This window comes from Collinsella sp. TF06-26 (assembly GCF_002232035.1).
Taxonomy (GTDB): domain Bacteria; phylum Actinomycetota; class Coriobacteriia; order Coriobacteriales; family Coriobacteriaceae; genus Collinsella.
Genome location: NZ_NKXR01000003.1, coordinates 1 through 57,671 on the forward strand (window position 1 = coordinate 1; position 57,671 = coordinate 57,671).

Below are 57,671 nucleotides of genomic sequence, written 5' to 3' on the forward strand. Positions count from 1 at the left end.
AGGGCGGAGGCGGGGCATTCCCCGCCTCTTACACCACATCTCTGCGCGCCACCAGAACATCCCGGCCTTTTTATGCAATCTGTAATGTGAAGTATGCAAAACACATGAGGTTGCACTGCTGATGTCCAAATTGAACGCACGGAGCAGCAGTACCTCAACCCCGCGCCCAAATCCAACAGAGCAGTGACGCTCGTGGCGGATCCCCACCGAAACGCAAACGCGGCTCGAGCGCCATCCCAAAATAGGCTGCATGAGCCGCGTTTAACGGTACGACATGAATATCAGCGCTCGTAAATCAAGTTGCCTGCCAGGTAGGTGGCCTGAACCTTGGTGGCTTGGAGTTCTTGGGGGTCGATGGTGAGTGGGTTTTGGTCCAGGACTACCAGGTCGGCGTATTTGCCGGGTTCTAGGCTGCCGAGGTTTTGCTCGTCGCCCGCTGCATAGGCGCTGCCCAGGGTGTAGTTGCGCAGGGCTGTTGCTGCATCGATGCGCTCGCTCGGCAGCCAGCCGCCCTCGGGCCAGTGGCTTTTGGGGTCTTGGCGCGTAATAGCCGTGTAGAGCACGTTCATGCTGGTAACGGGCGTGATAGGGCTGTCAGTACCGAAGGCTTGGCGAATGCCGCGCTGCTTATAGGTTGCAAACGGCCACATGATGCGGCTGCGCTCCATGCCCAAATCGCGCTCGGGGCCGCCCGGGTCGAGCGTAATGTGACAGGGCTGGCTCGAGGCAATCACGTTGAGCTTGCGCAGGCGATCGATGTCCTGGGGCAGGAGATTCTCCAGATGCTCAAGCGTATTATGGCCGTGCTGGGGCAGGCCGTACAGGTCGGCGGCCTCCTCGAAGATATCCAGCGCGGCATGAATCGCACCGTCGCCGATGACGTGGATACGCACAGTGTGGCCGCGCTCCGCAGCCGCCAGAACCAGCTTACGCATGCGCTCGGCAGGAACTGTCAGACGGCCCTGGTCGCCCGGGAAGCGCGGACTGGTATAGGGCTCGGTGAGATATGCCGTGTGTTCGCTCGACACGCCGTCGAAGAACTGCTTAAAGCCCGGTGCCGAGAGCAGCACATTGTTCGCGTAACGTGCCTGCAGCTCTTCCAAGCGCGACTGGTCATCCAGCAGCGTGGGGAACAGATGGGCTCGGATGCCCAACTTGCCGGCTGCCTGTAGCTTGTCGTAGACATCATCGCGGATAAAATCGCAGCCCGGCATGGGCATGAGCGACATATCGCAGATTGAGGTGATGCCTTGCTCGGCCATACGCTTCATCTGGTCGGCGTAAGCGCTTGCGATGCGGTCCTCGCCCAGCCACTCCAGGCAGCGCGGCAGCAGCTGCATAGCAGCTGCCTCGTGGGCGATACCCGTAAGCTCACCGTTTGAGTCTTTGTCGTAACTGCCACCCGCCGGAGGCTCGCTGTCGCGCGTAACGCCGAGCGCCTCGAGCGCGCGGCTGTTGAGCCACAGCGTATGCCCGTCGCCCGAGTGCATAACACAGGGGCGATCGGGGAAGGCAGCGTCGAGGGAGGCCTTGGTAGGGTGCTCGGGCGGATCCCAGCGGTAATCGCGCCAACCCTGGGTCACAACCCAAGCGTCATCGGGCAGGTCCTTGGAAAACTCGAGCGCGTGCTGCACCAGCGCAGCCTCGGACGTGCCCATATCCATGAGCATGTACGGCGAGGAGCCGACCGAGGTATGGAAGAAGTGCAGATGAGCGTCATGGAAACCTGGGCAGACAAACTGCTCGCCGTAGTCGATAACCGGCGTAGCGGCAGGAGCGGCGGCAATCACGTCATCGGGCGCACCGACTGCGACGATACGGTCGCCTGCGATGGCAATCGCCAGCTCGCGGGCGGTATCGATGCCGTCTTGCGCGGTAAAGACGTTCTTGGAGCGGATAATCCGATCGATATGTTGCATGGGCATCCCCATCTCTGGCAGGAAATTCAACACCCCCGAGTGTACTCCCCCGCCCTTGTAACAAAACCCCAAGCGGCAAACGGCAACTTTACCAGCCCTAGCGGCAGGTGGCATACTGGAGAGAGCCTGTACGATTTTGCGATCAACCCAGCAAGGAGCAAATCGACCATGACGAAGACCAAGGCACAGCAGATTATGGCGGCGACCGAGGCTCGCGCGGCTGACGACGTCACCGCAGCCATCAAAGATATCGCTACCGAGTTTGAACCCTATATCATCAAGCAGCGCCGGCACTTCCATAAGCACCCGGAGCTGAGCCTTGCCGAGGAGCGCACGACCTCCGACATCGCCAACCAGCTCGACGCCATGAATATCCCCTACGAGCGTCCCCTTAAGACGGGCCTTGTGGCGACCCTTCGCGGCACCGCGCCGGATGCCTATCGCGAGGACGGCACGCCACGCCGCCGCATCCTTCTGCGCGCCGACATCGACGCCCTGCCCGTCACCGAGCAGACCGGCGAAGAGTTCGCCAGCGTCAACGAGGGCTGCATGCACGCCTGCGGCCATGACTGCCACATCGCCATGATGCTCGGCACGCTGCAGATCCTGCGCCACATGACCGATGACATCCACGGCGAGATTCGTATCGTATTCCAGCCCAGCGAGGAAAACGGCCAGGGCGCCAAGCTCATGATCGGCACGGGCGTACTCGATGGCGTCGACGGTGCCTATGCCGCGCACATCTGGAGCGAGGTCGATGCCGGCACCGTGAGCTGCGAGCCCGGCCCGCGCATGGCCAATACCGACTGGTTCCGCATCGACGTTCGCGGCACCTCGTGCCACGGTGCCATGCCCCAGCGCGGCCACGACGCCGTTATGGTGGCGGCAGAGATTGTCAACGCCCTGCAGACCATCGTCTCGCGCGAGATTAGCCCCTACGAACCCGCCGTCATCACCGTCGGCGAACTGCACGGCGGCACCGCGCGCAACGTTATCGCCGGCACGGCGTACCTCGCCGGCACGGTGCGCACCTATGGCGACAAGACGCATGAGGAGATGCCCGAGCTTATGCGCCGCATCGTGGAGCACACCGCAGCAGCACTAGGCGCCGAGGCCGAACTCACCGACTACACCATCGCCAACTACAAGGTCGAAAACGACGCCGCCTCGAGCGAGCGCTGCCGCCAAGCTGTGCTCAAGTGCCTGGGCCCCGCAGGCGAGGGCCATTACCGCGGCACGCTTTCGGGCGAGGACTTCTCGGAGTACCTGCGCCGCGTGCCGGGCGTGCTCGCCTTTGTTGGCACGCGCAACCCCCAGATTGGCGCCACCTATGCCCAGCACTCCTGCTTCTACAAGATCGACGAGAGCGTGCTCGCCAAGGGATCCATGGTAGCCGCCCAGTATGCCATCGACTTTTTGGCCGAGCCCACGCAAGAAGAGCTCGACGGCCCCACGATCGCCGCGGTTGCCGAGACCAATCCCGACCTGGCCGCCAAGCTGCGCTCTGCCAAGGCAACGGCCGCCGAGGCCCGCGACGCCATGCACGATGCCCGCACCGCCCGACACGCCGCAATCAAGGGCATCCACGATGCACGTGCCGCCGCTCGCCGCGAGGAGAAGCACGACGAGTAGTCGATCCACGACCATCTCGCAGTCATAGCCGCATCGCGATATCAAAGCGGGGGCGGACGCTTCGGCACGTCCGTCCCCGCTTATTTGTCAAGCGCTATTTCTACCGTTTCTACCCCGTCCCCAAATGGCAGGTGGCAGGGTTACTCGTCCTGCGGGTCCTCGTCGGAGCTTGGCGCAGGCTCGGGCTCAGGTGCAGGCTCGGGCTCCGGTTCCGGCATGGGCGCGGGCTCGGGCTCAGGCTCAGGCTCCGGTTCCGGCATGGGCGCGGGCTCGGGCTCAGGCACGGGCTCAGGTTCAGGCTCAGGCACGGGCTCGGGCGCGGGCTCGGGCTCGGGCTCGGGCGCAGGCGCCGCAGCGGAATCGGATACGGGCGCTGCGTCGGTGCTAAAACCAGCCGGAGCAGACTTCTTCTCAAACGGCAGCACAAAGGTCAGGACGTCATCCTTATCCTCATCAGCCCATTCAGCTGCATAACGCGCTACCCAATAGCCAACGGCACGATGCTTGAGCATCTTGCCAAAGACCGTAAGGAATACCGTGACAAACGCCGTCAGCACCAAGAACAATACGAGCGTGATGCCACCGCCGGTAACAAGCGCCTCAATAGCCGAAGGACGGTAGTAGTAGTTATACATACCGACAGAGGCAATGGCGCCGAAGACGAGCGTCAGGATCCATGTGACAACGTTGGCGACCAGACCCGTCAAAAACTCGGGAAGGAACGAAGCGCAGAACAGCTTGGTCTTGTTGTGCTTAAACGCCGCCCAGACCTTGTCGAGCGAAAACGCGCTCTCGACACGACCGGTCACCGCAAAGTGCATCACGGCAATGTCGGCGAACATCTTAAAGAAGACCCCCAAGACCGCCGTGGCAATCATAGCCAGGACAAGCAGGCCAAGCGAGCCAAACAGCGCTGCCTCGAGTGCATAGGAGCCGTAATACGAATACGAGCCCGCGGCGCCAATTACCACGCTCTCCACCAGCGAAAGCACTACACCGATAACGGGAATGGCAGCGATAACCTCGAGCACGACCGAGATAACGCTCGAAAAGACTCCGAGGCCAAACGACGTGGAACGCATGAGTGGACGATCCATACCGCCATCAACCTTGAGCGACAGATCGCGACCCCACTCAATACCAAAGCCGGAACCACACACGCTCGCAATGCAAGCTGCCAAAAAGCCGATGGCAGCTGCAATGCCGCCAATAACGGGAATAAACAGCACGAGTACCGACACAACACAAATCAGCGCCGGTAAAAAGGCAATCTGGCACACGCGCTGCAGCACGCCCGGAGTCTTGGTCATATCCTCAAACGCCTGAGCCACACAGCCCTTGGGCACGTTGACCACCGGCGGCTGAGGCATGGCCTGCTGAGGCTGCGGCTGTCCCTGAGGGACCGCGCCGGCCGCCGCATTAGGAGCACCACACGCACCACAGAACTTGTCGTTATCGCCCATGGGGGCGCCACACTGCGAACAGAACATCGAAATCATCCCTTCGTATCTAGAGCGAATCACCTGGATCGCAAACGATGTCTTTAGCATCATTATCGCCCAATGTGGGGACAAATACCCCAAGATGGCCGATTTGCAACGTAGCCGGCCTTATTCAATGATTCGAAGGGTGCGTCCGCGCTAGTTCGTGCCGCGGAAGCCCTTGCCGACGATTTCGGAGCTATCGACGATGGTGATGAAGGCGCCAGGGTCAATCTCGCGGGTATAGCGACGCAGTTGCACTGCCTCGCGACGGCTCAGCACGCTCATGATCACCGTGACGCACTTGCCCGAGAAGGCGCCGTAGCCACGGCTGATCGTTGCCGTGCGGTTGAGATGCTTGACGATAAACTCCTCGACTTTGCGCGGTTCGGCGCAAATAATCGTGCAGACCTTGCGCAGGTGAATGCTCTCGATGGCCTTGTCGACCACAAGCGTCTTGGCAAACAGGCCAAGCACGCAGTACAGGCCGACGCGCGGGCCATACAGGAAAGCCGCGATGGTCACGATGCCGATATCGACCAGCAACAGTGCGCGGCCAATCTCGAGCGTGGTGCGGCGTTTGAGGATCATGGCAAGAATGTCCGTGCCACCCGTCGAGGCGCCAATGTCAAAGACAATAGCACTGCCGAGCGCCGGCAAGATAACGGCAAAACACAGGTCGAGCCACATATCGCCCGTCATCGAGACATCGGTCGGAATAAAGAGCTCAAACAGCGAAACATAGGCGGACAGCGCAAACGAGGCGAAGACGCTCCACAGGATTGCCTTGCGCTCCAAAAAGATAAAGCCCAAAACGACGAGAACCGCGTTGATAATCCACATAAAGACGCCGACGGGCAGAGTCGGGAACAGCGTAGAAAGAATGACCGACACACCCGAGGTACCGCCGAAGGCAAAGTGATTGGGCGTTTTGAAAGCCACGATGGCAAACGCCGTGAGGATCAGGCCCAGGTTGAGCTCGGCAAAAAAGCGCGGAAAGCCTGGTTCCTGGCTGCGCTTGCGGCCGGCACGCTCGCCTTGCTCAATAACATCGCGATCGACAACGCGCTCCATCGGCACCACCGGAGGACGATGCACCTCCTCGGCGGCACGCGACGCCGCCTCTGCCGCAGCGGCCTCAATCGCCCATGCCCTGCTTTCGGTCTCGTGTTCGTCGGCCATTACGGCAACCCCTCGTTAACAATTTGGAAACAATGCGCCCATTAGGGTAACGCGGAACGTGGGGATTGCAACCCTTAGTTAGACGAGCGGTATGACTACATCGGGAGCGTACAAAAACGGCCGGCCACGCTTTTGCTTGCGCGGTCGGCCGTTTAACGTTTTCGCAGATAAAACCTGCCAAAATAAACATCCCTTTTTGGTAGGTTACTCGTGCTGGCTGGTGCGGTGCTCGTACTCCTCGGGGGTGATGACATCCTCGATGCGCAGGTTGACGCCTGCCACCTCAAGGCCGGTCATCGCGGCAAGACGCTCGGTGACGCGCGCCTTAACGTCGTCAAAGATCGCAGGCGCATAGGCACCGTACTCGATGATGACCGAGATGTTGACGACCACGCGATTGTCGTCGGTGACCTCGACCGTCACGCCCTTGGTCAGGTTCTCGGCACCAAACTGCTCCTGCACAAAGTGCATGAGGTTGCCCTTCATGCCCAGGACGTGCGGCACCTCGCGGGTGGCCATGGCGACGATCTTCTCAATCACGCCGTTGGAATAGGTCAGCGAGTCCTCGGACTCGTCCGTCTCCTCGTCATCCTCGTCCGCCTCGTCTTCGGACTCTGCCTCGACGAGCGCCTCGTCCTCGAGCGTTACGTCCTCCGCCTCGGCGGCGACGGCCTCGTTCGTCTCGAGCTCGGTATCGGCCACATCGACCTTCGTGTTAAAAGCCATGGTTCCTCCTTATGCCTGCCACGGATGCGACAGTCGAATACAGATTAGCGGCCGCTAAACAGACGGCCGAAGAAGTTAACGATACCGTTCTCGCCGTCGCGAATCTGGCCGATCACGGCGCCGATCAGCACAAAGAATGCGATGACAAGCGTGTCCCACAGGCCCAACGTAAGTACCAGCACGGCGAGGATAAAACCTGCCACGGCGCCGAGCGTAGTGTTGGGGTGGCGCACGGCGTAGCTCCAGATAGCAGCGCCCGTACCTTTGATGAGACCCATGGCCTCGTCAAAGTCGTTGGCGGCGCTGTCGTGCTGCTCGCCGGCCTCGGGCTTGGTGTCGGCGGACTCGCCTGCCGGCATAGCGTTCTGATCGATCGTCAGGCGCGGCGTGCGGGCGGTCTTGTCTTGGTTGGTATCACTCACCGGAAACCTCCACGGTCTGGACGGTAGTCTTGGACGGCAAAAAACGGACGCGCGCGGTCGTGCCCGGCGTGCCGAGCATGGTATCGCAGGCCTCCTCGATACGCTGCTGCATCGAGGTGGCAAGAGCGGCAACGTCCCTAACATCGAGCGCGATGGCCTCGACCTTAAAACGAACGTGCGACTCGTCGGAGCCTTGAACGCGCGCCTCGATATGCTCAACCATCACGCGATCATCGCACTCCGCCGCGGCACGGGCGCACGAGGAAAGCGCTGCGAGCGTGACCTCGATATTGCGCTCCCCCGCCGGATGCACGCAGGACGGCTCGCGACGCGCGAACATCAAGCGGAAAAAACCGATGAGCACGCCAAGCGCCACGATGGCGGCGCACACCGTAACGACGACGCGAGGCATGGTGTCACGCAATAGCAGCATAAAGCGATACGTATACGGTCCCCAGAACTGGCAGACAAGCGTACCCAGTGCCACGATGGCGGCGGCAAGATACACGATCGCTAGGGCTCGTTTGAGTACGCGCACGCGCGCTCCCTTCAGGTTTCGGTCCACAGAATGCAAAACGATTCGCATCATTATAAAAGAGCCGGGTCCGGTGCCATACGCACGCGGATCCGGCTCATCTATTCCACGAGGCTTGCATGCTCGCTTCATTATGCCCAGATATGCACGGCTTAACCCGTGCAGGCGCTACTCCTCCTCGAGGGCAGCGATGACCTCGTCGGTCATGTCCATGGTGCTGTAGACGTCCTGGACGTCGTCGAGCTCCTCGAGACGGTCGATGAGGCGCTGAACCTTCTTGGCGTCGGTACCGGAGACCTCGGTCGGGGTGGTCGGAACCATGGTGGTCTCGGAACCCTTGACCTGGACGCCCTGCTCCTCGAGCGCCTTGGAGACAGCCATGACGTCGTTAGCAGCGGTCCAGACGATCCACTCCTCGCCGGCGTCCTCGTAGTCCTCGCCACCGGCCTCGGCGATGGCCATCATGAACTCATCCTCGTCACCGGCAGCACCGTTGGCGATCATGGTCTCCTTCTTGGCGTTCTCGTCCAGGATCTCCTTGGCGACGACGATCTGGCCCTTGCGCTCAAACTGGAAGGCGACGGAGCCGGAGGTGCCCAGGTTGCCACCAGCGTGGGAGAAGGCGGAACGGACATCAGCGGCGGTACGGTTGCGGTTGTCGGTCAGGCAGTCGACGTAGACGGCGACACCGGCGGGACCGTAGCCCTCGTACACGATGTTCTCGTAGACGGCGGCGTCAGCACCCGAACCAAAAGCCTTGTCGATAGCGGACTTGATCTTGTCCTTAGGCATGGACTGAGCCTTGGCCTTGGCAACGGCAGCGGCGAGGCTGGCGTTGTTCTCGGGCAGCGGGTCACCGCCGAGACGGGCAGCAACGGTGATGTTGCGGCTGAGCTTGGAGAAGAGGGCGGAACGCTTGGCGTCCTGCGCGCCCTTACGATGCTTGGTTGTGGCCCACTTAGAGTGTCCGGACATACGTGTCTCCTATCGGTTTCGACCTAAAGCCCAGCGCAGATGCTCGGGCAATATAAACAAACGTCGTTATGATATACCTACTGGCCTGCGAGATAAACCCCAAAATGAAGGCGTCGTGATGATGTCCCCTTTGGTGCAAAGAAACCTGACCCCAATGCACCAAGTTAGGACCAGAGGAAGTCGCTGCGGGTGACGGTGGCGCCGATGGCGAAGGGCATGCAGGCGATGACCGGATACAGGTAGCGCATGTAGGTCGAGCCGTTGCACGGACCAATCAGGCACACGGCGAGCACGCCCAACAGCGGCACCCAGATCGCCAGCGCACGCCATGAATGACGACGCAGCAGGTAGACCACCACGGCAATCATGATCCACACATAGGTGGCCGAGCTCATGGTGAGCGAGATAAACGGGATGCGCTGCACCGCCACGCGATACAGGTTGATCAGGTGGTCGCACCAGCGCACAACCTTGCTGTCGACCGGATGGAAGTCAAAGTACTTGAGGTTATCGGGCTTCGCCATAATCTCGGCACTGCGCGCCGTGCTGTAGACCCACGCATCGCGGGCACTCGGATAAAAGTAGCCGTAATAGTTATTGATGAGCGCCGAGATATAGCACTCGGGATCCTTTTTGAACATCTGCGCCCAGACCTCAAAATAGGCCTTGATGTCCTCCTGCGAGGCGTACTCGTTAAAGCAGTTCTTGACGGCATCGGACTTGTCGGGGTTGTAGCGGCGGCCCAGGTTCTCGTACTTGAGCACGCGATCGATCACGACGCGCTCCTCGTCGGTCACCAAACCGTCGCAGGGTGCCTCCACGATAGTGCCGTCCTCCTTAACCGTAGGGTTGACGCCCGAGTTGAGGCCGTCGTGCTTTTGGACGAAACGAGCCGTCTGTTGGAACGGAATCGAGAGGATTTCGCGCTTGGAACCAGGCGTGATATCGTGCTCCGGCATAAAGACCTTGGTGAAGTACATATTAGAGGCAAGGCAGAGCGCGAGTACCGCGAGGACGCCAACCCAGCGGAAGCGCGGTGTGGCGCATGAGACCGCGGTGCCCGTCTGCTTAGCCGCACGACGAGCGACATGTACATCCCATGCGCAAAACGCCGCCGCGATTACGCATGCCGCCAGGGGAAACACCAGGCCTCCATTGCGCAAAAACGTGGAACCCATGGCAGCCAGCGCAAGCAACAGCCAGTCGTGGCGCGCAAAGAGCACGGGGGCTTTCTCGCCCGCTCGCTCGACATTGGCATCACGACGGGGCAAGCCGCAGGCCACGAGCTTGACGGTCTGTACCAGCAGCACCAAAAATGCGTCGGCAAACAGCACGTCTTTGGTAAGCAGGGCCGCGTAGTTGGAGAACATGGGCATAAACACAAAGAACAGCAAGATCACGCCGCGGACCGGCAGACTCACGCCCAGTTTGCGCAGCGACGAGATGGAATAGGCCATGCAGGCAGCCGTGATGACAAACTGAGCGCAGGTATAGATGATGAGGCCCGCGTTAGCGCTGTTGAACAGCGAAAGCCCCAGCTGAACGCACGAGCCGATAATGGCCGTGTGCACTACGGGATGATGCCCGTTGAGCAGCACGTTGGGGTTGAGTAGGCGCAGGTAGTCGCTCGTGCCGTTGGGATAGTTGAACCACTGGCGAATCTGCGCACCCGTATCACCCATAAAAAGGCCGGGCAGCGAAGCGATGAGCGTGGGCGCCCAGGCGACCATAAGCACCAGGAAGGGCCCGGCAAAGGGATGGACCGAGAGCACGGCGTGAGCCACACGCCATACGCGGCCAAAGTGCGCCTCCGAAAACGGAATGCGCCGAGAGCTCAGCCAATCTAGACACTCAAAGGCAAGGTAGAAGGCAACGATCGCCAGGAGCATCCAGCCCGCACCGCCTATCCAGGCGCAGATGATGCGAGCCTTGTCGCCGAGTACGATCTCGGCAGAATCGGTGAGATCGTAGCTGCGACCGAACACCATGCAGATGGCGAAGAACAGCGACGGCAGAATGATCGATGGACGCCAGGTGTCGCCACGGCCAAAGAACACGTAGCGAAACGGCAAGGTGAGCAGGCAGGCAAGCGCAAGCAGCATGACCGCGTCGGTATGGCCGGCAAACGAGAGGAGCACCTCGTAGCACACGTACAGCATGCCCGAGGCTTTGGGGTCAATCGCCAAGACTGCATTGCTCGAGACCGGCGCGGGATCGATGGAAAACGCCGTGGTCGCCAACAGCGCGAGCAGAAATGCGATGAGCGTCTGCTTGGCGGGGTAGCGCTTAAACCAGACGATGCGGGCAGCGTCGCGCGCAGCCGTTGTGGAGAGGTCGGAATCCTTCACAGTCCAAAGAGCCTTTCTAGAAACCCGCCAAAAAGGGACAGGCTTATTTTGGCAGGTTTTATCTGGGAAAACGTTACGGTTCTGTCATCGTTGCCCAGCAAACCACCACAAAGGTGCCTGTCCCCTTTGTGGTGGTTTTGGTTAGGCGTCGAGGTAGACGCGCTGGGGCTGGTTGCGGCGACGGGCGAAGATGATGAGCGCCAGGCCGGCGATCACGAGCGGCAAACTCAGCAGCTGGCCCATGGTGATAACGCCTCCCAGCAGATAGCCCAGCTGCGCATCGGGCACGCGCACAAACTCAATCAAAAAGCGAACGATGCCGTAGCCCATCACAAAGACGCCCATAAACGTACCCTGGGGCAGCAGCGGTTTTTTGCGACTGAGCACCTGCAGGATGCAAAAGAGCACAATGCCCTCTAGAAACGCCTCGTAGAGCTGGGAGGGATGGCGCGGCATATCGCCCGCGGTGCCGCCAAAGACCACACCCCAGGGCAGATCGGTCGGCTTACCCCACAGCTCGCCGTTGACGAAATTGGCGCAGCGTCCCAGGCACAGCGCCAGCGGAGCGCCGATAACGGCAAGGTCGGCGACGGTCCAGGCGTCGAGCTTATACATGCGGCACACGATGATGCCGCCCAAGATGCCGCCGACCAGGCCACCGTGGAAGCTCATGCCGCCCTCGTTGGTGGCAAAGATCTCGAGCGGGTGGGTCCAATAGTAGCCATCGCCGTAAAAGACGACGTAAAACAGGCGCGCGCCGATGATGAGGCCAAAGACCGCGCCGACCACGACGCTCGTCAGGTCATCAATCGTAATGTTGAAGCCCCAACGACGCTGCGTGCGGTACATAACGACCGCCGTGAGCAGAGCACCGACCACGTAGGCCAGGCCGTACCAGTAGATGGTGATGGGGCCCGCCGAGATCGCGACGGGATCAAGCATATGGTAGAGGTCGTTGAGCATATCGATCCCCCTGCTCCCTACATACAAATGCGGCCGCGGGCCTTACGCTCGCAGCCGCATATTTGGGCGTAACGTCTATGCGAAGCGTACCGTCCGCAGCTTTCGCATCTTAGAACGGCGCGTACTCGTCGTACAGGTCCTCGGCCTCGCCGGAAGCATTGACCTGCTCAACGCGGGTAACGCCGGGCACATGCTCCTTCAGGATGCGCTCGATACCCATAGACAGGGTCAGCGAGCTCATGGGGCAGCCGGCGCAGGCGCCCTGCAGCTCCAGCTTGACAACACCCTCGTCGTCGACGCCCACATACTCCATATCGCCGCCATCGGCCTGCAGGTTGGGGCGAATCTCTTCAAGAACCTTCTTAAGCAGCTCTTCGTTAACAGCCACAGGGGCTCCTTTCTCACAATAACGCGGGCACGCCCGCGGACAGGGGCTATGTTACTACAGCCATGTACCCGCTTAGGCGCCAGCCATGCGTGCGGACACGACTTTCACGAGCAGTCAATTTGGGACGGGGCTCTTTTAGTTGTTTTTGTTGCCGGCCAGCGCCGACACGCGCTGTTGCTACTGCTGAGCCTGTCCCCCGGTACCAATCTGGACATCGACGATGACCTGGCGGTAGCTGATGCCGCAGGAGTCGAGAATGCGGCGGCTGATACGGCCGTCATCGGTGTCGGCATACTTATTGTCCAGGTAGACGACCTCGCCCACGCCCACCTGCGCCAGGATCTTGGCGCAGTCGTGGCACGGGAACAGCGTGACGTAAACCGTGGAACCCTCGAGGTCCTTGAGCGAGCCACGGTAGTTGAGCACGGCGTTGGCCTCGGCATGGACCACGTAGTTGTGCTTGTCCTGCAGCGGGTCATCGCTCGTTCCCCACGGGAAAAAGTCATCGTTGAGCGCCGAGGGCGTGCCGTTGTAACCCACCGAAAGGATGCGGTGGTTGGTGCTGGCGATGCACGCGCCCACCTGCGTGTTGGGATCCTTACTGCGGCGCTGCGCGGCGATGGCCACGCTCATAAAGAACTCGTCCCAGCTAATAACGTCGCGGCGCTTGCCCGACGCGGTTTGATGAAGATCGTCCGACATGGCAGACACCTCCGGAATCGCAATAGTTTGGCCCATTGTAGCAGGTGAAAGGTAGGGGCGCTTATCCCACCAGCCCCTCGCCCTACGCGCGGCGGGGCTTTTGGTTGATGCGGTAGAGCTCGGCGAGACCCCGCAACGTCAGCGCGTCGTCTACCGTCAGGCTATGGCCGACCAGCGCCGCAAGTGCCTCGGCATCGTCGCCGGTAATGACGATGGGCACATCGCCCTCCCCCGCGGCCTTGGTCGCGCGCATCTCGGCAAGCACCATGTCGAGCATGCCGTCGATGCGGGCTACCTCGCCCAAAACCACACCCGAGCGCATGGCCTCACGCGTGTTGCGTCCGATGACGTGCGTTGGCGCCGAGGGCTCAACCTGGGGTAGGCGCGCTGCCGCCGCCGAGAGCGAACGGGCGCCGAGTGCCAGCCCCGGCGCGATAACGCCGCCGACAAAGGTACCGTGCGCGTCGATGACCTCGATATTGGTCGTCGTGCCCAGGTCAATCACGATGCACGGCGAGCCGTAGACGGCGCGGGCCGCCACGGCATCGGCGATGCGGTCGGGGCCGATCTCGGCCGGATCGTCGTAGTGCACGGGTATGCCAGTCTTGAGGCCCGGCCCCACGGTGAGCACGCGTCCCGTGCAGGTGCGGGAAAGTGCCGCCTTCCACGGGCGCTCGAGCGCCGGGACTACACAGCTCAGCACGGCCGCGGCGGGTGCAAGCACCCCGGGCACACCTGCATCGGCGGCGAGCGCGCCCATGACCTGTACAAGTCGCATGCGTGCCTCGTCGGCCGTAATGCTCGACGGCGTGGTGATCTCGCATGTCGCAAGCGGACATTCCTGCGCCGCGGCCGAATCCTCTGCAAACAGGCCAAAGCGAATGAACGTGTTGCCCACGTCGACCGTCAATATATATGCGCACCCATTAAGCATCGTCGGCGCTCCTTTCGTCTGCCCAGCAGTATATCCCGATGATTATTCTGGGACGGGGATTTAAAAATCATTGCGTACCTGATGATTTTTAAATCCCCGTCCCAGAATAATCATCCTTCGGCTTCGCTTGGGATAGCTAAAAAAGCCCAGTCCCAAATTAACTGCCGTGCCGCTATACTGGTGCGCGGTCGTTTGCGAGCTCACGCGGCGGCCCTTGGTAACCCGACTTCCCGCGCCGTATCCGTATCGGCGCTCCCGGGGGAAGCGGATATACGCAAAGGAGTTTTATATGAGCAATCCCTCGAACCGCGCTTCGATGCGCGGGCAACTCACGCTGCGCGGCGTCGTCATCGGCGTCCTCGGCTGCGTGATCATCACGGCAAGCTCGGCCTACACCGCCCTCAAGATGGGCGCACTCCCCTGGCCGATCGTCTTCGCTGCCGTCATCTCGCTGTTCTTCCTTAAGCTCATGGGCAACGCCAGCCTCAACGAGGCCAACGTCACCCACACCATCATGTCCGCGGGCGCCATGGTCGCCGGCGGCCTGGCGTTTACCATCCCGGGTGCCTGGATGCTGGGCTATGCCGACCAGATCAGCTGGCTCGACATGTTTATCGTGGCGCTCGCCGGCACTATCTTGGGCCTGCTGGCCACCGCGCTCATCCACCGTCACTTTATCGTGGACGCCGCGCTTGAGTTCCCCACCGGCAACGCCGCAGCTCAGACTTTGCGCGCGACCGAGGCTGGCGGCAAAACCGGCAAGCAGCTCTTTGGTTCCATGGCCATCGCCGGCATCTATAGCGTGCTGCGCGACGCCCTGGGCATTGTGCCCAGCATGCTGTGCACGCTCAACATTCCCGGCGTGACCTTTGGTATCTACAACTCGCCCATGCTGCTCTCCGTCGGCTTCCTCGTGGGCTTCGCCCCGGTCGCCTTCTGGTTTGCCGGCGCGCTGCTGGGCAACTTTGGCATCATCGTGGGCGGCACCGCTGCCGGTCTGTTCGACGTTGTGACTGCGCAGGGCATCGTCAAGTCCCTCGGTATGGGCCTTATGATGGGCTTTGGCGTCGCCGTCGTCCTCAAGGACATCCTGCCGCAGGTCGCCAGCATCGTCCGCGGTCTTGCCGCCGACAGCTCCACCGACACCGACGAGCAGTCGCTCATCTCGGGCTCCCTTAAGCTCGACGCCGGCATCATCGGCCTAGGCGCTGCCGCCATCGCCGTGGTCATCGCCATCGTGCTTGACCTTGGCCCCGTTCCGGCCGTCATCGTCACGCTGTTCACCTTTGTCACCACCATCATGAGCGCACAGAGCTGCGGCCAGACGGGCATCGACCCCATGGAAATCTTTGGCCTCATCGTTATGCTCATCGTGGCTGCCTTCGCACAGATCGCTCAGGTCAAGCTGTTCTTTATCGCCGGCATCGTAGCCGTGGCGTGCGGCCTTGCGGGCGACGTCATGAACGACTTTAAGGCCGGTGCCGTGCTGGGCACCAACCCGCGCGCACAGTGGATCGGCCAGGCCATCGGCGGCATCGTGGGCGCCTTGGTCGCCGCAGCCGTCATGGTCGCGCTCGTCACCGCCTATGGCCCGGACGCCTTTGGCCCCGACAAGAGCTTTGTTGCCGCGCAGGCAAGCGTCGTCGCCACCATGGTCTCGGGCATCCCGAGCGTGCCGTGGTTCGCTGGCGGCTTTATCGCCGGCATCGTCATGTACTGGCTCGGCATTCCGGCCATGATGATCGGCCTGGGCGTGTATCTGCCGTTCTACATGTCACTCACGGCATTCCTGGGCTCCTGCGTCAAGCTCGCCTACGACAAGTGGTCCGCCCACCGCGACGCCACCGCTGGTCTTTCTGACGAGGAGAGGGCTGCCAAGGACGCCGCCTTCCAGGAACAGGGCCTGGTTGTCGCCAGCGGCCTGCTGGGCGGCGAGTCCATCGTCGGCGTTATCCTGGCGTTTGTCTCTGTTGGTCTGAGCCTGCTGGGGTAGGCCGAACAACAACGCACCAGCGCAGAGCGCGGGGTCGGAATCAAACCGGCCCCGCGCTTTTTTGTCTATTTGACTCTTATGATCCTCACGGCGTTTTAGCCATGTCGATTGGCCTGACTTCCAGGTCAACAAACCTTGTCTGACACCTCGCCTAACGCGGTGTAGAGTAAAGACGACAGACGCAAGAAGCGGCTCAGAAGCTAAACGAGGTAAGCATGCAACTCGACAAACAACAGATCAAGCGGCTGCGCGAGCGTCATCATCGTCGTCACGGTATACGCCCTGCACACAGCGAGGCCATGGAGAATGCCACCCGTTTCCTTAAGCAGGCGTTCAACATACGCGAGGGACGCGCGCCCTATCACGTGATTCGCAAGCGCTTTGTAAACGGGGCGCGCCTGACTGGCTCGCACTTATGCATCCTGATCATTGCCATGTTGATCGCGAGCATCGGCCTCGATATCGGCTCGGATATCGCCATTGTAGGTGCCATGCTCATCTGCCCGCTCATGGGCTCGGTCCTTGCCATGGCATACGGCATCGCCACGCTCGACCGCGAGATTGCCGTCGAGGCGATTGCCGGCCTCGCGCTGCAGATGGTCTTTTGTCTAATCACGTCCACGCTGTACTTTAAGCTCTCGCCCCTTGGCACCACCACGGCCGCCATTATCGACAACTCAACGCCCACCGTGTGGGACCTCGCTGTCGCGCTCGCCGGCGGCTTTGCGGGCGGGCTGGGCAACTCACGCGACCAGGAGCCCGCAACGCTCATCGCCGGCGTGGCCGTGGCGACCGCGCTCATGCCGCCCCTGTGCGCGGCGGGCTATGGCATCGCCATCGCAAGCGGGTCGCTGTTTCTCTCGGCCCTCTACGAGTTTGGCATCAACGTGGTCTTTATCGCACTGGCTGCCGAAGCCGTGCTGCTTCTTTTGCGCGTGCCGCTCAAGCGCGACCTCAACGGCGACGGCATTGTGACCGCCGAGGAAAATGCCGAGGTCGATGAGCTGTCACACAAGGTGCGCCGCCGCATCATCGTGGGCACGGTGATCTTTGCCATCCCCTGCATCGTTATGACCGCGGGATCCATTGGCTCGGCGCAGGCCGGCGTGCAGGACGGCTATGGCGTCACCGAAACCACGCGCGAGCTTGCCGCGGTGCTGCCGGGCTTTAAGGATTACACCGTTGCCGTCGAGACCTCGGCCACCGAAGGCGAGGAGGAGGGCCTTGTCGAGCGCGAGGTTGTCGCCCATGTGACGACAAGCGAGGCGCTTGGGGCACACGACCGCCGTGTAGCCCGCAAGCTCATCGACCTCAATGTGCCCGAGCTCGATCGCGTGGAGTTTGATGTGCAGTAATACGCGACGTGGGATGAATGCGCGCAGCCGCGAGTCACGACATGGCGCAGACGTGACGCGGGCCACGAGCAAATAGCGGGACGCGGTCCATGGCCGCGCTCCGCTCGCTGATTTATTGCCGTGAATCAGCTGTCCGCATCGACATCGCCAGACTCCACTGTAAACGCCGGACCGGTACTCACCAGATAAAAACGGGTCACCCTGGTATCTCTAAATAGGTAGAGCAAGCCCTGATCGCGTCGGCGCGAAATATACGCCACGTGGACCGTACCGAATTCTTCGCCGTTTTCCTTCTTTAATATCAGGATGTTGGGGTCATCCGTACGCTTAAACTGCCCGTCTGTGCAGATTCCGTCTTGGTCGACCAGCTGCCATCGACAGTTGTCCTCCTCAAGAAAAGCCAGGGTTTCCCGACTTGTTTCGTCATCCCGATAGTAACCGTCAATGGCAAAGCCTTCGGAAGCACATTCCTGCATATAGGATGTTTCTCGACTTATAGCGAACTGCCCTATAGCGCCCAGGAGCACAGCTAGGCAAACCACTGCAAGGGTTATCGAGATAGTACGGCGGCCCATATTAACCAGCCCGATACTTGTTTAACGGAGCACGAAACATACCTGGAACCTCCGGTATCAGGGGGAATGTCGCCTACGGCCTGCCGGCAATCATATGTTTACAACATCAAACCATATGACTATAACTCGTTGGAGATAGATTCCATAAACGGACATTTATATACGGCGAACGGCTACACTTATCAGTTAACCCAGAGTTATGGAGGCCGTTTTTCGTACTGCAAGATCGCGGTTTTCGGAAGTGCGGTGAAAAATCGAGTTCTGCCGACCAGACCGACTTTTTTAGCAACAAAACCGCAGGTCACACAAGTTCAAAGAGCAGTGTGCTCGGAGGTTCGGAGTTTTTCCCCGCACTTCCGAAATCCGAGTCCACGAAAGGCGTCGGCAAGGCCATTTACGCAACATGTATCCAGTAAAAAATGGTGGCAGCCGGTACGGCTACCACCCTTCTGTCTCATATCTAGCCCGAAGCAGGTCGGCTACTTCTTAATGCAGCGTCCCAGACGCTTTGCGACCGATGCCACGGCCTCCTCGCTAACCGAATCGCAGGCACGCGAAGGGGCTGCGTGCAGATGATGTTGGGCGCACCGTGAGGAGCCACCCCTCGCTCATGTTGTTGCACACCGAAAGCATCGTGCGGGCCTTGTCGGCCATGGTGCCAACACCTGAAGATTTTATCCGTAACTCAAAGAGCTAGAATATTGATAAACTCCAAACACATCATGGCTAAAAGAGACGGGCACACTGTCCCTGTTTTTCGCACAAGCAGCGCAAAAATAAGGCCCAGGCAAAGATAGCCCCCCATCATTGCAATGATGTAATTTGTGGGTGCCCCGATTAGACACTGTTGGGTCACGAGAAGCAATGCCCATAGCATCGACTGTATAACTGCTCTTATGTAAAACGGCCGAACTATTCCGGCGATTGTGTATTCAAATAAAAATACATACCTAAATAGCAGCTCATCCAAAACTGAAACCGAGCAGAGCAACACCCATCTGGTTATTGATTTTCCACCCATATTGAGTACAGCGGCCATAAGAATAAATACGATGCAAATGAGCTGCCATCCCAAAAGAATCCCACCTCGCTTGGGTTTATCCCAGGAAACAGCACCCCGAGTTGCAAAAAGATAGACTACCAACGCACAAAAGAGCGCCCCTATAGAGCACAGCCAAGCGGGGGATCCTTTTGTAATAACCCAAATAGCCCACGGCACGCTAGCAACCATCGTGCCCAGTAGATAGCGTGTCCCCAGGCGCATTTTTTCAGTCGCTTTCCCCAAGCTCCACCACCTCATCACTAGCAGCTATTAGGTCCATATCGTGTGTAATTGCAATGACAATCTTGTGCTTTCGCATTTCCTTCATAGCTTTTATCAGAGCTTCTTTATGAGCAATATCGAGTGATGCTGTTGGCTCATCGAATAAATAGACGTCTGCCTTCTTTTCTAAGACCCGCCTAATTTCCAGTTGCTCCAGTTCCCCGGGAGACATTCCTCCGCACCTCTTCCTTTCGATAGAAGAAAAGTTTCTATCGCAAAGAAAATCCTTTACTGATATCGGGGTTTGTTCAGCAAACGAAACTAGCTTCTGCCTAAGGAGCTCACAGTTGATTTCTTCTTGGGCCTTACCGTTGTAGGAAATAGTCCCAACGTAATCCGAATTGAAACAACCCATCAATAAGTACGCAAGGGTCGTTTTGCCCGAGCCATTAATCCCTACAAGAGCATAGAGCTTTCCTTTTTCAAACCTGATATTCAAGTTGCTGTAGAGACACTTTCCATTTAATGTAAAGCCGAAATTACGCAGTTCGATGTAATCGATCTCCATGAGCTCCTCTCCAGCGGCAGCCAAAGACATTTTAGAGGCATTTAGACGAGATATCGATGAGAAGCAGTCTTGTACGCTACTACCTATACCGTAGATTGACCTCACGGCAGATAGCATTAAAGCCATGTAGCTCGAAACGGCAACAAGTTGGCCTACACTCATGCTTCCATGCATTACATAGAAAGCCGAAATCAAAAGAATAGTGACTTGGGACGCAGCCGCAGCAAAGGAATCCGTTGCCTGAAATCTCGAAACAACACTTTGATAGGCAACTCCGGCGTGCAGCAAAGACGAAAAAAAGCTATCTATGGATTTCAATGCTCTTTCGAATAGCACATTAACATACAAAAATCTCTGATGCGCAAGTACGGACTCCACTTTTCCGAAATACAGGGACTGCTCCTCCTTAAAGGTCAGACCTGAAACAAAAAGCGGTTTTCTGAATAAAGCATATGCAATTGCATACAAGATGCAAAATGTCACGGAAACCCAAAAGAGCGCTACGGAGCATCCATAGAGAAAAATAAAACTGATACCTAGCTGGACAACCGCAAGAAGTACCGTCTGGAGCATCGACAATCCGAAGGAAGCCACAGTATTGGCATCTGAACAAATTTGTTGAGTTTTTTCAGCTGACTCCTGCTCAAAATATAACTCAAAAGGCATCCGAACGAGCTCATCGATTTTACTTCGAACAATCGAGTATGCAGCCACGGTCGTTATCCGCATTGAAAGAAGGGTGCTTAAATAACTGACAACAATATCGATTAGTGCCGCAAAACCAATTAGAGCGCTGCTAATCATGATAGTATCGTAAGAAGTTTTTTTAGATATATTGTCAACCAGAGCGCTCGTAAGCAGCGGGGATATAGAAGCCATCATTCCAGATATTATTAAGCACAACGCGAAGACTATAACCAGAAGCAATTGGGAAGAAAACCCAAGTCTGAAATATGGCAGATAATCGAAGAGCGCCGTTGAGTCCGCATCACTTCTTATGCTTGAAATCATAGGCCGCCCTCATTACTTTTATACAGTTCTTTCTTGCAGATACGCAGCTTGTCTTATTTTCATACAGCCTGGTGAAGGGACAGCCACCCATGCACATAGGAAGAAGTGCGCAGTTAAGACATTCTGAATCTGAACAAAAGTCGTAAGCATTCCATTTGGAAACTTCGAATGCGTTACTCGCTACGCTTTCAAAAATGCTGCCATAGCTTCTGTCGGAATATCCTATTTCATTCCAGCATTTATATAAGGAACCGTCTGGTCCAATAACTTCTGAATATTTATTGACGGCTCCGCATATGGTCGGATTAAAGCCTGGAAGAAACGGATCCATGTACCCCGTCATTTTGTAGCGAGACAAGCAGGATGCTTCAATCGAAGCAAATTCGTCCTCTGAATAGCACGGAGAGTTAGCGCATGCCCCATTTATATCATCTACTGCCGCTAAATACAGTTTTACTCTATTACGAAGACCTTTTTGATCAAGCGAATCAATCAAGCGATCAATCTGGTCACCGTTCGTCGGATCAACATTAACTCTTAAGATGACATCGAAGTACGCACTAGCTCTTTTTACGTTATCGATAATACGGTTGAACGTATCGCCGCCAGAAGGAAGACATCTTCGTCGATTGTGTATTTCAGGCGGACCATCGACAGTCACCTGAACGTGCGTGACCCCATTTTTTGCAAGCAACTCCGCCGTTTTCTCATCTAAGAAATAACCATTGGTCACCATGCTGGCGTTAAATAAGATTTCATCACTTCGGATTCCGCGCGTAATCTTCTCCACCGTCTCAATCGCCAATAAAGGCTCGCCGCCATACCAGGCAATCTGCAAACTATCTGCCTGATTGTCTAAAGCCATGCCATTGATATGCTTTATTACCTGATCGACGCACTGGTCGCTCATTGAACCATAACGCTTGCCGTCCTCATAACAATACGGACACCTGAAATTACAATTCAATGTCGGAGCTATCGTAAATGAAAGTGATTTTGATTGCATGCGACAGGCCGATGATATCTCTTTTAAATGTTCGATTTCGTCAAGTCCGTCGGAAACCAACAACCCCGCGTCCATCAAATTGTCGACAATTTCCGAAGGGCCATTAGCCCCATTCGCAAATAGTGCCTTCTCGTATTCCGCATCCAACGCAACAATTGCGCCGGAGTAAGAGTTATATACCAGCGTAGACTGATTGCCTTTATCGATTACATTAAAGCGAGACTGTTTCATTTCTACTCCGTTGCATATTTCAATATTTCAACCTGCCATTAGGAGTAATTCCAGCCACAAAATTTGGTAATGCAGATCCTCAGGCCACACGGTCCTCCCCCTGAATAACTCCAACAAATATGCGCTGCACAGGACACACACGTAGAAATATCTCGAGACGAAGCAGGCATCTGAGTATTCACTGGCTTTTGAATATATTCCATCGAAGCTCCTAGCTAACGTGTATACCGCAATGTTGAAATGCGCGGCAATTCCCGCCCGTGTACACGGCACACATCCCCCAGGGATTACAGCGCCCCTGACATTTTGCGCCCTGACAAGGACACCAACTTGATAGCAAAGCAATATCGTTAGGTGTTTGAGTTGGCTGTATCCAATCCACAATGGCTCCTTTCTCGTTTTAGGCCTAGTTATACTTTGGTCAAAAAGTCAAAAGCTGATTGATAACTTTTTGTACTAGATGAAACAATTTGTTTGCCTTGTTTAACATTTTTTAATTTACACTTAGCCTGATTAAAAATTCAACCTAAGGAAATTCTGGTGAATGTTGTTCAGCTGCAGTATTTCATAAAGGTATTTGATTGTCAGAATTACTCGGATGCAGCAACTATATTAAGCGTTTCGCCGCAAGCTGTTTCAAAAGGCATTCGAGCATTGGAATCTGAACTTGGTCTGAAGCTGTTCGAAAAAAGAGGCAGTATTCTACATCTAACAAACTATGGAGAGGAAATCCTTCCTATAGCATTAGATGCACTAGCTTCAATTGAGGGAATTCAAGCGTATGCGCAAATCACGCGTGAAAAGATAAAAATAACCCAGACACATTTGACACACGTTGCAGTCGGACTACCACCAATACTCACAAGCTGGTTCAACCAGCCCACACTAAACCGGCTCTCGAAAAAGTACAACGGTGGTAAATTTGCTGTTTCCAGATACGACGACGGCGGAACGTGCTTATCCCTTCTACTTGACGGACAAATCGACATTGCGATTGTCGCTGGGCAAGTAGACACCAATCTTTTTGAATCGCATTTTTTATTGAACGCCGAAGTCAACCTCCTCGTTGAAAGCAATCACCCATTAGCTAGTCACGCAGCAGCGAATCTAAACGCGGTGGCTCAATATCCAATTGCAAACACCTGTGACATTCGATATTGTCGAAAAAGAATAGACTCAGCATTTAACCATCTGGGCCTTTTCCCCCGCTACGAGAGTATTAACTTAGCAGACCAGCACAATTTGTCCGATTTTCTCATTCGTAAGCATGGGGTTATTTTGACCATAGCCTCGCAAACGTCTCAAATCAGGATAGGCTATCCAGCAAAAATCGTTTGCCTAGGCAAACAAGATAGATTATCAATCCCTTTTTACTGCGCTTCAAATTCAAACGATGTCCAAGCGCAAACTCATCACGCGATAAGCTGCATTCAACTTGAGGCACGCCAGCTATCCCGCTGTTTAAAAAGCGCTGAAGAAGGAGACCTTTCCGGCTGAACATGGCGGGCGTACTAATTCTATGCAAAACAGCATCGCATTCCGCCAGAACGGAAGCGTGGGCCAGCCCCGAGTTTTTTGTAGTATTCCGAGAGAAAACAACAAGGGCCGGCAGACTCTTGGCAAGTCAGTGGCCCACTCACCACCCACAAAACTGTGCCCCACTTCCGAAATCCGAGTCCACGAAAGGCGTCGGCAAGGCCATTTACGCAACATATGTCCAGCAAAAACGGGTGGTAGCCGGCACGGCTGCCACCCGTTTGTCTCATATCTAGCCCAAAGCAGGCCAGCTACTTCTTAATGCCGCGTCCCAGGCGCTCGGCGACCGATGCCACGGCCTCCTCGCTGGCCGGCCCGCAGCTCACGCAGCCGTCATGAGCACGCATCTGGCCGGTGACCTCGTCCATCGCGAGCGGCGCCACCTTCTCGAGCTTAAAGCCCTTACCGGCGCGCATGTTCTCCTTGGCCACACTGATCATGAGCTTAATACGGTTGAGCTGGTTGACCTCGGATGCACCGGGGTCGTAGTCCACCGCGACGATGTTGCTCTCGGGATGCTGGCGGCGCAGCTCCTTGATCACGGCCTTGCCCACCACGTGGTTGGGCAGGCAGGCGAAGGGCTGCGTGCAGATGATGTTGGGCGCGCCATGATCGATCAGGTCGAGCATCTCGGCCGTGAGCAGCCAGCCCTCGCCCATGTTGTTGCACACCGAAAGCACCGTGCGGGCCTTGTCGGCCATGGTGCCGATGCGCTCGGGTGCCTCGAAGCGGCGGGACTTTTCGAGCATTTCCTCCACCGGCGTACGCATCCAGTCCACGAGCTTGATGAGCGCCTGCATACCAGCGCGCGTGGTAGCAGAGCTTCCCAACTCGTCCTTCTGCAGCTCGGCGTTGCTCATGGAGTACAGGAAGAAGTCGAGCAGACCCGGCACCACGGCCTCGCAGCCCTCGCGCTCGATCACGTCGACCACGTGGTTGTTGGCCGTAGGGTGGAACTTGACCAAGATCTCGCCAACTACGCCCACGCGCGGCTTGGTGCCCTCGCCCACGAGCGGCATGGTGTCGAACGCGCGGATGGCCTCGCGGCACAGCTTGGTGTAGTTGTGGCGGTTGAACTTAGGCGCCAGCTTGCGAGCACGCGCCATGTACTCCTCGTAGAGTGCGTTCGCCGCACCGGGCGTGGCCTCGTACGGACGGCAGCGGTAGAGCATCTGCATCATCACGTCGCCAAAGAGCACCGCGTAGACTGCCTGCTTAAGCAGCGCCGGCGTAATCTTAAAGCCGGGGTTGTCCTCGCCGAGCGCCACAGCCGAAAGCGAGATCACCGGAATCTCAGGGTGACCGCTCTCGCGCAGGGCTTTGCGAATGAGCGCGATGTAGTTGGTAGCACGGCAGCCGCCGCCGGTCTGACTGATGACCACGGCCGTCTTGGACAGGTCGTACCGACCGCTCTCGATGGCCTCCATGATCTGGCCCGTCACCAGGATCGACGGATAGCAGATGTCATTGTTCACATAGCGCAGGCCGGCCTCGACGGCGTCGTGATCGGTCGAGGGCAGCAGCTCCAAGTTGTAGCCGGCACCGCGGAACACCTCTTTGACCAGGTCAAAGTGGATCGGCGCCATCTGCGGGCACAGAATGGTGTAGCCCTCGTCGCGCATCTGCTCGGTAAAGGGCACCTTCGGCCATGCGGTCGAAGCACTCTCGCGCTGAGCCTCAAACGTGTACTTGCGGCTCGCGAACGCGGGGGCATCCGTGGAGGGCGCCACCGGCGCGGCATCGCCCTGCTCGTAAGCCTCGCCCGCGGCCGTGGCCTCGGCCAAGCGCTCGGCCTCCTGGTCCTTGAGCGCCGCCATGAGCGAGCGGATTCGGATGCGCGCGGCGCCTAGGTTGGACACCTCGTCGATCTTGAGCACGGTGTAGATCTTACCGCTGGCTTCCAGAATCTCCTGCACCTGGTCGGTGGTCAGGGCGTCCAAGCCGCAGCCGAAGGAGTTGAGCTGGATCAGGTCCAGGTCGTTGCGCATCGTCACAAAACGAGCGACGGCGTACAGGCGGCTGTGGTACATCCACTGGTCGACGACGCGAATCGGACGCTCGGGCTTTACCAGATGCGCGAGCGAATCCTCGGTAAAGACCGCAAAGCCAAAGCTCGAGATAAGCTCGGGCAGGGCGTGGTTGATCTCGGGGTCGTTATGGTAGGGACGACCGGCGAGCACGATGCCGTGACCGCCGTGGTCCTCGACCCACTTAAGAGCCTCCTCGCCCATGGTCTGGATGTCCTCGTGGAAACGCGCATCGGCCTCAAAGGCGGCGTTGACGGCGGCATCGACCTCGGAGCGCGTGATCTTGGGCCCACGCACGCGACCGCGACCAGCCTCGGCATCGGCCACACGGTCGACGGCGAGCACCTGATACAGGCGGCGCTTGAGCTCGGTCTTGTCGTGATAGGGCACAAACGGGTATAGGAACTCGATGTTCTGCTCGCGGATCTCGTCAATATTGAGCGCCAACGCCGTGGGGTAGCTCATGACGATGGGGCAGTTGTAACAGTTGCCGGCGGTCGGATCCTCCTTGCGCTCCCAGCGCACGCACGGCATCCAGATAAAGTCGACATCGCGGTCGATAAGGTTCATCACATGGCCGTGGCTCATCTTGGCCGGATAGCACACGCTCTCGGACGGCATGGACTCGATGCCCGCCTGGTAGGTCTTCTTGCTCGACTGGTCGGACAGCTGCACGCTAAAGCCCAGACGCGTAAAGAACGCGTGCCAGAAGGGGTAGTTCTCGTACATGTTGAGCGCGCGCGGAATGCCGACGGTGCCGCGCGGGGCCTCGTCGGGGCTCAGCACCTCGCGGTTAAACAGCAACTCGTTTTTCTTTTTGAAGAGGTTGGGGGCCTCGGTCTTCTGCTTTTTGTGGCCGGCGCCCTTCTCGCAGCGGTTGCCGGTGATAAAGCGCCTGCCGCCGCCAAAGTCGTTGACGGTAAGCTGGCAGTTGTTAGAGCAACGGCCGCAGCGGACATGCTTTTGCGTCACGGTGAGGTGCGCGATATCCTCGGCCGAAAGGATGGTCGAGGTGCCGTCGGCGCCGGCGCGATCGCGGGCGAGCAGGGCCGCACCGTAGGCGCCCATGCAGCCGGCGATGTCGGGGCGCACGGCATGAACGCCCGTGAGCTGCTCAAACGCGCGCAGCGTGGCATCGGACATAAAGGTACCGCCCTGGACGATCACCTGGCTGCCGATCTCCTTGGGATCGCGCAGCTTAATGACCTTGAACAGGGCATTCTTGATGACGGAATAGGACAGGCCGGCCGCGATGTCGCCCACCGTGGCGCCTTCCTTTTGCGCTTGCTTGACGCGCGAGTTCATAAAGACCGTGCAGCGACTGCCCAGGTCGACCGGGGCCTTGGCATGAATGGCGGCGTCGGCGAACGCGCGCACATCCATGTTCATAGAGACGGCAAAGCTCTCGATAAAGCTGCCGCAGCCCGACGAGCAGGCCTCGTTGAGCATGATGTGCTCGATGACGCCGTCCTTGACGCGCAGGCACTTCATGTCCTGGCCGCCAATGTCCAGAATGAACTCGACGCCGGGCAGGAACGCCTTGGCGCCGCGCAGGTGCGCGACAGTCTCGATCTCGCCGGAATCGGCCTTGAGAGCCTCGATGAGCAGCGCCTCGCCGTAACCCGTGGTGGTCACGTGACCGATGGTGCAGCCGGCGGGGATGTGGTTGTAGAAATCGGCCATGATGACCTTGGCCGTGCCCAGGATGTCGCCGTTGTTGTTGCCGTACCAGGTGTGCAACAGCTGGCCGTCCTCGCCCACGAGCGCGGCCTTCATGGTGGTAGAACCGGCGTCGATGCCAATGAACACGCGGCCGGTGTAGCCGTCGAGCTTGCCCTTGGGGACGACTTCTTGGTCGTGGCGACCCTTGAACTCGGCAAAGTCCTCGTCGGTGGCAAAGAGCGGATCCAGGCGCTCGACCTCGGCACCCTGTGTGTCGCCCAGGCTGTCGATAGCCTCGATGAGCTGCGGGAACGTGCTGAGCTTGTTGGACTCGTGCGCCATGGCGGCGCCGCTCGCCACAAACAGGTGGGCGTTTTGGGGCACGATACGGTGCTCCTCGTCCAGGTTGAGCGTGAGGTAGAAGCGATGGCGCAGCTCGGAGAGGTACTGCAGCGGGCCGCCCAGGAAGGCAACGTTGCCACGGATGGGGCGACCGCACGCCAGACCCGAGATGGTCTGGGTCACAACGGCCTGGAAGATGGAGGCAGCCACGTCCTCGGGGCGGGCACCTTCGTTGAGCAGCGGCTGCACGTCGGTCTTGGCAAAAACGCCGCAGCGGCTGGCGATGGGATAGATGGTGGTGGCGTTGGCCGCGAGCTTGTTGAGGCCGCTCGCGTCGGTGTGCAGCAGGGTTGCCATCTGGTCGATGAACGCGCCCGTACCGCCGGCGCAGGTACCGTTCATGCGCTGCTCGATGCCGTTATCGAAGTAGATGATCTTGGCGTCCTCGCCGCCCAGCTCGATGGCGACATCGGTGGCCGGGATGAGGGTCTCGACGGCGCGTTTGCTGGCGATGACCTCCTGGACAAACTCCAAGTCGAGCCACTGGGACAGCAGCAGGCCGCCCGAGCCGGTAATGGCGCAGGTCATCTGGGCCGTCGGCAGCACGGTCGCAGCGCCCTCGAACAGGTCGCGGGCGCAGGCGCGGACGTCGGTGTGGTGGCGCTGGTACTTGGCGTAAACGATCTGGTTGTCGTCGTTGAGCACGGCGAGCTTGACGGTGGTGGAGCCCACGTCGATGCCCAGGTGCAGGTTGCCACGAGCGTTCTCGGGGTTGAAGATCGCGCCTTCGGGGGCGTGGGCGGCGGCTACGGGCTCAGTAGCGGTAGCGGGCTCGCTAGTGACGGACGCCTCCCCTGCCACGTTCTTGGCATCAGCAACAGCCTCGGCAACTTTCTCGGCAGCAGCGGTCGCAGCCTTCTGCGCAGCGTCCATCACGGCGGGCGCGGCCTCGCGTGCGGCAGCGACCACACGGTCCTTAATGCCCTCGACGAGTTTACTCATCTGTTTCTCCTCTTAGTAGTTGGACTCGACGGCTGCGGCGGTGTCGGCCGCGTCCTCGAGCTGCAAGTTCAATAGCTTCATGCCGTATTCCGGCACGTTGATATCGATGGGTTGGCCATACAGGTCACCAGGACGAACAAAAGCGAGCACCGTCATAATGCGCGCCATGGCCTCGGGCGATTCGGTGAGCCCACGCTCAAACCAGCGCTGAATCATGCCGACCTCGGCGCTCACGACGTAGGTGACGTAGTAGTCAAAGAACGTGCCCAGCGCCAGGCCCAAAATGCCCGTCTGCGCACGCGGCACTACAGCCTCACGCGCGGTGTCGATGATCCTTTTAATGAAGGCCTGGTCGCCGCCCGGACCCAGCAGCGCACCGATTAAGTCGCGGTTGGCCGCAAGATAACGCAGCAGCTCAACCGAACCGGGCGCCGGCTCGAGCTCATCGATGTTGTGATAGAGATCGGGCAGCTGAGCTGCGGTGATGAGCTCAATGCGCTCACGGATCTCGGCCAGCAAGCCGTCCTCGATTTGATTGATAAAGTCGGGAATATCGCGATAGTGCGAATAGAACGTGCGGCGCGTAAGGCCAGCACGCTCGGTGAGCGACGCGACATTAATGCGCGAAAGGTCGCCGCTTTCGGCAAGCTCGCTGGCAAGTGCCTGGCGAAGGGCACGCTGCGAGCGAAGGGACCGGCGATCGCATTTCTCGAGCTGGGACAAGCGTCCTCCTTGTTACTCAGCCTGTGCGCTATTGCACAGTGCGAGTATTATTGCACACCGTGTGCATCAACACGTAAAGGCAATATTTGGGTTGTGACAAAGGGACAGTCCCTTTGTCACATTAGGTTGCGCTCAGCTTTTAGAAGCGGCATTGTCGATTGTCCAAAATGTCATTCGTGGGTAGAATAGTGTCGACGGCAGCCCAAGTTCTGGAAAGCTGGGCAGCGCCGTTGCTTGTTTTAGGGGGTCAACGTCTTAACGGCGGCGACCCCTCTTACGTTGCTTCGAACGTTGCTTGAGTGCCTCGGAAAGTCCGATAAGCGTCGTGAGGAGCGAGACCAAAGCGGTCAGGAGCTTCACGAAATCAATCAAATCGGTCATGGGCATCACCTCCCATCAGATGGAGGGCGCTGCCCGGCACATGGAACTGCCGTCAACGATACCGATTCTATCAAAGCGCAGTTAGATATGCGAATGTTTGTTCGTATTTCAGAAGATCGGAGCTCGGGTATGGCGAAGGAACAGTTCCTTTGCCATACCCGAGCTTGTCGCCGAACTGCCACCTACATTTTCGAGTTATTCGGCCACGCTACTGGTTCTGTATAAATGCACCGCCGGGATTATCTGAGGGTTTTTGTCCTTATTTGAGCGTATACATGCCCATTTGCGCACTTACGTCACCGAATCAAACACCATTAGAGGCATGAATGTTCCCGAGAGGGCATCTTTAGCCATTTAACGTCCTCCGACAGGCCGAATAACTCGAAATTTGTTGGTGGCGAAAGCGTAATAGTCCTATACGCCAAAAGCCGGTATCTCCCATGTGACAAAGGGACAGTCCCTTTGTCACATTATTCGATGATGGTGCGGGAGTTCTGCGTGCGCATGGTGGCGAGCATGTGTTTGGGGACGGCGTGGACCATGCAGCTGCCGATAGTTGCGCTCGCGGCGACCTTGGCTGCATCGCTGCCGTTTTTGGTCGCGTAGCTGTGGCGGAAACGCTTGAGCATGGCGATGTCGTTGCCGCCGTCTCCATAGACCGCGACCTCGTCCTCGGCAATACCGTAGTAGCCCGCCAGCCAGGCCACGCTCTCGCCCTTGTTGCATGCCACGTCCGTGATCTCGAACATCACCGGATCGAACGGCGCGTTGACCACATGGTCCGAGCGCTCGGCAAGATATGCCTTAAGGTCACGCTCCAACTCGGGCGAGGTCACACGGCAGTTGATCTTGCACACATCGTGGCGCAGGATGTCACCAATCGACTGGTCGAAATACTGTTCCTCGTGATACCCGCCACGCGCACGCATGCCACGCATCACGATGCGCTTGATAGGACTGTCTTTTTTAAAGCCCGCCTGATGCATCTCGAACGAACCGCTCGAGTACATGCCATCGGGCGTGGAGCAATCAAAGCAAATGTCCGGAAACGCCTTGAGCAGTTCCTCAGTGACTTGCGGATCGATGGTCCAGGTCTTGAGCACCTCACCATGGCTGTCGCGCACGATGGACCCATTGGAGCAGCAGGCGTCAAGCGCCAGGCCCGTAAAGCCATGCTCGCCGATCGGCAACGTCGAGCGTCCAGTCGCGGGAACCACATGCAAGCCAGCCTCGGTCAGCTCGCGAATGGCGCGGCGGATAGTCCCATCTGCCTCGTGCAGGGCGTTAAGCAGCGTTCCGTCTAAGTCGCTCGCGAACATCTTGATCATGGGCATGCCCCTCCTTCGTCTGCCCGATATTGTAGACGAAGGAGAGGCATGTCCAAACAATGCCGTCCCGGCGCGGCGGGCCACTGCCTCCGCAGATTCACGGTGCCACTACGCGTTAAGACAATCGCCGCAAGCGACTTTTCAGCCGATAAAACAGCGCCATCGTCAGCGTCAGCACCGCCAGCATGGCTGCGAATACAAACGCCGGTGCCCATCGACCATATGCAACGCCGTACACCAATTGCCCAATCGGCGTTGCGCAGGAAAGGACCATGTAAACGACCGAAAGCACTTTTCCGCAGAGCTCAGTCGGCGCTGCCCGCTGAACAAACGCGGTGATTTCAACCGACGCAATGCTTGCCCACACCATGATCCATGCCGAACCAACCGCAAACACGGTGAACACGCATACATCTGCGCCGAACAGTAGCGTAACAATAATCGGTACGACTCCAAAACAGATCATCGCAACATATCGACATATGCCATTGAAAGAAAAGCGATGCGGCCAAATGCCGACCAAGCCACTGCCAGTAAGACCACCCAAGCCCAGAGCAACCTCAACTATCCCAACGCAGGACGATTGCATGCCGAGATGCTTTGTAACAATAATGGGAGCGCCAATCGTTAGCCCAACCAACGCAAGGTTCAAAACTGCCGCAAGCAAAATCACAGCGACCAATGATGCATTTTGCAACAGATACCGAATCGACTCCCGAAAATCGTTTCGGCATGTCGTACGAGTCGCGCTGTCTCCCAGCGTTTCAGATGAGGCATTTTGCTTGAGTACGCCACCAAACAACAGAGCTGAAATCGCAAACGTTACCGACGCGATTGTGCAAAGAGCATCGATGCCAAAGCACCCATAGACTGCCGTCCCGACCACAGGACCCAAGATATTGCTCACCATGGTCACCTGCGAAACCAATGCAGTGGCCCGCTCAACCTTCTTTTCACCCGCCATGCGCACCGTCTCAATTTGGAGCATTGGCTTTAGCAGCGATTGAACACCATATTGAACACAAAGTATCGCTACTACGACGACCGCAAGAGGCAACGAGCGCTTCATGGGGATAGACAGCAGTGATGCAGTCATCAGAGCAATGCCGAGGGCCACGAGGACCTCGCGATGTCTTCCCCTATCCGCCAAGATTCCGCCAGCCGGAGTTGCAAGTACGCCGGGTATGAACGCTATCGCCGCGACGACGCCATATAACGTTGACGATCCACTGCGATCGAACAAGTAAAGTGGATACGCAAAGCACAGCGCCGACAGCATCGAATACGTGCACAGCTGCGCAACCAGAAGTTCCGCGAGCCTGATTGACCGCACTGTTTTTGATTTCAACGAGACACCGACGTCTCTCAGCCCAGCCATAAGCCCACCCCCTATACATACCACTAGTATGTATTTAATGACTTGAAAAGGGCAGCCGTGGCTACCCTCACAAATCAATTACATACCGTTGGTATCTATATTACCACCCGGCGCGGTCCCATACGTCCCAAATCTGCGCCGTTGTCTGAAGCACTTCATTACCCAAATCGAGCCCCACCGCGGCAGCCATCTGCGCCAAACATTGTGCGCGAGCGAGCATTCGCTCCTTGGGCTCGAGCGGACGGAACAATGGCAGCAGCCAAAGATTCGCCAACAACGATACGGCCTCCGCCGCTTCGCGCGGGCATTCGCACGCAATGGAGCCGTCGGCGATGCCCTCCTCGATCACTGGCAAGAGACAGCCATCGGCCGACTCGTCAAATGAGCCCTGGTACTGCATCGCCAGTAGGCGCGAGCTTTTTACCGGATCTGCTGCAGGACGCATACGTGCCCATAGCTCAATTTGTGGAACAACGGACTCGGGAGCGTACAGTCGCTTGAGCTTTTGGGCTCCGGTCATATTACCGACGCCAAGCATCGAGCAGCGGCGCTCAACAATCGGAGTCATCGCCCGATCAAACGCGGCGTTGAAAATCTCTTCTTTGCTCTTGAAGTGATGATAGACAGCGCCCTTGGTCATGCCGTCGAGACGGTCAACGATATCTTGAATACTCGTCCCCTCATAACCCTGTGCGCAGAATAGCTCCAGTGCCGCGTCGAGAATCTTCGCGACCGTCTCCTCGGGATATTTATTGCGACCCATAATCCGCCCATCCGCAACGCAAGTCTTGTGCCTCATTGCAGCATTTTAACGTTGCGGATGGCAGACGGTCGATTCTACACCGCGGCCGGGCCGTGTTCGCCGGTGCGGATGCGGATGACTTCCTCGACCGGCTCGACCCAAATCTTGCCGTCGCCGACGGCACCGGTGCGAGCTGCGTTGCAGATGATCTCAACGATACCGTCGACATGCTCGTCGGCGCAGATGAGGGTGAACTGCACCTTGGGGATGGTATTGACGAGCAGTTCGTTGCCGCGCACGTATTCCTTCCAGCCATGCTGTGCACCGCAGCCCTGCACCTGGTTGATAGTCATACCGCGAACATCAGCAGCAAACAGCGCGTCTTTAAGAACCTCAAGCTTCTCCTGGCGCACGATAGCCGTGATCTTTTTCATAATGAATTCCTCTCAAAAATCAACGTATCCCTTTACATGAGACGCGGGTTTCCCAGGTGCCGCAAACCAACCTCAGAAATCAAAAAGTTCAACTGACTGGTCTTAGCAGGTTCCCCAAGTGCCGCAGATTGCCGTGAAAGAGGAGCGAAGCGTACTTAAGTACGTGAGCGACGATTGAACGGCAAGGTGCGGTGCTTGGGGAAGCTGCTAATCGAGTCCGGAGAAAGAAGGATAGGCGCTCTCGCCGTGCTGACTCGCATCCAGGCCCAGCGCCTCGTCGGCCTCGTCCACACGCAGGCTGCCGTGGAACAGTGCCTTGACCACCGCGGCGATCACCAAATCGAGCACCAGCACAATAACGACCGTCACCACAATGCCCAGAACCTGCGAGACAAGCAGCGACACGTCGCCCGTGTAGAACAGGCCGCCCTTACCGGTCCACGAGAGCTCCGGCACGCAGAACAGGCCCGTGAGCACACCGCCCAAGATGCCGCCGATACCGTGGCAACCGAACGCGTCGAGCGCATCGTCGTAGCCAAACTTGGTCTTAAGATGGCTGATGGCCAGGTAACAGACGGGCGAGACGATCAGGCCCATGACCAGCGCTGCCCACGGCTCGACAAAGCCCGCACCCGGCGTGACCACCACAAGGCCCGCAACCAGACCGGTGCTGGCACCCACCAGCGTGGGGCGACCGGTGTGCACGCGCTCGACGGCAAGCCACGAGACCATGCCCGCCGCGCTGGCCGTCACGGTGTTGAGGATGGCGAGCGCCGCCACGGCGTCGGCCTTAAACTCGCTGCCGCCGTTAAAGCCAAACCAGCCAAACCAAAGCAGGCCGGCGCCCAGCGCCACAAACGGCACGTTATGCGGACGGTAGCTCATCATGCCAAAGCCGCGACGACGGCCGAGCATTAAGCAGAGAATCAGGCCCGTGAGACCGGACGAAATGTGTACCACGTCGCCGCCGGCAAAGTCGAGCGCGCCGATGATGTCGCCGATAAAGGAACCATCGCCGCCCCAAACCATGTGGGCGAGCGGCGCATAGACCACGAGCAGCCAAATGCCCAGGAAGGCCGTCATGGCACCAAACTTAACGCGGCCTGCCAGACTGCCCGTAACGATAGCGGCGGTGATCATGGCAAACGCCATCTGGAAGGCGATGTTGATGATCTGAGGGTAGACGGCACCATCCGCAGCATTGCCCTCGGCCGCCTGCAGCACCTGGTTGAGCACCGGCAGGCACAGCAGCTGGTCAAAGCCGCCAATAAACGGGTTAGAACCGTCGCCACCGTAGGCCAGCGACCAGCCGGCAACAATCCACAGCACACCAACCAGGCCAATGGCGCCAAAGCACATAAGCATGGTGTTGATGACATTTTTGCGCCTGGACAGGCCGCCATAGAAAAACGCCAGACCCGGTGTCATTAAAAACACGAGCATGGTGCAGATGAGCATAAACGTTGTCGATCCCGTATCGTACATTCGCTCCCCCTTGGTCGCATGAACGTTGTCGGCGCTCATGATGCGGCCGAGGGCCAACTGGTGTAGACCAGATACGGCGTTGTTAAACGCTGCGTTGTCGAATGGAAACGGTGCCGCAATCTTGGAAACGGCACGGCAACGGGCGCGAAACGAACGGGAAACGTGCGAACGAGAAGGGCGCGCTTGGCTCCGCTCTGGCTAGCGCCGGAACAGCTCGCGGGCTCGGTCGCGGAGGTCGGTAGCTCGGATGACGCCTTCGTAGCGATTGATGCGCAGACGCGGGAAGGCGTTAAAGAAGCGCAGGTCACGACGGCTGAGCGACACACTCGGCACCGGACGGCTCATGCGCTTGCCGGCAAGGCGACGACTGAGCGACGGACGCGGCATGCTCGGCGCGACATCGGCAACGCGGCGGGCAGCGAGCGCCAGGCCGCGAGCACCATCCGAGATAAACGTCGGCATCGAAGCCTTCTCGCGCAGGGCATCGAGCGCCGCGTCGCCCAGCTCGGCCAGCCAAGCGTTAACGGCGCGACCGCGGATATGCGTCTGCGCCACCGAGTCGATCGCCGAATCGGGAATACGTTCGAGCATAGAGTCGGAGGCGTCGGCAAGCGACTCATTGATGCGGTCGGCAAGGTCGGCACGCACACGCTCAAGCTGATCGGACAGGCGGCGCCAGCTGGCCAACGAGCACACCGCATCGACCATCATCGCGACCGCGACGATAAAGGCGGCCAAGCGCACGATTAGCACCGGCAGATGGCCAAGCAGCCCCAGCAATGCCGGCTCCACTAAACGGCAAATACACAACGCACCCAAGCCAAACGCGCAGGCCCAGTACAGGCAGATGCGTCCGTGCAGGTTAAACGGCAGATGCGAGTAATCCCAAAACCGGGCACCCGTCGTTTTTTCCAACAGCACGCCCACACTATATTCGATCACGCTGCATACGAGCGCGGCAGCGACAAACTGGCTCGAGGCGTCTGGGATTCCACGCAGCAGCAACCAGCACGCGATGCCGCCCGCACCGTAGATGGGACAACACGGCCCTAGCAAAAAGCCGCTGTTGGCAAAGCGTCCGTGGTTGAGCATGGCGCAGACTGTCGACTCCCATACCCAGCCGCAAAAACCGTAGAAGGCAAACGAGAGTACCAGCGCCGAGAGCGGACAAGCGGCAAGCGTCGCGCCGTCAAATGCCATGCCGATCGCGGTTTCCACCGTCTACCCACTCCTCTTTTCGTTCGATTCTTTGCTCGAGCCGTCGCTCGAACCCTCGTTCAAATCGTTCGCGCCGCCTTTGCGCGGCAGACGGCCGGCAATCGTCTCGCGCAGCGCGCACCATTTATCCGCCAGGCACACAATCCATGCCTCACGACACGTCGGCGGCACCGGCACCAGCGGAAACATATGACGCACGATGATATTCCGCTCGCGCGACGTCAGCTCAAAATCTTCCTCCGCACGCGCCAGGGCAAAAAACGGATGCCGAAATCCGTGCAGTCGATGGCTCGGGTCGGGGTCATGCCAATCGTAGAGAAAGTAATCGTGTAACAGGGCCCCGCGCAGCAGCGAGGCACGGTCGACCGAAATGCCAACACGGCCCAGGTGCTCGGCAAAAGACAGGCTCGCCCGCGCCACCGAGGTCACATGCGCATAGACCGTCACGTCGCCATGCTGGATAAACTCACACGTCAGGTCCAAGCGGCCCGCCTGGGCCAGCTGACGGGCGGCATTGTCGACCTCGCGCGCGATACTCTCGGCACGAACGGTATCGGACATGCGGCCTCCTTCCAGCGGCTCTCGGCGGCAAGTCGCAGCCTGCACGCAATGAATAAAATCATCATCGAATTTACCAGTATGGCATCGGACAAAACGTTTTGCCCCACCAGTTGGCGAATTACCGCGCCGCCGTCACATATCAAACGCCAAAATGTGCGAGACTGTCTTGTGCAATTGTGCCGGCCGAGGGAGTGCCGGCGCACGATTCGCATGGAGTAACCCACAACGATGCTGCTTACGCAAACGACAACGCCCGAGGACGTCAAGGCTCTCGATCGCGCCGAGCTTCCGCTGCTCTGCGGCGAGATCCGCCACGCCATCCTCGAAAGCTCCGCCGCCGTCGGCGGGCACGTTGCCCCCAACCTGGGCGTCGTTGAGCTTACGGTTGCGCTCCATCGCGTGTTTAACTCCCCCACCGACAAAATTGTCTTTGACGTGTCGCACCAGACCTATGCCCACAAGGCGCTGACTGGGCGCGCGTACACTTATATCGACCCGGCACGCTACGGCGAGGCCTCTGGCTTTGCCAATCCCGACGAGTCCGAACACGACCTGTTCGCCATGGGCCACACCTCTACATCGGTGAGCCTGGGCTGCGGCTTGGCGCACGCTCGTGACCTGGCGGGCGATGCGTACAACGTCATCACCATCATTGGCGACGGTTCGCTTTCGGGCGGTCTGGCGTTTGAGGGCTTTAACAATGCCGCCGAGCTCGACAGCAACTTGATCATCGTCGTCAACGATAACGACCAGTCCATTGCCGAGAACCATGGCGGCCTGTATCGCAATCTGGCCGAGCTGCGCGCCAGTAACGGCACCTGTGAGCGCAACGTTTTCCGCGCGATGGGGCTCGACTACCGCTATCTGGACGCCGGCAACGATGTGTTGGCCCTCGTCGACGCGCTGCAGGAGCTGCGCGATATCGATCACCCCATCGTGCTGCACGTCTCCACCGCGAAGGGCAAGGGCTTTGAGCCGGCCCAGAGCGACCCCGAGCGCTGGCATCATGTAGGTCCGTTTGACATGGCGACTGGGCGCAAGCTCTGCCCGGGCCATCCGAGCGAGCCTGCGCCGCGCACCTATGCCGACATTACGGGCGAGGCCCTGAGCGCTGCCATAGAGCGCGATCCGCAGGTTGTGGGCATCACGGCCGCAACGCCCTACATCATGGGCTTTACGCCCGAGCTTCGCGCCGCGGCAGGCAAGCAGTTTGTTGACGTGGGCATTGCCGAGGAGCACGCCGTGACCTTTGCCACCGCGCTTGCGCGCTCGGGCGCCAAGCCAGTCTTTGGTGTGTACGGCACGTTTTTGCAGCGCGCCTACGACGAGCTGTGGCACGACCTGTGCCTCAACGACGCCCCCGCAACCATCCTGGTATTTGGCGCGTCGATCTTTGGCACCACATCCGAGACGCATCTCTCGTTCTTTGATATTTCCATGCTGGGCGGTCTTCCCAACATGCACTACTTGGCGCCGGCCTGCATGGAGGAATATCTGTCCATGCTGAGCTGGTCGCTCGACCATCGCGAGCATCCTGTGGCGATTCGCGTGCCCGGCATTGGCCTGGTAAGCCGCCCCGACTTGGCGCCTGCCGAGGACGCCGATTACGGTATCGCGCGCCACAACGTGGTGCGCCAGGGCCGCGACGTGGCCGTGCTCGCGCTCGGCGATTTCTTTGAGCTGGGCGAGCGTGTGGCAAACCGCTTGGCAGCCGAATACGGTATCGAGGCCACGCTCGTCAACCCTCGCTTTGCAACCGAGCTTGACCGCGAGTTCCTCGACAGCCTTGCCGCCGAGCATCGCGTTGTCATCACCCTCGAGGACGGCATCTTGGACGGCGGTTGGGGCGAACGCGTCGCGTGCTACTTGGCCTGCACGCCCGTGCGCACGCGCACCTTCGGCATCGCCAAGGGCTTCCCCGACCGCTACGACCCCAACGAGCTGCTCGCTCAGAACGGCATGACGGTCGAGAACATGGCCGCCGAAGCGGTACGCCTACTGAACGAGTAGAAAAACCTCCGCAAGGGAAGCACCCATGCGGAGGTTTTTATTTTCGCGACGCGATTATCTCAATCTGTAACATCTATGGCCCGAATTCCCGTCTAACTGTTACAGATCTAGACAAGACGTCTTAGTCCCTGACCTTTGTCTCAATCTGTAACAGATAGAGACCTTTTGTCCGTCCAGATGTTACAGATTGAGACATTCAAATCCCGCTGAAGAGAAAATCCAACTCTGTAACAGGTAGAGGCTATTTTCTCGTCCAACTGTTACAAATCGAGACAAAACAGTAAGGCATGCCACCACATCTGCAAGAACCACTACAAAGGTGCCTGTCCCTTTTTGGTAGGTAGAATAACCTATAAGACAAGTATGTTTCTGAGTTATTTCGTGTTGACCCATTTGAGCGGGATGGGGTATAACTCTACTCAACCGCTAGGGATTTTATTGAGAAAGGTGTTCTCCTATGAGCAAGAACCTCTCCCAGCAGGTCGTTCTCGACCGCCGCGGCTTCGTTGCCGCCACCTTCGCAACCGTCGCCGGCCTTGGTCTTGCCGGCTGCTCCGACACCAGCGCCGAGGCCGACAAGGGTTCCGCCGCCGGTTCCTCCAAGAGCTCCGAGGGTACCGAGGCTTCCACCACGCTCGACGCCAAGGCATTCGACAAGCTCGTTAACAACGGTCCCAAGGCCGATGACGATGCCATCGCCGTCAGCACCTGGGCCACGGCCGTCAAGGACGCCGGCGTCTTTAAGATCGGTGGCGTTCAGACCTCCACGCTCTTCTCCCTCCTCAACGAGAAAGACGGTCAGACCCGTGGCTTCGATGCCGGCATCGCGCAGCTCCTGTCCAACTACATTCTGGGCGAGAACAAGATCGAGATCACCCAGGTGACCTCGGACACGCGCGAGTCCGTCCTACAGAACGGCCAGGTCGACGCCGTCTTTGCCACCTACACCATCACCGACGAGCGCAAGAAGCTCGTCTCCTTTGCCGGTCCCTATTACTACACGCAGCAGGCCATCCTGGTGCTTGCCGATAACGACGACATCAAGAGCGTCGACGACCTGGCCGACAAGAACGTCGCCGTCCAGTCCGGCTCCAACGGCCCCGCCATCCTGGAGGAGTTCGCCCCCAAGGCCAGCCAGCAGGAGTTCAAGACCGACGAGGAGGCACGTCAGGCACTCCAGCAGGGCCGCGTCGATGCCTACGTCATCGACAACAACATGCAGCAGAGCGCCCTGGTCCGCGAGCCCGGCAAGTACAAGATTGCCGGCAAGCCCTTCGGCAGCAAGGAGCCCTACGGCATCGGCCTGCCGCTCGATTCCGACGGTGTCGCCTTTGTCAACGACTTCCTTAAGAAGATCGAGGATGACGGCACCTGGACCGAGCTGTGGCAGATCTGCATCGGCGACCGCACGGGCGACACCAATGTTCCCGAGCTGCCCGAGATCGGCGCCTAGGCAACGCGCCTAGTAACGGCCGCAACGAAACCATACGGAAACGCACGGTGCGCTTTATTGCGCTAAACTGTTTCCTTACTGAGTTGTCGGGGCTTCCGTACACACGGGAGCCCCTTTCCTTATCGGCGGGAGGTCCGCATGAGTCTCTCCGAGCTCTGGTCGCTCTATGGCCAGAACTACATTGACGCGCTGCTAGCAACCTGGGGCATGACGCTTGAGTCGTTTGCCATCGCCATGGTGTTGGCCGTCGCCGTCACCGTGATGCGCGTGTCGCCGCTCAAGCCGCTGCGCGTCTTTGGCGACCTGTATGTCCAGGTCTTCCGTAACATCCCCGGCATCGCGCTGCTCATCATCGTCGTCTACGCATTGCCGCCACTCAAGGTCGTTCTGCCCTACCGTACCTGCGTTATCGTCGCCACGGTGTTGCTGGGCTCCGCCTTTGGCTCCGAGAACTTCATGAGCGGCATCAACACCGTCGGCGTCGGCCAGGTGGAAGCCGCCCGCTCGCTGGGCATGAGCTTCAACCGCATCCTCGCCAAGATCGTGATTCCGCAGGCACTGCGCTCGAGCGTGCTGCCCATGACCAACCTCTTTATCGCCGTCATGCTCACCACCGCGCTCGGCAGTCAGGTGCCGCTTAAGCCCCAGGAGCTCACCGGCGTGGTGAGCTATATCAACACGCGCTCGCTCGGCGGCGTCGCCGCGTTCTTTATCTCGGCGCTCGGCTACCTGGGCACGGCGTTTGTGGTGAGCCACATTGGCAACTACATCGATAAGAAGGTGAGGATCCTCCGATGAGCAAGCACTCCTCTCCCGCGCTCACCATGCGCGATGCGCTCTACGAGGCTCCCGGCCCCAAGATGCGCGCCAAAATTCGCATCGGCACCGTTATCTCGCTGGTTGCCGTCGCCGCGCTCGCTGCCCTCGTGCTGCAGCGCTTTTATGTGACCGGTCAGCTTTCGGTCCACTATTGGTATTTCTTTACGCACCTCACCACCTGGAAGTTCCTGCTTGCCGGCTTTGAGGGCACCGTTAAAGTCGCACTCACCGCCGGCGCCATCGCGCTGGTGCTCGGCCTTGCCCTTATGCTCGGTCGCACCAGCGACATCAAGCCGCTGCAGCTGGTCTGCCGCGTACTCACCGATTTCTTCCGTGGCGTGCCGAGCCTGTTGTTCATCTACTTCTTCTTTTTGGTGCTGCCCCAGTACAAGATCGCACTGCCGTCGTTTTGGATGCTCACGCTTCCCGTCGCGCTCGCTGCGGCCGGCGTACTGGCCGAGATCTTCCGTGCCGGCGTCAACGCCGTGCCGCGCGGTCAGGTCGAGGCTGCCCAGGCACTCGGTCTCTCCAAGGCCAAAATCACCTTTAAAATCGTATTGCCCCAGGCGATTCGGTTTATCATTCCGTCGTTGATTTCGCAGCTCGTGGTCGTAGTCAAAGACACCACCGTCGCCTACGTGGTGAGCTACCCCGACCTCATGCAAAATGCCCGCGTGCTCATTACCAACTACGACGCCCTCGTGTCGGTCTACCTAGTTATCGCGGTCATCTACATCCTCATCAACGTCGCGATCAACAAGGCCGCTGTCTACGTTTCGCACAAGACCGGCGCGACCATCATTCGCTAACGATTTACCATTTCGAGTCATAAGGAGCCGAGCACCATGGCACAGAGCACTTCTTCTACCGGTAATCAGCCGCTGATCGAGCTCAAGCACGTCGATAAGCACTATGGCGATCTGCACGTCCTCAACGACATCAATCTCTCGGTCGACCGCGGCGAAGTCGTCGTCGTGATCGGCCCCTCGGGCTCGGGCAAGTCGACCATGTGCCGAACCATCAACCGCCTGGAAACCATCGACTCGGGCGAGATCCTCATCGAGGGCGAGCCTCTGCCGCAGGAAGGCAAGGATCTTGCCCGCATGCGCGCCGAGCTGGGCATGGTGTTTCAGCAGTTCAACCTGTTCGCGCATATGACGGTGCTGCAGAACGTCATGCTGGGGCCGGTCGACGTGCTGGGCGTGTCCAAGGAGGAAGCTCGTGAGCGCGCCATGGACCTGCTGAGCCGCGTGGGCGTTGCCGAACAGGCCGACAAGGTGCCCGCTCAGCTCTCGGGCGGCCAGCAGCAGCGCGTGGCCATTGCCCGCTCGCTCGCCATGCAGCCCAAGGCCATGCTCTTCGACGAGCCCACGAGTGCCCTTGACCCCGAGATGATCAACGAGGTGCTCGAGGTCATGGTCCGTCTGGCCCAGCAGGGCATGACGATGATCGTGATTACGCACGAGATGAACTTCGCCCGCCGCGTTGCCGACCGCGTCGTGTTTATGGCCGACGGCCAGATCGTGGAAACCGGCACGCCCGACGAGTTCTTCGACCATCCCCAGACCAAGCGCGCCCAAGACTTCCTCAACTCCATCAAGGGCCACTAGCCCAATTGCCATATCCGCTCGCCATGACCATCCAAACTCGAAAGCAACACCTATGATCGGAACTCGCACTTCATCGTCATACACCCCGCACGTCAACGTCGACCCCGCCGACCGTCCGCTCATCCTGGTGGCGCCGCGCTGGGAAGAGGCGAAGCCGTTTTTAAGCGAAACGCTCTCCCCCAACGAGGAAATCGCAAGTGTCTTTGTCGATGCCATCCTTGCCGCCGGCGGCCTGCCGCTGCAGATGTCCATCACCGAGGACATTGAGGTCATCCGTCATTACGTCGATATCGCCGACGGCATCGCCATTCCCGGCGGCCCCGATGTCAACCCCAAACGTTGGGGCGATGATCGACCCTACGACCCCACCCTCTGCTGCGAGATCCGCGATAGCTTTGAGTTTAAGCTGGTCGGCGAGGTACTCCGCGCCAAAAAGCCGCTCTTTACCACCTGCCGCGGCACGCAGTTGCTCAATGTCGCCACTGGCGGCACCCTGTGCATGGACGTGCCGAGCCTGGGCGCTCGCGAGGGCCGCACGCAGTGGCGCCATACCCACGTGCTCAACGACCCCGTGCATCCCGTCGAGGTCGTGCCGGGCTCGCTGTTGGAGCGCGCGCTTGGCGGGCACAGGCTGATCCAGACCAACTCCGCACACCACTGCTGCGTCGATCGTCTGGGTAAGAGCACGCGTTTGGTCGCCAAGGCAACCGACGGCGTTCCCGAGTGCATCGAGGTCGAAGGCCAGCCATTCTGCTTGGGCGTGCAATGGCACCCTGAGTACACGTGGAAGACGCTCGAGACCGACTTTAACCTGTGGAAGTCGTTTGTCGAAGCAGCGGCCAAGGTAAAGCAGGCCCGCTAGCTCGCAAGCTACACAAGTTAAAGCCTCCTAAGCCAGGGGGGGCGGACACCAGCCACGGTGCCCGCCCCCCTGTATTTGATACGCTCGGTATGTTTATCCCTCACAAACAATCAAAGAAATCTCGACCGCAATCGGTCGACAGTAAAGCAAATGGTAAAAACGCTTGCTACGTTTATGAGGCAGTCAATTAAAATCGAGATGCATTGACCATTCCCCAACGGGGTCACGCCGCAAATCCACATGAGCATCGAGGCTGGAAGCGGAAGCATGGAATTGGCCCCGATCTGTATGTAGACCGCTACGACGTTGACAAGCAACAGCATGCCAATCGGACCGAAGCCGGATCCAAAATAGGAAACAACGATTACGCAAGAAACCACGTATGCAAGGCAGGCAGCGGCAGCAAGAACAAGTCGATAGCAAAATACATGCAGGTTGAAATACCGCTGAGCATCCGAAACGATTGCGCAGTTAAGACAGTACAAAACGACACTCGACAGGACAAACGCGCCCAAAAGGGCAAAAGAAGATAGCACCACTCGCGCAACGATAGCGCACACACGCTTCCCTCCCCGAGCCTCCGACAACCCCCACGGTTCCTCGACAAAGCCCGAACTGACAAAGCGCGGCACAATGCAAGCCGCGATGAACGGAAAGAACAATGCATGGGCCAACGGGGCTACGTTGAACAGCAGACCGCGAAAAACCTCTGCATTGCCAAATAGAAGGACATCCTCCGCCGATAGCCGAAGCGTCGGGTCTGGGAAAAAACCCAAGAAACTGTTCTCACGGAGGCTACAGAACCACATCGGGAAAGAATTAAGCTGCAATATCACCATGTACGCATAAATTACCAGGATTAAGGCGTACGCCCATTTGCTCACATGCTTCAATTCTGACTGGAGAAGTCTTTTAATCTGACGAGCCATTGAGCACACCCCCAGCGCGAAAGCTCAAGAGAGCGTAAATCAATACCGATAGACAGCTGGCTGCCACGCCATATCCCAGAAGCGTCAGCTGCCCCATATCGCTATACCCAAGGGCACATCCGACTCCAAGGTACGGCCCCGGAAGGAAGAAGATCCATCGCAAGGATGGTATAGGTGCCTGAAGGAAGGCTCCGTAGAGCGTCAAGCTCATGACAAATCCAACTATCACCACGGCCCCGCTCAATACAGCGCTGCCCGTTATCCGATAGATGGTCACCGTCTCCAGCGCAACCGATATCACCAATACGGCGTTGACTATCATTGCAGGCAAAAATACAGTTAGTATGTTGTGCGAGTAGTTATGCCCTCCACGTATTATGGCTATTGCAAAAAGAAGAAGGCAAAGCGCGCTATACGCTGCGCCAATTATTAAAGCAGACGAAAGTACATGTGCCAGAGCCCCGTTAAAGCGGGCAAGACCTCTTGCTGAAGAAATTCGGCATCCCTCTTCATAGCCGCGCTCCTGTAAAATCGCCAGGCAAACGATGAGTGGAACGAACAGGGAGGTACCGGCAAAAGCACTGCGCGCAAGGGACTCATCAGGCGCAGAAGGATCGATTACATTCCAGCAGAAGCCAATATCCTCCCCAAAAACGCTATTGCCAAAGGCGAGCAACGTTGTTCCGTTTTTCAGAAAGATGCCGAAGAGAAGGCCGAACGCCAGCATAAGCGCAAGACCAAACTTCGCCGGAAATATCCTGTGCAAACGCATCATATCTGCCTTTATGGGATGGATCGCCCGCCTCATAGCGAGACCGCCTTCATCAAGCACCTGTAATACTCTTTTAGGGACGACGCCTCATCCCTTATGACGTCCATCGATTCCTTTTTCAGCAGTTCGCCGTCATGAATAAACAGGCAGCTTGTTGCAACCGATGCCAGCTCATCCAAATCATGACTAGAGATGAGCATGGTCTTACCCTGCTCTCGATTCAATCGGCCGATAAGGGTCCATATGCTCTCAATGCCCAACGGATCCAATCCATTTGCCGGCTCATCGAAAATCAGCAAGTCGGTGTCGCCCAACAAAGCCGTAGCTATATCCAATCGCCGTTTCATTCCCAGAGAAAAACTGCTCACGCTCTTTTTCTCATCGACGTCCAGCCCGACTAGGCTCAAAACGCGAGGAATCTCACGCTTCTCATCGAGCCCCCATTCCACACATCGGATTTGAAGATTCTCAGCCGCACTGAGGGATTGGTATGCTCCGCAGGAATCTGGCACATAGCCGACACGCGTCCGCATCAGGCTCAGCTCTTTTTTCGACTTGCCTCCAAAGAGCTCCACGCTCCCCGACGATGGCTCACAGAGGCCCAATACGATTTTAATAAGCGTGCTTTTGCCCGCCCCGTTTGCACCAACAAGGGCGCAGAGCTCAGACTGATGTACCTCGAAGGAAACGTCATGCAAAACGCGGCGCCTCCCATAGTGCTTTGACACCCTTGATAGCCTTATCGTTGATACGTTCATTGGCCTCCCGTTCCGCTTGATAGCAAAACCGCTCATATCGTTCCTTCTTTACTTTATCGTTTTCCATAGTTGTTATTGTTTTTCGATAACTCATATTTGTCAAGATAATCTAAAAGAAAGAACCCGTGTTAGACACGGGTCCCTTCACGCTGATATTTCGTTTTAGTTGTTCGCCTTAAGCTACTCGTCGCTCAAATCGACAGCAAAGACTGATGTCGGAAGCGACGCCTCATTGCCTCCGCCGTCCCGCATCTGCCTCACAACGTTTTTTGCACGCTCAACAATAAGCTCCTCAAGCTCTTTCTCACTCACGCGCTGAATAATATCTCCCGGTTGACAATCAAGCTCATCACAGATATCGAGGAGCGTCTTTAGGCGAATAGCTTTTATCTTTCCGTTTCTAAGCTTTGAAATATTAGCCGGAGTATGCCCCGTCGCTCGAATCAGATCAGCACTGGTCTTTCCGGTCTTAAGCAGCTGCGTCTCAAGCTCGATGATGAGATAGCTCATGTTTCCTCCTACACAAGCTCGTCAGACTGCTCTTGGAGCAGCGAGGCATAACTCCAGATCGCCGAGATAAACAGACAGACAACTGCGCCGATAAACGACCCCGCATCAAAGGTAGCGCCTTGGCAAATCTCAATAACGAAGGAATGAGGCACGATGTAAAGCTCCAGTCCGCCAATGGTGAGATTGACCGATCCATAGGCACCAACAAGCGAAACCGCGGCGTTAACAGCAAAGGCAAGCGCGAGAACACGGATAAGCCACACATGCGTCTTGGTAAAGGGCGAGACGCCTCGCGAGATGTTACGGCTGATCCCGCACAAAACGACAAGCGAAATACCCACGACGAGTGCCAGGCACAGTCCGCTTGGGATAACGATGCACCCGCCATTGAGAAGCGTCACGACACCGAAAGAATCGACAGAAGCAACGTTTGCAACCGCATACCAGATCACGTAAACAACCAACGCGGCAAAAGCAACGAGCATCCCTGCAAAAACGGCTGCCATGCAAAAACCAAGCTTCCTGATATTTTCGCCCGCCTTGGCCATACGCTGAACGCTGTTGGACATACACTCACCCTCATCGGTTCTATCGTTATTCGAACAGTTTATCGAACAACGATATGGATTGCATGCGGAAAGCCCCGCCAGTGCGCATAGGCCATTCACTAATCAGAAGGGGTGAGAGTGGATTTTTGGACACGTATCGAACGAGCGTGGATAATCTCCCACTTTGAGGCCGCCACCGGGCCTAAAACGGGAGATTATCCACGCTCATAGTCATCAAGGCTCACAGCCTCTTACTCGGCCGCCTCGCGCAGGGCCGACATCGTAGCCGCATATTGCTGCTGCAACGCATGCATTCCCTCGCGAGCGCCGTCAACGGCATCGGCGCCGCGCAGCGCTTCGGTCACCACGACCGCCGGCTCGTACAGATTATCGAATCCCAGGTTCTGGCTCACGCCCTTGAGCGTGTGCGCTGCCATAAACGCACCTTCGGCGTCTCCTGCCGCCATGGCGGCCTCCAGCTTGTCCATGCTCTCGTCATCCAAAAACTTGAGGGCAAAGCGGGCAAGCATTTCCCCGCCCATCAGCCGAGCGCACGCGTCATCATAATTAGCGCCGATCTTCTCATACGCCTCACGCATGGAAATCATGGATTAAAAACTCCTTTGTTCAAACTAAATCGTGGGGAACGCAACGACGTCGGCGGGGCGTGCCAAGGTTTCGGCAATGCGGTCTTGCACCTCGAGCAGGCAGTCGAGCAGCAGCGGGTTAAAGGTGCCGCACTGACCGTCCAGGATCATCTTGATCGCTTCCTCGTGCGGGATGGCATCCTTGTACACGCGCACGCTCGTCAGCGCATCGTACACGTCGGCCACCGAAACCACCTGTGCGGCGATGGGGATATCGTCGCCCTTAAGACCGTCGGGATAACCCCTGCCGTCCCAGCGCTCGTGGTGCCAACGCGCAATCTGGTACGCATATTCCAAAAGCGCATTGCCGGCGTGATGGCTGCCCAGCTCGAGCAGCATGTTGGCGCCAATCGTGGTATGCGTCTTCATAATCTCGAATTCCTCGGGCGTGAGGCGCCCGGGCTTGTTGAGGATCGCATCGTCAATCGACATCTTGCCGATATCGTGCAGCGCCGAAGCCAGGGCGATCGTGGAGCGTTCCTCATTGTCGAGGGAGATCGTGCCGCTACGCTGGACCAGACAGCCAAGCAGCAGCTCGGTCAGCTTTTCGATGTTCGTAACGTGCCTACCGCTCTCGCCGTTGCGAAGCTCCATGACGCCGGCCATGATGTCGATGAGCATGCGACTGTTCTTGACGCGCTCGTTGTACTGTTGGGACAGCAGGTTCGTCAGGCGGCGCTGTTTGGCGTACAGGCGGATGGTGTTGCTTACGCGGCGGCGCACGACACGGGAGTCAAACGGGCGGTTGATATAGTCCGAGGCGCCCAGCTCGTACGCGCGCAGAACCGCATCATCGGAATCTTCGCTCGAAATCATGATGACAGGCAGATTATCGATACCCGATCGGCGCGACAGATCGGCCAGCACCTCAAAGCCGCTTATGCCCGGCATCACAATGTCCAGCAGCACGAGCGACAACTCATCGCCATAGCGGTCGACCATGTCGAGCGCCGCACGACCGTTATCGGCCTCGAGGATGCAATGCTCGTCCTTGAGCATCTCGCTGAGAATGGCTCGGTTCATCTCGGAGTCATCGGCGATAAGCACCAAAGGCTTTTCGCTTTGGAAGGCCTCGATGGAATCGGCATCGGTCACGACCGTACCGGCTTTTGCCTTAGCGCGGCTCAGTAACTGAGCAGCGCGGCCAACGCCCTCATCGACCGTCTCGCCATGAATGCGAACGCCACCAACACATGCCGTCAAGCTCACGTACTCATGGCCCGGAATAATCGTGGAATGAACGGCATCGGACACCTGATGCAGGCGACGGGTGAAGTCATCGGAGGGAATATTGGGCATGACGACCACAAACTTGTCGCAGCCATAGCGCACAAGCTCGTCAGTCGAACGAATTCCGCTGCGTATGGCTGTCGCCACAGCACCGAGCGCAAGGTCGCCGGCATGACGGCCACACGTATCGTTGAAGGCCCTAAAATCATCAACGTCGATCATCGCAACGCCGGCATTCATGCGGGCGCTGCGAAGCTTTTCCTCGTAATATCGGCGATTGCGCACGCTCGTCAGCACGTCGGTGTAGACAAGGTCCTCTTCCGCGGCCTCTTGCTCATCAATCGGACGCACCATCAGCAAGACGTGAGGCTCGCCCTCGACCTTCAGAGGGCGTAGACGGGCGCGGTACTCAGTGCCATCATTGAGCAGCTGCTCCGACACCTCATCGGAGTCTGCCAAAGCCTCAAGACTCGACTGACGCAGACAAGGGCAGCGATCGCCGGCGAGCAAGCAGTTAGGCTCGCTCTTAATCTGATCGGCCGACAGCAAACGCACCACGGGGTAGGTCTTCGCGACGCGGGCGACCTCGACGGCAGCCTCCTCGTCGGTTAGATTGACCTCGTGATTATTGAGCATATGGGGCCCTTTCGATAGTTTCGCATGGAGCGGTGGGTTCCAAATGTTACAAGGGTAACACCTTGTCGATGCAGGTAAGTACGTGAATGCTGCCACATTCTTATGAGTTGGCAGACGGCGCGATTGAAGCCGCAGACGCGAGGTTTTGAGCACGTTTGTTAATACGGCCGAAACGTTTGCGGATGAAGCCTGCTTTGGCTATTGCGGATGCTAGAGCCCCAGGATGCCACGGACAGCCCGGGCAGCCGCTGCCGGGCGATCGCGCAGACCGTTATGCGCGCCCGGGATCGTCACGAGAGGGCAATCGAGATATTCGGCAGCCGCTCGCGTGCCAGCCTCGCGGGGCGTGCCAATCGAGAGCTCGCCTAGGAGCACGGCGGCCACCGTTTTCGACGCGCGAACGCTATCCCAATCGGGAACGCAGGTCATAGTAATCCCGTATTCGTTTGCCATGAAACTGCGGCCGTTGCGCAGGGCATGCTTGGCTTCTGCCTCGGTCGTTCCAGGAGCCTCGGGGTCCAAGTCGCCGAGGGCTCCCAAGAAAAGCCGGAGCGCCCTTGAAACCTTTCCAGCCGCAATCATATCGAGCAAAACCGGAGCTGCGCCCATGCCGACGCCTTCGGCCGACACAGCCGGCTCATGCAGAATCGCACGGGCGACGAGATGGGGTTCAGTGCGAAGAAGCTCCAGCGCTACCAACGTACCGGCGCTGTGCGCAAGCACACTTGTCGGAGCGCCAACGTGTTCGATCACGGCCTGCAGGTCGGCGGCCTGAGCGGCAAGATCATAGCTGCCGTCTGCCGCTTCGCTGCTGCCACCACAGCCGCGGCGGTCGTAGGCAATTACGCGGTAGTTGCGGCTGAGCTCACAAGCGATGCCGTCGAAAAATGTGCCGTCAACACAAGCGCCGTGCACGCACACCAAGGCAGGAGTATCAGGCGACACATCCGGGCCGGCATATTCGCGACAGGCAATCGTGGTGCCTGCATTCTCGACCGTAAAATCCATGTTGTGCCCCCATCATCAATGCCCATCCAATTGCACGTCAGCACGGCTGAATGGTCCCGCATTGCCTTACGACTTGTTAACAGATTAACTGTACCCGACCCGAGGCTTTTCATGGCACGGCATCATGAGCGACGTGAAAAAACGAAACTTGTAAAGCAAGAGCCCGCACCTCGCTTTGGAGCCGATGCTATGCTTAGGCGCAATAGTCTTGAGGAGCATATGCCTATGTCTACATTTTTGAATGCCAGCCCCATCTTTGGACCCGTTCGCAGCCGTCGCCTTGGTCTCTCGCTCGGCGTCAACATGATGCCGGCCAGCGGCAAAATCTGCACGTTCGACTGCATTTACTGCGAAAACGGCCTCAACGCCGAGCGCCCCTGCCACGAGCCGTATAACACGGCTGCCGTGGTGCTCGATGCACTCGAGGCAAAGCTGCGCGAGATGGCAGCCGAGGGCGAGCTCCCCGATGTGATCACCTTCGCAGGCAACGGCGAGCCCACCGCCGCACCGGAGTTTCCGCAGGCCATTGCCGGTGCCGTCGCGCTGCGCGACGAGCTTGCCCCAAACTCCAAGATCGCCGTGCTCTCCAACGGTACGCGCGCCGACCAGCCAGCCGTGCACGATGCGCTCATGATGGTTGACGACAACATCCTCAAGCTCGACACGGTCGACCCGGCATTTATCCAGCTGCTCGACCAGCCCGTCGGTCCCTATGACGTTGAGCACCAGATCGAGACGTTCGCGAGCTTTAACGGCCACGTCATTATCCAGACGATCTTTTTGACCGGCGAGTACCAGGGCAAGCTCATCGACAACACCGGCGAGGAGTACGTTGCCCCCTGGCTCGCGGCGCTTGAGCGCATTCGCCCGCAAGAAGCGACCATCTACACGGTGGCGCGCGAGACACCGGTCGCCGGCCTTGCTAAAGCGGCGCCCGAGGTGCTCGACGCCATTGCCGCGCGCGTCCAAGCCCTCGGTATTCCCTGCCAGGTGAGCTACTAGCAAAACCACGCAGCAGCTAGCGCTGCCATCCCGCCCCATCAGCTGCGGTGATATAGTTCCTATTTGTGCTGTTAAACCGCTTAAATCGGAACTATATCACCGCAACTTTTATGGACGCGTGGGTGGGCTATACTAGCTGCGAATGAAAGGAAGTTAGCCATGTATGACAAAGGACCCGTGCCCGGCCGCAACGATGCTTGCTGGTGCGGCAGCGGCAAAAAATATAAGAAATGCCACAGCACCTTCGACGAGCGCCTCGAGCGCCTGTGGGAGGAGGGCTGGGAGGTTCTGCCCCGCACGCTCTACAAGACGCCCGCCGATATCGAGGGCATCAAGCGTTCGGCAGCCATCAACGTAGGCGTGCTCGACTACGTGGGCGAGCACATCGCCGCGGGCATGACAACCAACCAGATCGACCAGATGATCTACGACTACACCATCGAGCACGGTGGCACGCCGGCCGACCTCAACTACGAAGGCTACCCCAAGAGCGTGTGCACCTCGATCAACGACGTGGTCTGCCACGGCATCCCCTGCGATACGGACGTGCTGCACGAGGGTGACATCATCAACGTGGACTGCTCCACGATCTTGGACGGCTACTTTAGCGACTCGAGCCGCATGTTCTGCATCGGTGAGGTCTCGGCCGAGCGCCAGCGCCTGGTCGACGTCACCCGCGCCAGCGTGGAGGCGGGTCTGGCGGCCGTCAAGCCATGGCTGCCGCTATCCGTTATGGCCGAGGCCGTGCAAAAGACGGTCGAGGACGCCGGCTTTAGCGTGGTGCGCGAGTACGGCGGACACGGCATCGGTAAGGAGTTCCACGAGGACCCGTTTGTGGGCTTTACCACCGAGGCGCCCGATGTGGACACCATCATGGCTCCGGGCATGGTCTTTACCATCGAGCCCATGGTCAATGCCGGAGCGCCCGACATCAAGATTAGCAAGGGCGATGGCTGGTGCGTGCGCACCAAGGACGGCAGCGATTCGGCCCAGTGCGAGGTACAGCTCGTGGTGACCGAGGATGGTTACGAGCTGCTGAGCTGGTAGCCGTGGATGCGCCGGATGCTGACGGGCACGCTCGTCTTGCATCCGGCGTTTTGTTTGAACGTTTTGCCTGATAAAACCTGCCAAAATAAACTTGTCCCTTTTTTGGTAGGTTGAGCGGAGAGGACTGCTTGTGAACATCCTGGTTTTGTTGCCCGTCAACGACCGTCATCACGCAATTCTTGAGTCGAGCGCTCCGGGCGAGGACTTTATCTACACGAGCTCCGACGCCATCACGCGCGAGCAGGTCGCCGATGCCGACGTGATCCTGGGCAACATAGACCCTGCCCTGCTTACCGTATGCGAGCACCTCCAGCTGCTGCAACTGCAGACCGCCGGCTATGACGATTACTTGGCCGCCGGCACCGTGCCAGCCGACGCTAAGCTTTCCTGCTCGGTGGGCGCCTACGGCCAGGCCGTGAGCGAGCACATGTTTGCTATGGTGCTATCAATGATGAAGCGCCTGCCCGGCTACCAGGACCTGCAGCGCGAGCATCGCTGGGAAGACCTGGGTCCAGTCACCTCGCTCAAAAACGCCAACGTGCTGGTATTGGGCGCGGGCGATATCGGCGGCCACTTTGCCACGCTCTGCCGCAGCATGGGCGCGCACGTCCGCGGCATCAAGCGCCATCCGCTCGTCTACCCCATTGTGTTTGAGGACATGGACGGCATGGACGCCCTGCCCGAGCGCCTGGCCGAGGCCGACGTCGTCGCATCCTTTATGCCCAGCACACCCGAGACCCGCGGCCTGGCGAACGCCGAGTTCTTCGCCGCGATGAAGCCGGGCACCTTCTTTGCCAACGGCGGCCGCGGCGATCTTGTGGTCGCCGACGACTTGGTTGCCGCCCTGGAGTCGGGACATCTTGCCGGCGCTGCGGTCGACGTCACCGACCCCGAGCCCCTGCCTGCGACAAGCCCCCTGTGGGATGCGCCCAACATGCTCATCACGCCGCACGTCTCCGGCTGGTTCCACCTGGGAGCCACGCTCAACAACGTGGTCGACATCGCCGCGGAGAATCTGCGTCACCCGCAGGCCGGCGAGACCCTGCGCTGCTGGATCGAGCACTAAGAATTACGCCGTTTTACAAACGGCGTAATGAGCCGACGCTGCGAGCCCGTCTGGGCGGCAATCTGCCTTTCAACTTCGGCGGCATGACCAGAAGGTCAATGCCGCCTTGTTTCAAGGCACCTTGCTCGCCCAGACGGGCTCTCGCTGACTCTTGTTCAACCTGTAGGGACTGGCTGGCGCGGCCCTGCCTGGGGGCATTCGCTGACTTTTATTCGACCTGCGGGATCTTCAAATTGCTAGAGCGTTGCTAAGTAATTCTTTGCGTCTTCTACGCTCATTGCTGCAACGGGTGCGTGTGAACAGAGTTTGGCATCGTTGGTGACCAGGAGATCTGCCTTTGCGCGCATTGCCGCAGCGATGATTAAATCGTCTTCGTAATCGCTATGGAGATTACGCTGCTTGCTCGCCATCCATATGTCGCTCAGGTCACAGGGCACTGGCGTGGCAAGCTGCGACAGCACGCTAAGACAATCCCATGCAAGCGAAGTCGCTACCGTAGCGGCATACTGGGAAAGCGAACCGTGCTCGCGCCGATACCATGCCTTATGTTCGCTTGAAATCAAATAGAACAGGTCTTTGGACGATGTCACCGCATACAGCAAATCCACCTGCGCCGTGCATGCATCGCGTAAAAACTCAATCGCCACCGAACGACCACGTCGTGAGGGAATGAAGTAATCGAGCCACACGTTGGTGTCAACCAAGATGCGCTTTGGAGCCTCACTCATTAAGCCAGCTCATCTCCTCGCCATAGCGATCCGCATAGGCATTCCGTTTGAGCTCTTCGTCGTCCGATGGCTGAGCCTTGACCATATCGATTCCCGACTCACGGCAAGCAGCAGCGAACAGCTTCGATCCTTGATCGATGAGTTCGAGTTTGCGTTTGGCGGCCTTTTCGCGCTCGCGCTGTTCCGCCCGGGCACGACTGGGCAGCAGGATATCCTCGAGCGCACCGGGGCGATCGGCCAGCGACGCCGCAAGCTGCCAGAGCGCTCGCACCGCTTGGCTCGGCGTCATACCGGCCCTGGAGAGGGCAGCGTCGCCGCTCCTTTTAAGATCGGCATCGAGACGTACGTTGATCTGAGCGGCTGTTGTGGTCATGACCCCTCCTTAATACTTTATAATTATCATAGAACTCTATGGTAGATACGTAAAGCATGTATAGCATTTATAAGCATTAGCCGTACTCTGCACACAAAAAGCCGCCGAGGCACACTGCGCCTCGGCGGCCACGTATCACCGATCTAGTTCGGTTTCACCCTTTGCATTCGCCCAGATAAAACCTACCAAAATTAACATCCCCTTTTGGTAGGTTTTAGAGCTCCACGCTTTCGGCGCCGTTGATGGTTAGGTTGCGCTCGTAGAAAGCCGTGAGGGCGCGGATGGCGTACATCACGTCGCGCACGCCGCCGGTCTCGTAGCTCGAGTGCATGGCAAGCTGCGGCAGGCCCACGTCCACGGCATGCATGCTCGCCTGCATATTGGACAGATTGCCGAGCGTGGAGCCGCCCGCCATATCGCTCTTGTTGGCGAAGGCCTGCGTGGGCATGTCGGCGTCGTCGCAAATAGCCTGGAACACCGCGCGGCTAAAGGCATCGGTGCAGTAGTGCTGGTTGGCGGCTTCCTTGATGACGATGCCGCCGTTGAGCACCACCTGGTTGCGGGCATCGCACTTCTCGGCGTGGTTGGGGTGCACGGCATGCGCGTTGTCGCAGCTCACGAGCATCGATGCGGCAAGGGCGCGATGATACGACTCGTCATCAAAGCCCAGCGATCCGTTGATGCGGCGCAGCGCGTCGGCCAAGAACGTCGACATGGCGCCCTGCTTGGTCTCGGAGCCAACCTCCTCGTTATCAAAGCAGCAAAAGACCGAAACGTCATGCACGTTCTCGGCACCCAAAAATGCCTGCAGCGAGGTATAGGCGCATGCCAGGTCATCGAGCTTGGGCGTCGAGATAAACTCGTCGGCCCAGCCCCAAATGCGCGCATCCTGGCGGTTGACCAGGAACAAATCGCGGCCCAGAATCTGCTCGGGCTCAACATCCAGCTCGTCGGCGATCAGGGCGTCAAAGTCGCCCTGCTTAAGGTCACCAGCGCTGATGAGAGGGCACAGGTCAACGGCTCGGTTGGGCGCAAAGCCCTCGTTAACGCCGCGGTTCATATGGATGGCAAGGCTCGGGATGATGGCGACTTCGCGCTCGGTAGCGAGCAAACGACTCTCGATACGGTCGCCCTCGCGTACCAGCACGCGGCCCGCGAGTGCCAGCGGACGGTCGAACCAGGTGTAGTCGATCATGCCGCCGTAGGCCTCGGTGTTCAGGCGCAGCGTCTCGCCCGCGCCGTCGAGCTCGGGCACAGCCTTGACCTTAAACGTCGGCGAATCGCTGTGTGACGCCGTGAGCTGAAAATGATAGTCACCGACAACGCCGTCCTCGCCCCACGTCGCGGCCAGGTCCTCGCCCACCTTAAAGGCAACAACGCTCGAAGTGTTGCGCTGCGTGTAATAACGCCCGCCCGGCTCGATGTCCCACGCCGCATTCTCGGGCAGGTAGGTAAAGCCCGCCTCGTCGAGCTCGGCCATAATAGTCGCCGCCGCATGGAACATGCTGGGGCATGCCTCGATAAAGTCGATAAGGTCGTTGGCGGCCTCGATATCGTCGGCCGTCACATGCGCGCGCTCGGGCGTTTCCTGATCCGTCATGCTCTCCCCTTTCACTGGGTTGATGGTCTCCTCCAGCATACCCCGCCACGCCAATGTCGTACCTTTCATTCCATGTTTAATCCCGCGCCGCTCGCCAAGTTGTGCCATCATGTCCGCACTCCTTTTGCGACAATTACGCTAACAGGACGAAAGGAGCCGTCATGAAGCCACGCAACATTGCCATCGCCTGCGGTGTCGCGGGAGTCGCCGTCGGCCTTGCTGCTGCCACCGGTATCGTTTATCACAAACAAATCAAGTCCGCCGCGTCACTCAAACGCTTGACCGGCAACGCGGATGGCTATGACCTGTACGCAATCGACATCGCCTACGACTACGATCTTGATCGCATCATCGCCGCTGGCGTGCGCGATGACCAGGCATACATCGATGCCGTGGTGGCACAGGTGCTGCCCGGTGTGCCGGCACATGTCCAGGCACCCCAGTTTGCCTGCAGCGCTTTTGTCGCCGTAGATGCCGAAGGCCGCGTGCGCACCGGTCGCAATTACGACTTTAAGGACGACACCTCGGCGCTGCTGGTGCGCAATCACCCACGCGGCAGCTATGCCTCCATCGGGTTTGCCGCCCTTAACAACCTGGGCGATAACACTCCGCTTGACTCCGTCGGCGGACGCGCTGCGGCGTTGATGGGCCCGTTTGCCCAGCTCGACGGCGTCAACGAATGTGGCGTGTCCATTGCCGTGCTCACCCTGGATTCCAAACCCTGTGACCAGGACACGCAGCGCCCCGTCATCAACACTTCGCTCGCCATCCGCCTGGTGCTCGACCGCGCGGCCACCACGCAGGAGGCTGTCGACCTGCTTTCTGCCTACGACATGCACGCCATGGCCGGACGCGACTACCACTTCTTTATCAACGACGCCGCCGGTGACGCGCGCGTAGTAGAGTGGGATCCGCGCGATCCGGACCGCGCTTTCAAAGCGACTCCTGTACGCCAGGTTACGAACTTCTACGCCTGCTATGGCGACGAAGTGCTGCCCAACCAAAAGAATGGCGAGCTGGGCCATGGTAAAGAG

General features: G+C 58.5%; 51 protein-coding genes (1 of these 51 running past the window's edge). 14 read left to right on the top strand and 37 right to left on the bottom strand.

What is annotated here, in order from left to right:
• Positions 1-281: 281 nt before the first annotated feature.
• A complete protein-coding gene (locus tag CHY22_RS02535; RefSeq protein WP_233502812.1) occupies positions 282-1,919 on the bottom strand; it encodes an amidohydrolase in 1,638 nt (545 codons plus the stop codon).
• A gap of 168 nt (positions 1,920-2,087) precedes the next feature.
• Between CHY22_RS02535 and CHY22_RS02540 the strand changes: the two genes are divergently transcribed.
• A complete protein-coding gene (locus CHY22_RS02540; protein ID WP_089572267.1) occupies positions 2,088-3,551 on the top strand; it encodes a M20 family metallopeptidase in 1,464 nt (487 codons plus the stop codon).
• 140 nt (positions 3,552-3,691) lie between these two features.
• Here CHY22_RS02540 and CHY22_RS09930 read toward each other — a convergent pair whose 3' ends face one another.
• From CHY22_RS09930 to CHY22_RS02595, 11 genes are all read right to left on the bottom strand, one after another.
• Positions 3,692-5,041 (bottom strand): zinc-ribbon domain-containing protein, encoded by a 1,350-nt coding sequence (locus CHY22_RS09930; protein ID WP_158551158.1) that lies wholly within the window; start codon positions 5,039-5,041, stop codon positions 3,692-3,694.
• 150 nt (positions 5,042-5,191) lie between these two features.
• Positions 5,192-6,214 carry a YitT family protein gene (locus CHY22_RS02550; protein WP_089572269.1) on the bottom strand — a complete coding sequence of 341 codons (1,023 nt, stop codon included), beginning with the start codon at positions 6,212-6,214 and terminating at the stop codon, positions 5,192-5,194.
• Positions 6,215-6,418: 204 nt separating this feature from the next.
• Positions 6,419-6,940 (bottom strand): Asp23/Gls24 family envelope stress response protein, encoded by a 522-nt coding sequence (locus CHY22_RS02555; RefSeq protein ID WP_089572271.1) that lies wholly within the window; start codon positions 6,938-6,940, stop codon positions 6,419-6,421.
• A 44-nt stretch (positions 6,941-6,984) separates the two neighbouring features.
• Entirely contained in the window at positions 6,985-7,362 is a 378-nt protein-coding gene (locus CHY22_RS02560; RefSeq protein ID WP_233502694.1) for a DUF2273 domain-containing protein, read from the bottom strand.
• The gene (locus CHY22_RS02565) at positions 7,355-7,900 is read right to left on the bottom strand and encodes a hypothetical protein (protein ID WP_143759202.1); all 546 of its coding nucleotides are present in this window, start codon (positions 7,898-7,900) and stop codon (positions 7,355-7,357) included. Before CHY22_RS02565 ends, CHY22_RS02560 begins: the two co-directional genes overlap by 8 nt.
• A 165-nt stretch (positions 7,901-8,065) precedes the next feature.
• Positions 8,066-8,872 carry a YebC/PmpR family DNA-binding transcriptional regulator gene (locus tag CHY22_RS02570; protein WP_055251993.1) on the bottom strand — a complete coding sequence of 269 codons (807 nt, stop codon included), beginning with the start codon at positions 8,870-8,872 and terminating at the stop codon, positions 8,066-8,068.
• A 164-nt stretch (positions 8,873-9,036) separates the two neighbouring features.
• Complete coding sequence (locus tag CHY22_RS02575) at positions 9,037-11,220, bottom strand: DUF6020 family protein (RefSeq protein WP_233502813.1); 2,184 nt, start codon at positions 11,218-11,220, stop codon at positions 9,037-9,039.
• Between the two features lie 141 nt (positions 11,221-11,361).
• A complete protein-coding gene (lgt, locus tag CHY22_RS02580; protein ID WP_089572274.1) occupies positions 11,362-12,183 on the bottom strand; it encodes a prolipoprotein diacylglyceryl transferase in 822 nt (273 codons plus the stop codon).
• Positions 12,184-12,292: 109 nt separating this feature from the next.
• A complete protein-coding gene (locus CHY22_RS02585) occupies positions 12,293-12,571 on the bottom strand; it encodes a NifU family protein (RefSeq protein ID WP_035137589.1) in 279 nt (92 codons plus the stop codon).
• A 177-nt stretch (positions 12,572-12,748) separates the two neighbouring features.
• On the bottom strand, positions 12,749-13,273 hold the full coding sequence (locus CHY22_RS02590) for a dCMP deaminase family protein (protein ID WP_089572276.1): 525 nt from the start codon (positions 13,271-13,273) through the stop codon (positions 12,749-12,751).
• Positions 13,274-13,355: 82 nt separating this feature from the next.
• Positions 13,356-14,207 carry a type III pantothenate kinase gene (locus CHY22_RS02595; protein WP_089572277.1) on the bottom strand — a complete coding sequence of 284 codons (852 nt, stop codon included), beginning with the start codon at positions 14,205-14,207 and terminating at the stop codon, positions 13,356-13,358.
• A gap of 289 nt (positions 14,208-14,496) precedes the next feature.
• On the opposite strand from CHY22_RS02595, the gene CHY22_RS02600 reads away from it, so the two are divergent.
• Positions 14,497-16,200: an OPT/YSL family transporter gene (locus CHY22_RS02600; protein WP_089572279.1), complete on the top strand. Its 1,704-nt coding sequence runs from the start codon at positions 14,497-14,499 to the stop codon at positions 16,198-16,200.
• Between the two features lie 215 nt (positions 16,201-16,415).
• Positions 16,416-17,555: a DUF389 domain-containing protein gene (locus CHY22_RS02605; protein ID WP_089572280.1), complete on the top strand. Its 1,140-nt coding sequence runs from the start codon at positions 16,416-16,418 to the stop codon at positions 17,553-17,555.
• A gap of 125 nt (positions 17,556-17,680) precedes the next feature.
• On the opposite strand, the gene CHY22_RS02610 is transcribed toward CHY22_RS02605, so the two are convergent.
• From CHY22_RS02610 to CHY22_RS02625, 4 genes are all read right to left on the bottom strand, one after another.
• On the bottom strand, positions 17,681-18,031 hold the full coding sequence (locus tag CHY22_RS02610) for a hypothetical protein (RefSeq protein ID WP_117778602.1): 351 nt from the start codon (positions 18,029-18,031) through the stop codon (positions 17,681-17,683).
• Between the two features lie 784 nt (positions 18,032-18,815).
• Positions 18,816-19,415, bottom strand: coding sequence for a CPBP family glutamic-type intramembrane protease (locus tag CHY22_RS02615; RefSeq protein WP_143759203.1), 600 nt, complete (start codon positions 19,413-19,415; stop codon positions 18,816-18,818).
• A complete protein-coding gene (locus tag CHY22_RS02620) occupies positions 19,399-20,973 on the bottom strand; it encodes an ABC transporter ATP-binding protein (protein WP_089572285.1) in 1,575 nt (524 codons plus the stop codon). The genes CHY22_RS02615 and CHY22_RS02620 overlap by 17 nt, the downstream gene beginning before the upstream one ends.
• A complete protein-coding gene (locus CHY22_RS02625) occupies positions 20,951-22,210 on the bottom strand; it encodes a radical SAM protein (RefSeq protein WP_089572287.1) in 1,260 nt (419 codons plus the stop codon). The genes CHY22_RS02620 and CHY22_RS02625 overlap by 23 nt, the downstream gene beginning before the upstream one ends.
• 540 nt (positions 22,211-22,750) lie before the next feature.
• Between CHY22_RS02625 and CHY22_RS02630 the strand changes: the two genes are divergently transcribed.
• The gene (locus CHY22_RS02630; protein WP_089572289.1) at positions 22,751-23,707 is read left to right on the top strand and encodes a LysR family transcriptional regulator; all 957 of its coding nucleotides are present in this window, start codon (positions 22,751-22,753) and stop codon (positions 23,705-23,707) included.
• Positions 23,708-23,997: 290 nt separating this feature from the next.
• Here CHY22_RS02630 and CHY22_RS02635 read toward each other — a convergent pair whose 3' ends face one another.
• The 10 genes from CHY22_RS02635 to CHY22_RS02675 all read right to left on the bottom strand — a co-directional run bounded on the left by CHY22_RS02635 (position 23,998) and on the right by CHY22_RS02675 (position 37,029).
• Positions 23,998-28,779 (bottom strand): 2-hydroxyacyl-CoA dehydratase, encoded by a 4,782-nt coding sequence (locus CHY22_RS02635; RefSeq protein ID WP_089572291.1) that lies wholly within the window; start codon positions 28,777-28,779, stop codon positions 23,998-24,000.
• Between the two features lie 12 nt (positions 28,780-28,791).
• Positions 28,792-29,502: a TetR-like C-terminal domain-containing protein gene (locus CHY22_RS02640; RefSeq protein WP_089572292.1), complete on the bottom strand. Its 711-nt coding sequence runs from the start codon at positions 29,500-29,502 to the stop codon at positions 28,792-28,794.
• Between the two features lie 255 nt (positions 29,503-29,757).
• A complete protein-coding gene (locus tag CHY22_RS10245; protein ID WP_255413239.1) occupies positions 29,758-29,883 on the bottom strand; it encodes a hypothetical protein in 126 nt (41 codons plus the stop codon).
• Positions 29,884-30,353: 470 nt separating this feature from the next.
• A complete protein-coding gene (locus tag CHY22_RS02645) occupies positions 30,354-31,211 on the bottom strand; it encodes an HAD family hydrolase (RefSeq protein ID WP_089572448.1) in 858 nt (285 codons plus the stop codon).
• A 115-nt stretch (positions 31,212-31,326) separates the two neighbouring features.
• A complete protein-coding gene (locus CHY22_RS02650) occupies positions 31,327-32,589 on the bottom strand; it encodes an MFS transporter (RefSeq protein WP_089572294.1) in 1,263 nt (420 codons plus the stop codon).
• A 100-nt stretch (positions 32,590-32,689) separates the two neighbouring features.
• Positions 32,690-33,352 (bottom strand): TetR/AcrR family transcriptional regulator, encoded by a 663-nt coding sequence (locus CHY22_RS02655; protein ID WP_158551159.1) that lies wholly within the window; start codon positions 33,350-33,352, stop codon positions 32,690-32,692.
• A gap of 74 nt (positions 33,353-33,426) precedes the next feature.
• Positions 33,427-33,765, bottom strand: coding sequence for a P-II family nitrogen regulator (locus CHY22_RS02660; protein WP_089572298.1), 339 nt, complete (start codon positions 33,763-33,765; stop codon positions 33,427-33,429).
• A 207-nt stretch (positions 33,766-33,972) separates the two neighbouring features.
• Entirely contained in the window at positions 33,973-35,250 is a 1,278-nt protein-coding gene (locus tag CHY22_RS02665) for an ammonium transporter (protein ID WP_089572300.1), read from the bottom strand.
• A gap of 198 nt (positions 35,251-35,448) precedes the next feature.
• Positions 35,449-36,468 (bottom strand): putative ABC transporter permease, encoded by a 1,020-nt coding sequence (locus CHY22_RS02670; RefSeq protein WP_233502814.1) that lies wholly within the window; start codon positions 36,466-36,468, stop codon positions 35,449-35,451.
• Positions 36,469-36,471: 3 nt separating this feature from the next.
• A complete protein-coding gene (locus CHY22_RS02675) occupies positions 36,472-37,029 on the bottom strand; it encodes an HD domain-containing protein (protein WP_089572302.1) in 558 nt (185 codons plus the stop codon).
• Positions 37,030-37,257: 228 nt separating this feature from the next.
• Between CHY22_RS02675 and CHY22_RS02680 the strand changes: the two genes are divergently transcribed.
• From CHY22_RS02680 to CHY22_RS02705, 6 genes are all read left to right on the top strand, one after another.
• On the top strand, positions 37,258-39,039 hold the full coding sequence (locus CHY22_RS02680) for a 1-deoxy-D-xylulose-5-phosphate synthase (protein ID WP_089572304.1): 1,782 nt from the start codon (positions 37,258-37,260) through the stop codon (positions 39,037-39,039).
• A gap of 457 nt (positions 39,040-39,496) precedes the next feature.
• A complete protein-coding gene (locus tag CHY22_RS02685) occupies positions 39,497-40,492 on the top strand; it encodes a glutamate ABC transporter substrate-binding protein (protein ID WP_089572306.1) in 996 nt (331 codons plus the stop codon).
• Between the two features lie 138 nt (positions 40,493-40,630).
• Positions 40,631-41,290 (top strand): amino acid ABC transporter permease, encoded by a 660-nt coding sequence (locus tag CHY22_RS02690; RefSeq protein WP_006234894.1) that lies wholly within the window; start codon positions 40,631-40,633, stop codon positions 41,288-41,290.
• On the top strand, positions 41,287-42,120 hold the full coding sequence (locus tag CHY22_RS02695; protein WP_089572308.1) for an amino acid ABC transporter permease: 834 nt from the start codon (positions 41,287-41,289) through the stop codon (positions 42,118-42,120). Before CHY22_RS02690 ends, CHY22_RS02695 begins: the two co-directional genes overlap by 4 nt.
• Positions 42,121-42,156: 36 nt before the next feature.
• Positions 42,157-42,921: an amino acid ABC transporter ATP-binding protein gene (locus tag CHY22_RS02700; RefSeq protein ID WP_089572310.1), complete on the top strand. Its 765-nt coding sequence runs from the start codon at positions 42,157-42,159 to the stop codon at positions 42,919-42,921.
• A 52-nt stretch (positions 42,922-42,973) separates the two neighbouring features.
• Entirely contained in the window at positions 42,974-43,783 is an 810-nt protein-coding gene (locus tag CHY22_RS02705) for a gamma-glutamyl-gamma-aminobutyrate hydrolase family protein (protein ID WP_089572312.1), read from the top strand.
• A gap of 110 nt (positions 43,784-43,893) precedes the next feature.
• On the opposite strand, the gene CHY22_RS02710 is transcribed toward CHY22_RS02705, so the two are convergent.
• The 8 genes from CHY22_RS02710 to CHY22_RS02745 form a co-directional block, all read right to left on the bottom strand.
• Complete coding sequence (locus CHY22_RS02710) at positions 43,894-44,712, bottom strand: hypothetical protein (RefSeq protein ID WP_089572314.1); 819 nt, start codon at positions 44,710-44,712, stop codon at positions 43,894-43,896.
• Positions 44,696-45,520 (bottom strand): hypothetical protein, encoded by an 825-nt coding sequence (locus CHY22_RS02715; RefSeq protein WP_089572316.1) that lies wholly within the window; start codon positions 45,518-45,520, stop codon positions 44,696-44,698. Before CHY22_RS02715 ends, CHY22_RS02710 begins: the two co-directional genes overlap by 17 nt.
• Positions 45,517-46,278, bottom strand: coding sequence for an ABC transporter ATP-binding protein (locus CHY22_RS02720; RefSeq protein WP_089572318.1), 762 nt, complete (start codon positions 46,276-46,278; stop codon positions 45,517-45,519). The genes CHY22_RS02715 and CHY22_RS02720 overlap by 4 nt, the downstream gene beginning before the upstream one ends.
• A 144-nt stretch (positions 46,279-46,422) precedes the next feature.
• Entirely contained in the window at positions 46,423-46,752 is a 330-nt protein-coding gene (locus CHY22_RS02725; RefSeq protein ID WP_089572320.1) for a helix-turn-helix domain-containing protein, read from the bottom strand.
• Between the two features lie 8 nt (positions 46,753-46,760).
• Complete coding sequence (locus CHY22_RS02730) at positions 46,761-47,321, bottom strand: hypothetical protein (RefSeq protein ID WP_089572322.1); 561 nt, start codon at positions 47,319-47,321, stop codon at positions 46,761-46,763.
• A gap of 230 nt (positions 47,322-47,551) precedes the next feature.
• Positions 47,552-47,908 (bottom strand): Hpt domain-containing protein, encoded by a 357-nt coding sequence (locus CHY22_RS02735; RefSeq protein ID WP_089572324.1) that lies wholly within the window; start codon positions 47,906-47,908, stop codon positions 47,552-47,554.
• 24 nt (positions 47,909-47,932) lie between these two features.
• Complete coding sequence (locus CHY22_RS02740; protein WP_089572325.1) at positions 47,933-49,813, bottom strand: HD domain-containing phosphohydrolase; 1,881 nt, start codon at positions 49,811-49,813, stop codon at positions 47,933-47,935.
• A 210-nt stretch (positions 49,814-50,023) separates the two neighbouring features.
• On the bottom strand, positions 50,024-50,821 hold the full coding sequence (locus CHY22_RS02745; RefSeq protein WP_089572327.1) for an alpha/beta hydrolase: 798 nt from the start codon (positions 50,819-50,821) through the stop codon (positions 50,024-50,026).
• A 225-nt stretch (positions 50,822-51,046) separates the two neighbouring features.
• Here CHY22_RS02745 and CHY22_RS02750 point away from each other — a divergent pair, with 225 nt between their 5' ends.
• The 3 genes from CHY22_RS02750 (at position 51,047) to CHY22_RS02760 (ending at position 53,936) form a co-directional block, all read left to right on the top strand.
• Positions 51,047-51,823, top strand: a complete 777-nt coding sequence (locus CHY22_RS02750; protein ID WP_089572328.1) for a radical SAM protein — start codon at positions 51,047-51,049, stop codon at positions 51,821-51,823.
• Between the two features lie 159 nt (positions 51,824-51,982).
• Complete coding sequence (gene map, locus CHY22_RS02755; protein ID WP_089572329.1) at positions 51,983-52,870, top strand: type I methionyl aminopeptidase; 888 nt, start codon at positions 51,983-51,985, stop codon at positions 52,868-52,870.
• Between the two features lie 130 nt (positions 52,871-53,000).
• On the top strand, positions 53,001-53,936 hold the full coding sequence (locus tag CHY22_RS02760; protein WP_089572330.1) for a D-2-hydroxyacid dehydrogenase: 936 nt from the start codon (positions 53,001-53,003) through the stop codon (positions 53,934-53,936).
• Positions 53,937-54,172: 236 nt separating this feature from the next.
• Here the strand turns inward: CHY22_RS02760 and CHY22_RS02765 are convergent, their stop codons facing one another.
• From CHY22_RS02765 to CHY22_RS02775, 3 genes are all read right to left on the bottom strand, one after another.
• Complete coding sequence (locus CHY22_RS02765) at positions 54,173-54,664, bottom strand: PIN domain-containing protein (protein WP_089572331.1); 492 nt, start codon at positions 54,662-54,664, stop codon at positions 54,173-54,175.
• Positions 54,657-55,037 carry a hypothetical protein gene (locus CHY22_RS02770; protein ID WP_089572332.1) on the bottom strand — a complete coding sequence of 127 codons (381 nt, stop codon included), beginning with the start codon at positions 55,035-55,037 and terminating at the stop codon, positions 54,657-54,659. The genes CHY22_RS02765 and CHY22_RS02770 overlap by 8 nt, the downstream gene beginning before the upstream one ends.
• A gap of 214 nt (positions 55,038-55,251) precedes the next feature.
• Positions 55,252-56,637 (bottom strand): M18 family aminopeptidase, encoded by a 1,386-nt coding sequence (locus tag CHY22_RS02775; protein ID WP_233502815.1) that lies wholly within the window; start codon positions 56,635-56,637, stop codon positions 55,252-55,254.
• Positions 56,638-56,798: 161 nt separating this feature from the next.
• Between CHY22_RS02775 and CHY22_RS02780 the strand changes: the two genes are divergently transcribed.
• Positions 56,799-57,671, top strand: the 5' portion of a protein-coding gene (locus CHY22_RS02780; RefSeq protein ID WP_089572333.1) for a carcinine hydrolase/isopenicillin-N N-acyltransferase family protein. The gene runs 213 nt beyond the window's last position; only the first 873 of its 1,086 coding nucleotides appear in the window; it begins with the start codon at positions 56,799-56,801; the stop codon falls past the right edge of the window.

Bases quoted from the DNA above. Each gene is read 5' to 3' on its own strand.
- CHY22_RS02535 (WP_233502812.1), bottom strand. From the start codon at position 1,919: ATGCAACATATCGATCGGATTATCCGCTCCAAGAACGTCTTTACCGCG.
- CHY22_RS02540 (WP_089572267.1), top strand. From the start codon at position 2,088: ATGACGAAGACCAAGGCACAGCAGATTATGGCGGCGACCGAGGCTCGC.
- CHY22_RS09930 (WP_158551158.1), bottom strand. From the start codon at position 5,041: ATGTTCTGTTCGCAGTGTGGCGCCCCCATGGGCGATAACGACAAGTTC.
- CHY22_RS02550 (WP_089572269.1), bottom strand. From the start codon at position 6,214: ATGGCCGACGAACACGAGACCGAAAGCAGGGCATGGGCGATTGAGGCC.
- CHY22_RS02555 (WP_089572271.1), bottom strand. From the start codon at position 6,940: ATGGCTTTTAACACGAAGGTCGATGTGGCCGATACCGAGCTCGAGACG.
- CHY22_RS02570 (WP_055251993.1), bottom strand. From the start codon at position 8,872: ATGTCCGGACACTCTAAGTGGGCCACAACCAAGCATCGTAAGGGCGCG.
- lgt (WP_089572274.1), bottom strand. From the start codon at position 12,183: ATGCTCAACGACCTCTACCATATGCTTGATCCCGTCGCGATCTCGGCG.
- CHY22_RS02590 (WP_089572276.1), bottom strand. From the start codon at position 13,273: ATGTCGGACGATCTTCATCAAACCGCGTCGGGCAAGCGCCGCGACGTT.
- CHY22_RS02595 (WP_089572277.1), bottom strand. From the start codon at position 14,207: ATGCTTAATGGGTGCGCATATATATTGACGGTCGACGTGGGCAACACG.
- CHY22_RS02600 (WP_089572279.1), top strand. From the start codon at position 14,497: ATGAGCAATCCCTCGAACCGCGCTTCGATGCGCGGGCAACTCACGCTG.
- CHY22_RS02605 (WP_089572280.1), top strand. From the start codon at position 16,416: ATGCAACTCGACAAACAACAGATCAAGCGGCTGCGCGAGCGTCATCAT.
- CHY22_RS02610 (WP_117778602.1), bottom strand. From the start codon at position 18,031: ATGCAGGAATGTGCTTCCGAAGGCTTTGCCATTGACGGTTACTATCGG.
- CHY22_RS02620 (WP_089572285.1), bottom strand. From the start codon at position 20,973: ATGATTTCAAGCATAAGAAGTGATGCGGACTCAACGGCGCTCTTCGAT.
- CHY22_RS02625 (WP_089572287.1), bottom strand. From the start codon at position 22,210: ATGAAACAGTCTCGCTTTAATGTAATCGATAAAGGCAATCAGTCTACG.
- CHY22_RS02635 (WP_089572291.1), bottom strand. From the start codon at position 28,779: ATGAGTAAACTCGTCGAGGGCATTAAGGACCGTGTGGTCGCTGCCGCA.
- CHY22_RS10245 (WP_255413239.1), bottom strand. From the start codon at position 29,883: ATGACCGATTTGATTGATTTCGTGAAGCTCCTGACCGCTTTGGTCTCG.
- CHY22_RS02645 (WP_089572448.1), bottom strand. From the start codon at position 31,211: ATGATCAAGATGTTCGCGAGCGACTTAGACGGAACGCTGCTTAACGCC.
- CHY22_RS02650 (WP_089572294.1), bottom strand. From the start codon at position 32,589: ATGGCTGGGCTGAGAGACGTCGGTGTCTCGTTGAAATCAAAAACAGTG.
- CHY22_RS02655 (WP_158551159.1), bottom strand. From the start codon at position 33,352: ATGGGTCGCAATAAATATCCCGAGGAGACGGTCGCGAAGATTCTCGAC.
- CHY22_RS02660 (WP_089572298.1), bottom strand. From the start codon at position 33,765: ATGAAAAAGATCACGGCTATCGTGCGCCAGGAGAAGCTTGAGGTTCTT.
- CHY22_RS02665 (WP_089572300.1), bottom strand. From the start codon at position 35,250: ATGTACGATACGGGATCGACAACGTTTATGCTCATCTGCACCATGCTC.
- CHY22_RS02675 (WP_089572302.1), bottom strand. From the start codon at position 37,029: ATGTCCGATACCGTTCGTGCCGAGAGTATCGCGCGCGAGGTCGACAAT.
- CHY22_RS02680 (WP_089572304.1), top strand. From the start codon at position 37,258: ATGCTGCTTACGCAAACGACAACGCCCGAGGACGTCAAGGCTCTCGAT.
- CHY22_RS02685 (WP_089572306.1), top strand. From the start codon at position 39,497: ATGAGCAAGAACCTCTCCCAGCAGGTCGTTCTCGACCGCCGCGGCTTC.
- CHY22_RS02690 (WP_006234894.1), top strand. From the start codon at position 40,631: ATGAGTCTCTCCGAGCTCTGGTCGCTCTATGGCCAGAACTACATTGAC.
- CHY22_RS02695 (WP_089572308.1), top strand. From the start codon at position 41,287: ATGAGCAAGCACTCCTCTCCCGCGCTCACCATGCGCGATGCGCTCTAC.
- CHY22_RS02700 (WP_089572310.1), top strand. From the start codon at position 42,157: ATGGCACAGAGCACTTCTTCTACCGGTAATCAGCCGCTGATCGAGCTC.
- CHY22_RS02705 (WP_089572312.1), top strand. From the start codon at position 42,974: ATGATCGGAACTCGCACTTCATCGTCATACACCCCGCACGTCAACGTC.
- CHY22_RS02710 (WP_089572314.1), bottom strand. From the start codon at position 44,712: ATGGCTCGTCAGATTAAAAGACTTCTCCAGTCAGAATTGAAGCATGTG.
- CHY22_RS02715 (WP_089572316.1), bottom strand. From the start codon at position 45,520: ATGAGGCGGGCGATCCATCCCATAAAGGCAGATATGATGCGTTTGCAC.
- CHY22_RS02720 (WP_089572318.1), bottom strand. From the start codon at position 46,278: ATGAGCGGTTTTGCTATCAAGCGGAACGGGAGGCCAATGAACGTATCA.
- CHY22_RS02725 (WP_089572320.1), bottom strand. From the start codon at position 46,752: ATGAGCTATCTCATCATCGAGCTTGAGACGCAGCTGCTTAAGACCGGA.
- CHY22_RS02730 (WP_089572322.1), bottom strand. From the start codon at position 47,321: ATGTCCAACAGCGTTCAGCGTATGGCCAAGGCGGGCGAAAATATCAGG.
- CHY22_RS02735 (WP_089572324.1), bottom strand. From the start codon at position 47,908: ATGATTTCCATGCGTGAGGCGTATGAGAAGATCGGCGCTAATTATGAT.
- CHY22_RS02740 (WP_089572325.1), bottom strand. From the start codon at position 49,813: ATGCTCAATAATCACGAGGTCAATCTAACCGACGAGGAGGCTGCCGTC.
- CHY22_RS02745 (WP_089572327.1), bottom strand. From the start codon at position 50,821: ATGGATTTTACGGTCGAGAATGCAGGCACCACGATTGCCTGTCGCGAA.
- CHY22_RS02750 (WP_089572328.1), top strand. From the start codon at position 51,047: ATGTCTACATTTTTGAATGCCAGCCCCATCTTTGGACCCGTTCGCAGC.
- map (WP_089572329.1), top strand. From the start codon at position 51,983: ATGTATGACAAAGGACCCGTGCCCGGCCGCAACGATGCTTGCTGGTGC.
- CHY22_RS02765 (WP_089572331.1), bottom strand. From the start codon at position 54,664: ATGAGTGAGGCTCCAAAGCGCATCTTGGTTGACACCAACGTGTGGCTC.
- CHY22_RS02770 (WP_089572332.1), bottom strand. From the start codon at position 55,037: ATGACCACAACAGCCGCTCAGATCAACGTACGTCTCGATGCCGATCTT.
- CHY22_RS02775 (WP_233502815.1), bottom strand. From the start codon at position 56,637: ATGACGGATCAGGAAACGCCCGAGCGCGCGCATGTGACGGCCGACGAT.